The sequence below is a fragment of the Enterococcus sp. DIV0561 genome (assembly GCF_050539875.1).
In the GTDB taxonomy this organism is placed as follows: Bacteria; Bacillota; Bacilli; order Lactobacillales; family Enterococcaceae; genus Enterococcus; species Enterococcus faecalis.
Map to the genome: position 1 here is coordinate 2,692,645 of NZ_CP172927.1, position 57,671 is coordinate 2,750,315.

Here is a 57,671-nt window from a genome sequence, read left to right on the forward strand (position 1 = left end):
GATGACGTTTCGCGCGTTGACTTGGCCTGGTTTAACCCCCAGTAATTTTAAATCTGGTTGAACCTTTGTCTCATTTTGCTGAAGAATAATGGCCACAACATAGGAGTATTCATTATTAATAGCTAACCCTTTTGATTGGTCCGCAGAAGTCGTGGTTTCTTTCTTTTTCTCTTTGAGTGTTATGCCGCCAGCCATCACGCCATCAAAAGAATCTTTAGGCATCGTGATGGTTAAAGGTAAGGTCTTTTGGGAATGCTTCGGCAAGATGATTTCTTTCGGTGCTTCCACATAATCTTTTAAGTTAAAGCGTAAAGTTTTGTCAGGTTTGATCCCGTTTTGGCCATATTCTACTACGCCATTTAAATTCGTTGTCGCTGAGTTCACTGTATTTTCAATGGTAATGTCTTCATCTGTATCATTACGTAACTGTATTTCTACGGTTTGTTTGGCACCAGGTGCCATTTTTAAGTCAAAGTAGGTTTTTGATTTATCCACTTGATTTTCGGGAATTGTTGGTGTGACCGCAAAATTAAATTCAGAAGCGTGCGCCTCCACGCCAATCCAGCCAAATAACATACAAGCGATTACCGTTGCATATACTTTCCATCTGTTCATATTCATTCTCCTATGTCTGTCATTCTTTGTTGTATTATAAGCACCAAAAGACCGAAAGATAAGCCAAAAAATTTTTGACTTATATCCCGATCTTGCGTGTATGCTGTCGTTCTTAGTTTCCTGTGTTAGCAGGTGTATCTGTCAAAGTCCAAGTAAAAGTTGTCGTGTATTTTTTCGCATATTTTGTGGTTGAACCAGGTACTTCTAATGAAATACTTGTTTTAGCGGCATCTACACTATCGCCCCAGCTCATTAAGTACGTACCCGCACCTTCTTTATCGCCAGCAGCCATGACCACTGATTCAGCCCCAGTTGGGTTTAATTCAATCGTAGCTGGCGCTGTCGTTGGTTTTGCAGATTGTGAAGCCGAAACCACGCGTCCGTTGCTTAAAGTTACTTTGGCCGCTGTTAGTTCTTGATTGGCTTCAGTTTTGAATTGACCATTTTGTTTTACTTTTAACGTCCAACCTGTCTCAGTCCCACGATTATCTGAGACTTGAACAAAGTTTGGGCCTTCTTGGTCGGCACCAGCGTTATCTTTGTATTTTTGTGTTTCTGCATAGTAGGTCATATTTTTTGAGGTAATCGTTTGTTCCCCAAAAGATAAACTAGATGCATAGTCAATGGATAACGGACCTGCTGTCCCTGGCTTAGGCCCTGTCGGATCAGTTGGATCAACTGGCGTAATTGGTTTATCCGGATCTGGATTCGTCGGATCAACTGGATTCGTTGGGTTCGTATTTGGTGCAAATTGAATCGCTCCGTTTGTTTGGTATTCACCACCGTCGACTGCTAATGCACTCATTGGTACAAGTGCTAGTGCGCCTAAAGTTGTGGTTGCCATCAATGTCATTACTTTTGTCTTTTTCATTTATTTCCCTCCATTATTTACTGGTACATCTGAAAGTAGCCAAGTCAATGTTGTTTTATATTGTACTGCATCCTTAGGGGTTTTCCCGGGAACAGTTAGTGAGATTGCCCGTGTGATTGTGGCATTTACTTGCTGTCCTTGTTGATTTTTTTCGGTCACTTTTTCTGCTTGCCCCCACAGCGTGATCCACGTTCCGGCGCCGGTCTTTTCTGGGGCTTGCATGACAACAGTTTCTGCGCCTGCAGCATCCAATTGAATGTTTGCGGTAGCAGTTGGCGGCAATACGTCCGTCGCATTTGAGCGCACACTGGGCTCAGCAAAGGCAACGGTGGCGCCTGTTAATTCTTTGTGTAATGTTTCTGCATTACGAAATTGACCATTTTGTTTCACTTTTAAAACCCAGCCAGCATTGGTTCCCCGTAAATCACTTACTTGCACATAATTAGCAGTTGCCAATTCACTTGCTGAACCATCTGGATTTTTATAGGTTTGCGCTCTGGCAAAATACGTTTGATCCTTATTCGATATTTCATTACTCCCAAAATCCAAACTTGAGGCATAATCGATGGAAAGCGGCCCAGGGGTACCTGGATTAGGTCCATCAGGATTCGTTGGATCGACTGGTCGAACTGGTTTTTCTGGATCAGGATTTTCTGGATTTACTGGATCCGTCCCATCTGTGCTTGGGGTAAAAACAATCGACTGTTCGCTATCAAAAACGACCGTCGCCGCTTCAGCAGGAACAGTGGCGCCAAGCAACATTGTTCCGAATAACAAGGAGTAGACGACTGTTTTTTTCATTTACTTAGCCTCCAACATTCGTTGGTACAGATTTCAATGTCCATGTTAAGGTCGTACGATATTCTTTTGCTAATTTAATCGCTTTACCTGGGACATTTAATTTCACGGCAGTAGCACCTTCTGTCGCATCTTTCCCAAAACGATAGACCCAAGTCCCCATTCCTTTGCCATCTTCTGCTTTGACTAATTCTACTTCTGTTCCAGGAACAAAGGTATGTGCTGCTGTTGGTGTTGGCGCGTATGCGGCATCAACAATCGATGTCACACCTGCATTGGCAATCGATAAAGCGGCCCCCACTAATTCTTCATTTTGGGCTGTTTTGAATTGCGCATTTTGTACAGCGCTTAACGTCCAGCCTTCTTGTGTCCCACGTTTATCCGTTACCTGAACATAGTTTGGACCTGTTGTTCCATCTTTAAATGTTTGAATTTGTGCGTAATAATCTTTCGTGTCGGAAGTGATTTTTTGGGCGCCAAATTGAAAGCTTGAAGCATAGTCAATTGATAAGGGGCCTGCAGTCCCTGGTTTTGGTCCAGTTGGGTCAGTTGGATCTTCTGGTTCAACTTTTTCATCTGGATTGGTTGGATTAACTGGCTTCGTTGGATCTGTATCTGGTTCAAATGTAATGGCACCATTACTTGTATAGTTCACGTTAATATCTTCCGCAAATGCTTGTTGTGTCGCTAGGACACCGCTAAATCCTACAATCCCTACTACTGCTAATACTGTTTTTTTCATCTTCTCTTCTCCTTTTAATAAATAATATGCCTATAGTGATAAGGCTGATTCCCAAATAAATAAATGGTCCTTGATTGGTGGTACCTGTCGCTGGTAATCTTCCTTGTCGCGACCCATATACGCCAGAAGAAAGGACGGATGAAGCGCCTCCGTCAGCTGGTTTGGTGGGTTCGGTCGTTGTGGAAGAATTACTAGTCGCTGTTGTCGACTCTTCTGTGGGATATTCATACGTTCCATAAAAGGAGACAACACCACTATTTTCATAAGCTGCTTCCCCAAACGCAGTGTCTGAATGACAGAAGCTGAAAAGACCTAAAAAACAACTAAGCAAAAGGTATTTTTTCATCTCACTTCTCTCCTCCTTGTTATGGTGCCATGACTAATGACCATGACAATGTCCCTTTGAATTCGCCAACTTTTTGTTTCTCGACTGGCACAGATAGTTTAAGTCCCCGTTGGTTTGCCGCACCCCAACCTTGGTTAATTGTATAACTACCTGAACCGGAGCCTTCATTTTCTGTAACAACCGTATCTCCTTTATTGAGTAAAAATTCTCCTTTGTCTGTAACCAATGACAAATCTTCCAATTGATCTGTGCCGTTCGTTAAGGGATTCGTTACCTGAACATTCAGTTTCCAAGGCGTACTTTCTGTCCCGCGTGTGTCTTGAACGACTAAATCATCTGAAAGAGTTGGCCAGTAAACTTCTGGCTTGGCAGAAATTTTTTGTTTGCCAAAATCAATTGTTTTAGGTACTTTTTCTAACGTTAATTCACCTGAAATAGACACATTGATTTTTTTATTTAACGTTTCACCAGCTTCTGTAAATTGATAATTGGCTGGCACTGTTTTGGCTAATTCTTCTGGTTTCGCTTGCTGAATGGCTTGGAAGGTTGCGGCATCAAGACTTGGTGTTTGATTGGCCCGACCATCTGCGAAAATCACCGTTGCTTGTGTCCATTGTGCCAACTCGTCTGAATTCGTTAAGCCATTTGCTTCTTTTAATTTCAAATGCGCACTTGTCGCATACAAGGCAAACGAACGATCTTTGGCAAGGACACTTTCATTTTTCACAACAACTAAATGAACCGTTTTGTTTTGCAAATTATCTCCTGACGTCCCTGCTTCTAATTGAATATCATGTGTCCGCGATACAGTTTTTTCTGCTAACGGCGCTTGGATTTGTGGTAAATCCGTCTCTTTTAATGAGGTTTTGAAAAACGGCCGACCTTTTGCGCCAAGCATTTCTATTACTTTATCGACAGTCGTTAGTTGCGCTGCCTCATCTTCTGTGACAATCACCGATTGCCCTGAAAGTTCCACTTTATTTGAAAATTGAACTTTTACCTGATAACTGTAGTTCGTATTCGTTGCTTTCCATGAAAGCGGGGTGGTATCTTTCTGCTCTGGAATTTGCTCTATCGTGCTCCCAACTTCACTAGATTTAACCGTTCCTTGGTGCAACCAAGAACCTGTTACTTCGTCAGGAAGGAAGCTTAGGGTTGGTGTTAAAGTACTTGAGGTCGGAATCATCAAACGTCCTTTTTGAACTTTTTGTCCAGCTACTTCGGTGCCCCACGCTTGTAAGGTTAACGGCGCATTGCCAGCTTTGACCTCTTTTACATCATGAGAAATAGTACCTGCACCTGCCACAATTCCAGGGTTTTCCACTTCATAATCGATGATAGAGCCAGGAATTGCTATCCCATAGCCATTGGCACCCTTGGTCACATCGTTATCGCCAATAAATGTTTTTCCAGTCGCTTTTTCAATCCCATGAAACGTTGTTGGCGTAAGTTTTGTAGCATTATTGACCGTTGGATTAATCGTTAAGACCTGATAGGCTTTGACATTTCCAAACCAAGTCCCTGTGCTATCCACCAAAGCAGTTGTATCTGTCGTTGGTTTAATCCATAAAAGTTCATCTTTTGTTGGATCGACGGCTTCAAAATCCGCAATGTTTACCTTACCTGTACCAGGAATTGTTTCTAATGTTGCATGATCCTGAACCGTTAGTTTGCTAGCTGAAATTAAATTGGCTGTGTTGGTGATCCCAATTCCAGCGTTTTTAGATAGATGAATTGATCCGAATTCATTGTAAGTCGTACTGTGGTTCGCGGCAGTAGCAGAAACGCCATTTTTGATGTTCCCACCATTAGCCATTAATTTAATGCCATTGGTGACATTCAATTCCGTAAAGTTGACAACGCCTAAGCCTGTCGCATTTAGTGGTTCTGTTTGATAGTTATTGGTGCCGTCAACGTTAGTCCCAAAGTTAAAGGCCACTTTATTTGAACTAGCATTCACAATTGCATTAGTAAAATTATCTGTTGATGAACCACCGGATAAACCGTTAATACTAACTGCACCTTGAACATTTGCGGTAACATCACGTAAAATTTTTCCGCCACTGATATTGGAATACTGTGTTGCATATAAATTTCCAATACTAGAACCCGCTGCTTGAATATTCATTGTAATCTTGCCGTTCTTGGTATACGCAGCATTGGTTCCACCATCACCGTAAATGCTGGCCCCATTTAGAGATTCCACACCTGTTTTAGTGAAAATATTTAAAGTAATTGTGTTTGATTCATCCGTTCCTAGTGTCGTATTTTGACCATAGGGCCGACCACCAGTAATGTAGGTATTACCAGGCAACTTAAACTCTCCGTTGTAGTTTCTTAAATCAATTAAGAGTTTGGCATTTCCAAGAAGTGAGCCCGCATTGGTAATACCACCTGAAAAACCGTTCGCGCCTGTCCGAGGAGTTCCTGAGAAATTTCCTCCGTAGATGCGATTGTCTGAATTACCAGTAATTGTATGGCCACCGCTTGCTCCATAAGAAGCGCCCATCGAAGCATTAATTACTCCTTCATAAACCGTTACGCCGACATTCCCAACATTTTTGGCATCATTCCAGCCACCGCCTGAAAGAAACCAATCGACTTGGCCATTATTAACAATTGTTTGACCGTTTCCATAAACTCGAGCTGCTTGATAGCCTGTTCCTTCTAATGTGTCAGCAATCCCGCCATTCAATGTGTTAGAAGTATTGCCTTCAACAACACCTGAAAAAGAGCCACCATATGTCCAGCGAGCAATGGTATTATTTAAAACAGTCTTAGTATCTCCTTTTATATAGATATCCCAAGTATCATTACTAGCAGGATAGCCGCCGCCACCAACAATATCCCAACCTGAATTATACCCACGACTTTTATTGGTCGTTGAATAATCTAAGCTTGTCGGTTTTGCGCCTGAATAAGCCATACCATCGCCACCTAAAGACCCATCACCATTCGCTGTTCCCACTTCAATTGTTGTATTTCCTTCAATATAGCCGCCGCGACCAGCTGCAGTTGAATAAATTGCACCATTATTAAACGAACCGCTGACTAATTTAGAAGAAATATTTCCGAAAACTTTAAAAGCTGCTGCCGATTTGGCTAATTCTGCTCTTTGCTGTGGTGTATAAGCATCATACGTTGCTTCATTTGAGGCCCCAATTTGACTCTTGTTAAATTTCGAAACATTGTTACCAGCACCGCCGTTAAAATCATTAATACCACCAGCGGTATTCGTTCCTGCTGTAACCACATTCGTAATATTTCCGATGATCGTTCCAGAATATTGGTTGCCTCCTTCAAAATCTGCACGACCCGCACTATACAACTGTGTATTTAAATTTGTAGTAATTCCATCAGTCGCACGATTCGTTCCTATATCGCCGCGGGAAGAGCCACCAATAAAACGTTGACCCGCTGTATACCAACGGCCATATCCAGAAATATCGTTTGTTACTTTTCCACCAATATTTCCGTATTGAACACCGCCATAATACGTACTTAGTTGGAAACCTGTAGCAGCATTCGTAATTGCAACCTTTGTTGAGACGTTACCAGTAACATTCGCTGTGTTGGTTGCGTTGGTTCCATAACCGCCCCCATAAATTGAAGCAATTCTGCCACCAGAATCATTGACAACCAATGAAGTATTCCCAGTCACTGTCCCAATATTGGCGCCCCCACTTAATGTATTTAGTCCGCTCCGTGTATTGTTAATAACAATCGTAGGATTTCCAGCTAAATTACCACCATTTTGGTTTCCGCCATAGAAATTCCATGTCCCTGTACCTGTACTATTTACTGTTAAAGTTGGGTTTCCTGAAACATCTCCTGTATCCGTTCCACCGTATACGGTCAGACCGTTTCCACTAGAGCCGCCATTCAAGTTCAAACTGTAACCATTTAAATACATATTCGTACCTGTATAGTTTAGATTTCTCAAAGTAATGTTTGAGCCAAAAAAGATATTTTGATTAAATCCTAACGTCTTAGAACCCGTTGGCGCCGTTTGATCCATACTAATCGGATCCGCACTGTTTCCAGTAATCACTAAATGATTGACCTTGCCTTGCAAGGCGTAAAAAGTCATATTACTTGCCGTAACCGTGTCAGGAATCACTTTAGCGGTGGTCGCCGCACTCGTCGTAATATTGTTTCCTATATAAAGAGTGAAATCGCCATTGTTTCCCTGTTGATACAAATCAAACAAGGCTTCTTTCAAACCAGCCTCTGTCGATGCATATTCTTTGTACGCTGCTCCATCTCCTGCTGGACTTGGCACAACAATCACTTTTGTTTTATCTGCAGGAGCAATTGTGTCCGCAATGGACTGATCAACTGAGATAGCTCTGGCCATGCGTGTCAGTTTCTGTTTAAAGACAGCCGTAAGTTGTGTATCTTCTGAAAACTCTAATTGAAGAAGTTCTTCATTTGTATATGTTTTTCCTTGATAAGACCAGCCAACGAAAGTCGCATTTTCCTCACTATTCGCCCATTTTGGTAATTCTTCTGTCCGAAGTGGCTGATTTTTTTCTTTTACCACTTGATAACTTTTGGCATCATTTAGAAACAAAGCTTGATCCGTTGTTTCAAAGGTCAAGGTGATTTGCTTCTGCTCTTCGCTTGGTTTTGTTTCTGTGGAAGAGGTGGTTACTTTTTCTGTGATAGCACTAGATTCCGTCATTGATGACTGTTCTGTAGAATGTGCGCTGCTTTCTTTTGTTGCTTCACTTGTACTGGTTTCTGCTGTTTTTGGCTGTGTCTGCGTACGTTCCGTTTGTTGCTCCTCTTCAATCGCCCACGCTGAAACAGATAAAAACGGTTGTACAAGTAAACAAGTTGCCAATAAAACAGCGATTTTCTTTTTCATTAACTTCATCACTCCTCCCTCGAAGTAAACTTTCCACAACCAACCTATGGCTCAAGTATACGAAGTTTTCTTCTGATTTTTTTAAAGATATTTTCTTAATTTCAAAAAAAAAATTTATTTTTTAATTTTCTTTTTGTTAACTAAACGAATTTTTTGCTATTTTCTGTAAGATGAAATGTTAATTTGTTCACAAAAATAACAAAAACGTTGTTTTTTAACATTAAAATTAACAAACGAGTTCGTAGTATAGCACGGATTTTTTCTCATGTAAACATCATTAAATAAACATTTTTGTTTAATTTATACATATTTCCCAGCTAAAAAAATGACAAAAATAAATAAACAGAGGCCTTAGAAATATTTCTAAGGCCTCTGTTTATTTATACGTATTCACAAACTGGACTGTTTCTTGGTAACATTGTTTAGCTTCTTTTGTTTGATAGTCGAATTGATATTCGTGGGTGATCGTTGCTTTCTTATCTTTGAAAAAGAGAGCTGAAACTGGAACATTTAAAGTTTTTAACCGCTGAACCAAGGCTAGTCCTTGCTCTTGGAATGAAAAACTATTGCCATCTGTTAGATACGTCGGGGGAAATTCTTTGGTGACTTTATCCACTAAACTCACTTCTTGCAGTTCTGCACTCGTCTGCCAGTCTTTAGTGCCGAGCAAGGACCAAGCCACTGTTTTAACGAAAAATTTCATAAAACGATTATCACTTTGTTGGTTGGCCATTTGTTTCAAATCCACCGGACCACAATACGAGAGTGTACCTTTTAAATGGTTAGCTGGCAACGCTGCAGTCATACCTAATTCTTTGGCATAGTTGGTATTGGTTTGAACTGTTGCATATTGTAGAGCAATCTGGGCACCCGCACTGTCCCCGCCAATAAAAAGCTTAGATAAATCTAACATGGGATACGCTTGTTTCTTTTCTAATAAAAATTGAACAAGTTCATCGACCTGCTGGAGCTGGCTTGGATAAGGTGCGTCTGGTGCTAATTCATAATTCATTGAAATAAAGGCAACTGAGGAATCAGCCACTAAACGTGTCGCAAACTCTTTCATCCCAGACTTATCTCCTCCCACATAGCCACCACCATGGACCCATAAAACGACTGGTACCGCTTGTTTTGACGCTTGGGGATAATACAAATCAAAGGTATTCTTTTTTCTTGAAGAAGGGTATGTTTGATTTTCTTGCAATTGGACATTGGGCAATGCTTTATCATAGGAAGCTGAATCTTTTATTTCAACTTCGCCTGCGAATAACTGGTTGATGACCCAAGCGCCTGGCTTAGGGGATAATTGAAAGGCGAGAAACACACCTAAGCAAATAACCACAAGGATTCCTAACAACCAAAGGATAAAACGTACGATTTTTCTTTTCACTCTATTCACCTGCTTTAATTTGTAGCAAAATTATAGCATGTTTTTTAGCCAAAGCGTTTATTTTGAAACAGCTTTTTTAGAATTTGATGTACTTTTATCATTTGAAATGCTTTCTTAAAAGCTGTAAAATGAACAAAATGACTTTAACCTTTAGGAGGTTGCCAAATGAAAGCTCTGATTTCCATTGATTATACGAATGATTTTGTCGCCACAGACGGAAAACTAACCACTGGTGCCGCTGGACAAGCCATTGAAACGGCCCTTGTTCAACAAACAAAGCACTATTTTGACAATGGCGATTTTGTGGTTTTTGCCATTGATGGGCATGATCCCCTAGATCACTATCATCCTGAAAACAAACTTTTCCCGCCCCACAATGTCTTAGGAACTGACGGGCGTAATCTGTTTGGCTCGCTAGCTGATTTTTATCAAGCTCACAAAAATGAGGCAAGCGTTTATTGGATGGACAAACGGCACTATTCTGCTTTTAGTGGCACGGATTTGGACATTCGGTTACGAGAACGAGGAATTACAGAGCTTTGTTTAACTGGTGTTTGTACAGATATTTGCGTGTTGCATACGGCTGTCGATGCCTATAATTTAGGCTATCAATTAATGATTCCTGAACGCGCCGTTGCTAGTTTTGATGAACAAGGACACGAATGGGCGTTACGCCACTTTAAACAAACTTTAGGAGCAACCATTCTATAAAAAGACTAGTCAATCCTTCCGTGCGCCCTATCTATATTCAAAAAATCCTGTAAACAACACAAAAGCCAACCTTACTATGGATAAGGTTGGCTTTTTTACACTCATTTTAACTCCGAGCCTGCGGATTAGTGATAACTAGCATTCACAGAATAAGCAGAGACTGTTAGTTGATAGAAATTAGCTACTCATAAAAAGTGGGGAAGCCCACTTTTTATAGACCAATGACCGTTGCAAAGAAAGGAACCACTAAAACAGTAACTACACCAACCACTACGACAGAAATACTAGCCATAGCAGCCTCTGTTTCACCCATTTCCATGCCAACTGCCACACCTAGGGCATGTCCGGCCGCACCTAAAGCTAAACCTTTGGCGATTGGATTGTTAATCTTAAACCATTTCAATGCAATTCGACCCAAGGCATAGGTTAGTACACCATTGAAGATTACGGTAAACGCCGTAATAGAAGCAATGCCGCCAACAGTTTGAGAAATAGGTACGGCAATCGCTGTTGTAGCTGCTTGTGGTAAGATTGAGGCCACTAAATGATTATCCATGCCAATCACTTTTCCTGCAAAATAAACAGCCACTAGCGAACCAAAAGAACCAATTGTTAACGCCGTTAAAATTTCTAACCAATATTTTTTCAACACGTCTCTCTTTTTATATAAAGGAATCGCAAACGCTACTGTCGCAGGCTCTAGAAAGAAGCTGATATATTTGCCACCTTCATTGTATTGCTCGTAACTAATTCCTGTTACTTTTAAAACGACAACGCCTAAAATCATCGCAACGAATAATGGCGTAAATAAGAAGAAACCTTTACTTTTTTTAAACAACCAAGTACCTATGCCAAATACAGCTAATGAAATAATAATGCCAACATACGGATTCATGCGCGAACCTCTCCTTTCGCTTTCTTCGTTGCTGCGGGTTCTTTTTCTTTTCGAGCATCTTTCATATGCAATAAAAAGGCGCCCGTCCAACCAGTCGTTGCTAGTAACGCTAGTGTCGCTACTAAAATAACAAAAACAATTTGAACGCCAAATTGTTGCATAATCCCTAAAGAATTAACTAAGGAAATCCCTGAAGGAACAAATAAAAATGTAATAACCGTTGATAAGCTATTACCTAGCCCTTCCACTTGCTCCAATTTAACAACTTTTGTACATAAACCAATGAACAATAACACCATGCCAATTACTGAAGCAGGCATTGGTATTGGAGAAATGAACGCCAAGCCGTTGGCGATTAACATAATAATGGCAAAAACTGCTGCTTGTTGTAAAAATGAATATACTTTCTTTTCCATGCTTCTTCGCTCCCTTTTGTCTGTTTTCTATGGGTTAAGTATATAAAGAAAACGTTTTTTTAAGGGCTTTTTTTCATGAAATGCCAGAATTTCTTCACCAAATGCAAAAATCACCACTTGAAATGCATTCGACATTTCAAGTGGTGATTTTTTAACTTAAGCCAAGTTTTTCTTTAAATTCTTTGACGTATGAACGGCTAACAGGTACTTTTGAGCCGTTGGTTAAAATTACTTGCAACGTGTTATTAAACCACGGCTGGATTTCTTGAATTTTTGTTCGATTCAAGATGAAACTTCGGTGCGTTTTAATAAAGAGCGCGGCAGGTAATTTTTGTTCAATACTGTTGAGGGTCCCTGTCATCTTGTAGACCTGTTGATCTACAAAAATGCTCAGTTGCCGTTCTTCGACAGAAACGAGGTAAATATCTTCTGGCGCCACAAGATAAATGCGGTCTTCCCCTTGAATAGGTATTGCTTCAGATTTCGGTCCTTTTTCAGCAGTATTTTCTGGGACAGCTTGAGCCATTTCTTTCGATGCTTTTTCAATGACTTGTGTTATTTTTTCTTCTTCAAAAGGTTTCAAAATATAATCTTTTGCATTCACTTGAAAGGCCTTTAACGCATATTGATCATAGGCGGTTGCAAAGACCAAGTAGGGCGCTTTTTTAAGATGGGTTAATTTTTCCGCTAAATCAAACCCGCTTTCATCGGTCAAATGAATATCTAAAAATAACAAATCTGGCTTTTGATCCATCATCTCTTCCATTGCCTCCGCCACAGAATCCGCTTCTGCAACGCTCGTCACTTGCGGATGTTGGGAAACAAGATAGCTCAATTCTTCTCGTGCTAAGGGCTCATCATCAACGATTAATACGTGCATCTAATTCCTCCTGTTCCATCGGGATTTCTAAATGAACATGGCTCCCGCCTGTTTCTAAATTTTCAATTAAAAAACAACCTTCTGATCCATAAAGGTTCGCCATTCTGCGGGACAAGTTTTCCAGTGCCGTGCCGGTGCCTTTTTCCGAAGCCACTGTCGTCTTTCCTAATAACAAGCGGCGTTCTTCGGGAATCCCTTGCCCATTGTCATACACATCCACATGTAATTTGTGTTGTTTTGCTTTGACCACTACCCGGACTTGATTGTTCTCCTTCCGGCTGCCAAATGCATGCTTGATGGTATTTTCCACTAACACCTGAATCGCATACGGCGGTACTTTTTCTGAAGCAACCGCTTCTTCCACGTCAAATGTTACTTGATAACGATTTGGAAACCGTGCTTGTTCTAATGACAAATAGGCTTTTACTTGTTCTAGTTCTTGTGAAACTGGGATTGTAGTTTGCACGGCTCCTTGCAAGTTGCCTCGAAAGTATTTACTTAATTGGAGCAATAGTTTCCGCGCTTTTTCACTGTCTTTCCGCATTAATGCGGAAATAGTATTGATGGCATTAAAGAAGAAATGCGGGTTCACTTGCGCTTGCAAGGATTTAATTTCAGCTTCTTTAAGTAATTTTGATTGTACTTCCGCTTCACCTAATTCAATTTGTGAAGAAAAAATTGTCCCAAGACCTTCTGCTAGCTGCTCCTCGACATGCGTTAACTGCGCTGGATCCGTAAAGTACATTTTTAAGGTGCCAACAATTTGCTGATGGGAAAATAATGGAATCACAATCGCCGCTTGCAACGGACAATTAGGGTCCGAACAACCAACTTCTTCTTTTGCATGCGCGATGGTCATTTGGCCCGTCCGTAACACTTCCCGAGAAAGCTCCGTGATGACTTCTAGCTCTGGAATATGATGGTCGCTTCCTGCGCCAACATGAGCTAAAATTTGATGACTGTTTGTCATGCTAATCGCACTGACTTTTGTATAATGCTTAATAATCTCCGCAACTTTTTTGCTGGAATTTTTATTGAGGCCTTCTCGAAAATATGGCAGTGTTTCCGCTGCTAATTCCAAAACATCGTGCGTCTGAACCGCTTTGGCCTGCTCTTCTTGTTTCAATGTCGTTGTTAGAATCGACATAAAAATAAACGTTCCTACGCTATTTAACAAAATCATCGGCAGCGCAATAAAACGAACCAACGTGGCCCCATCCGCTAGATCACCGCTGAAAAAGAAAATAAAAATCATCTGAATCATTTCCATACACGCTCCGACAATGGCAGAAAAGCCGGCAGACGGAAAAACGGTTTGCTTTGCCATGCGGCTCCCTAAAAAACCGGCAATTAAGCCAACAATTAAAGAAGCAGGCACATAAAAGAAACTATGCCCCCCGCCTTGAATAACCCGATGAAAGCCAGCAATTAAACCAACCGTACTGCCGACAATCGGACCACCTACTAATCCAGAAACGCCAATTACTAACGTACGCGTATTCGCAATGGAAGCATTGCTGCTTAAATAGGTTAGTAAATTATTGGGAACAATCTGATTCTTAGCGATTTCGATACCTGTAAAATTAGAAATAATAGCAAATAAACCAAAAATCAAAATCAACTGAACTTTTGAAGACATTTTTTCACGACTTAATAAAACACGCTTAAAATAAGGCACATTCACTAAAAGAAAGGCCAGTAAAATAATTAAGCCCACCCGTTCCATCATTAAAATAAATAATTCGACCACACCGGCACCTCCTTCCTATTAACTATACTATAAATCAAGGAAAAGAAAAAAATGAAGCTTCTCAAAAAAGAGGCTTCATTTTTTCTATTCATTAAAACGCAGGAATATTGGCACCTTTAGAATTTTTCTTGATGTATTCAGCAACTTCTTTTGTTGTCATCGCTTCTTTTAAAACCTTGATCTTTTCGCTATCTTTTTCGCCTTTACGTGTCACAACTTGTAATGCGTAATGTTTACTTGCTTCTTCATCTTCTAACAAGATCGCATCTTTCGTTGTTAAACCAGCAGGTTCTAAGTAGGCTGGGTAGCAGAACACCATAGCAATGTCTTTTTCATCATAGGCTTTAGCTAAATTCAGTAAATCAATGCTTTCAAAAGTAATGTTTTTAGGATTTTCCACGACATCTGCCACCGTGCCGTTAAAGCCGACACCTTCTTTTAATTTAATCACGCCGTTTGCATTTAAAATTGCTAAAGCACGGCCTTCATTGGTTGGATCGCTAGGAATCCCCACTTTGGCATTTTCAGGTAAATCTTTCGCATCTTGGTATTCTTTTGAATAGAAACCACCAGCAAAATAATAAATCGGTTGCACAGCCACTAAATCAGCTTTTTTCTCTTTGTTAAACATTTCCATAAATGGTTCATGTTGGGCAAAATTGGCATCCGCTTCGTCATGTTGCACGGCATCGTTGTAGGCAACATTGTCGCTCACTTCCATAATGTTAATTTTGTACCCTTTTTTCTCAGCTTCTTTCTTGGCAATCTCCAAGATATCTTTTGAAGATTCCAATTGCACGGCAACGGTAATCTCCTTGTCTTCTTTCTGGTCTGCTTGTTTATTTCCCCCACAGGCAGCTAAAATAACTGTTGCAATAACAGCGAATGTTGCTAAATAAAACTTCTTCATTCTTTTGTCCTCCTACTTTCTTTTGTCTAGTTTTTGGGCAATGAAGTTCCCAAGCATTTGTAAAATGAAGACCAGTGCAATCATAATTACAATGGCAACATACATAATACCGTATTCATACCGTTGATACCCGACACGAACTGCAAAATCGCCAATCCCGCCGCCACCAACAACACCCATCACCGTGGAATATGAAACCATACTCACTGTCGTGGTTGTGTAAGCAAGGACTAATCCGCTACGTGCTTCCACCAATAAAAAGTGCCAAATGTATTGGACTTTCGAGGTACCTAACGAATTAGCTAAAAAATAAATTTCTTCTGGAACATCCAACAGCACTTGTTCAACCAAGCGAGCAAAAATCGCGATCGCAACAATACTCAATGGCACAGAGGAAGGAATTGGGCCAAACGCCTTTCCTAAAACAGAACGAGTAACTGGAATCAACGCAATCACAAATAATAAATAAGGAAACGAGCGAATAACAGTTACAATGAAATTTAAAACCCAGTATAGCCAAGGTTGATGTCCTTTGACTTTCGGATTAGCCAAAAATAGTCCTAATCCTAATGGCAAGCCGACAAGCAAACAGATAGCCATCGAAATCGACATCATAATCCCTGTTTCTTTTAAACCAACCAGCATAGATGGCCAATATTCGGCAAAGGTTTCTGAAAAAGTCATGGGCGCAAACTCCTTTCCACTTTTTCTAAATAGGAAAGCGGTTCTTCCTCATATTGCTGAGGATTATTCAGAAATTCGCCAATTAACTGACCTTTTTCCATCACTAAGATACGATTACATAAGCGCTTCACGGTTTCTAATTCGTGACTGACAAAGAAAATAGTCGGTCGGAATTCCTGATGCGTCTTATGTAATAGTCGAACGACACTTTCTGTATTTTCTTCATCTAATGAACTCGTTGCCTCGTCACATAATAACCATTTTGGATTACGGCTCAACGCTCGAGCAATAGAGACACGCTGTTTTTCCCCACCAGAAAGCTGAGCAGGATACGCTTCTGCCTTATGGGCCATATCAACAAACGTTAATAAACGCTCAATTTTTTCAGGCTGTTTCTCTTTTAAAAGTTTCAAAGGCAACGCAACATTATCATAAATTTTCAAATTTTCTAACAAATTGTAATGCTGAAACACCATCCCCATTTGTTGTTGCTGCTGGCGAACTTCTTTTTTAGAGAAGGTTTGAACATTCCTGCCATCAATGCGAATTTCCCCTTCACTCGGTTGTTCCATTAAATTCAACAAACGTAACAACGTGGACTTGCCAGAGCCACTTTTCCCAACAATCCCAACGATTTCTCCTGGTTGGACAGAAAAGTGAATATTTTTTAACGCGTGTGTCTCTTGATAGACTTTCGACACATTCACTAACTCAATCATGATTACCTCCTAAAGGCCGACAAACAAACTATAACAACTAAAAAAACTGTATAACAATTAAAGTAATTCTGTGAAACGATTTAAAAAAACTATTACGAATTAAAAAATAACACACGTTTCGAAAAACAGCGTTATATCAGAGATGTAACTACTTACATCATCTACTAAAACAGAAAAAAAAGCAACCTTTTTATTTGTGAAAAAAACACTATCTGTTTTTTGTCTGTATTATTTTGTACAAATGAATTAAAAATTTCCTGTTTCTACAGCTATTTCCCCACGCTCCTCTAAAAAAAGACATTCTCAGAAACGAGGCATCCAAAAAGGGAAAAGCGCTCGTAACGATAATGTCTCTAATGGTTTACTTTTTAAAGACAACTGTTTCTTCGACAGTAATTCTTTCAGCCAATGATTGAATCACTGGACAGTTTGGGGAGACAAGCTTCAAACACCGTGTCGCCCGTGCTTGAAAGGCTTCTGGAACAGACACATAAAAGAGAATCGTCACCTGTTTTAATGGTTGTGCGCGTCTCTCTATTTCTCTTGAATACGTGACTTCTATTTTTTCAAACTCAAAGGGAATGTGCGAATTTTCCAAAACGGATTGATACACGTACCCCCCACAAGCGCCAATTGCCGAAACGAGCATTTGAACTGGCGAGTATCCCTCTTCTTTTGCTAACACCCAGCGCGCTGTTTTCGTTTGTAATTCAAATTTTTCCACACCACGAATAATCGTCAAACGTTCTACCATTGCCATCTCCACTCCTTTTTACTCTTTCTTAAAAGATACTACAAAACAGCGCTAAAACAAACATTTCTAACTTCTCAACTTAGCAAGTCCTAAAAAAAAACGAAATTCTCACTTGACAAACAACGCAACACCTGATAATATACTTCCGTTCAAATCGTAACCATTACGATTTAGATTTTATAAATCCAAAAAGAAAGGAAGTGCCTTATGGCTAAAAAATCAAAAATTGCTAAAGCAAAAAAACAACAAGCAATGATTGCAAAATATGCGCCTATTCGCCAAGCCTTAAAAGAAGCTGGCGATTATGAAGGTCTTAGCAAATTGCCAAAAGATGCTCATCCAAGTCGCTTAAAACTCCGCGATCAAACAGATGGGCGCCCACGTGGCTACATGCGTAAATTTGGCATGTCTCGGATTCGTTTCCGTGAATTGGCTCACCAAGGCTTGATTCCTGGCGTCAAAAAAGCAAGCTGGTAACTCATTATTTCGATAAAGACAACTAGCGAGGACAGTCGCCTTTGGGCTGACCTCGCAGCCCCCTTTATCTTTTATACGCAATTAAAAAAATCAAATTGGAGGACGGTACTATGCGCCAAACCATTACGTTAGCTTGCGCTGAAACTGGCGAGCGCCTTTACTTAACAAGTAAAAACAAACGAAATACACCAGAAAAATTACAGCTGAAAAAATATTCACCAAAATTACGGCGCCGTGCACTTTTCACTGAAGTCAAATAACAGGAGGAAAACTTGATGGGCATTCCAATCACCATTGTTTCTGGCTTTTTAGGCGCAGGAAAAACAACCTTAATTAACCATGCGCTTGCGCAATCACCGTTTCCTAAAGAAGAAATTATTATTATTGAAAATGAATTTGGTCAAACAGGCGTTGACCACGCATTACTTTTACAAACCACGGAACGAATTATTCAATTAAATAATGGTTGCATGTGTTGCAGCTTACGAGGAGATCTTCTTGCCTCTTTATCAGCAATCTTAGAAGTGTACCAAGAAGAACAACAAACCGTTGCCCAAGTCATTTTAGAAACAACGGGCATTGCTGATCCGCAACCAATCATTCAAACAATTTTAACGACCCCGCACATCAAAAATCATTTCTATATAGACAGTCTCTTAACGGTCGTTGATGGGCATCATTGGCAACAGCAACTTCAAGAAACCGAAGCCATCAAACAACTGGCCTTAGCAGATCGCCTCTTTTTTTCTGTCAAGGAACCAGCAGACATCACTCAGCTACCAACGTTCCAAGAAACCCTTCGTACCATTAATCCTTTTGCTGATATTTTATCCTTTCAAGCCAACGAGCCCCTTTTGGCTAGTGACTTTTTTCAATTAAATAAGTTTACGGCAACACTTACAGAACACGAAATGACTCATTCCCCGCATGAGCACGCCCACGAGCATCATCACCATACCTTTCACTCCCTCACGCTAACGGCGTCCTCAGCCCTCAACGAACCTCTTTTCACTCGTTGGCTTGATTGGTTAATGTATACGCATCAAGAAAAGTTATACCGTTTCAAAGGGATTCTCGCCTTACAGGAGCATGACTTGGCCATTGCCATGCAAGGCGTCAACCAGCAAGTGGCCTTTCAAATGACGAATCAACCCCCTCAAGAAACGACAATTGTTCTGATTGGCAAAGAATTAGAGACAAAAAAAATTCAAGAAACCTTTCAAAACCTCAACAAAATAGCTACTCCGTAAATTATTTTTTTACGAAATGGAGGTCCTATATATAATGGAAAAAACTGACTTATCTAGTGCTTATCGTCGACTGAAAAGTCCCAACATCAAAACACGAAAACGCGCACTTAAAATCATTAAAGAACATAAGCGCAATAAACAAAAGAAAATTGCGTAATTCACTAAAGGAGCACACCTATGAAAAAATTTACTCTTCCCCTGTTAGCCGCCTTATCGCTAATCCTTTTCGGCGCTTGCGGCAAAACAAACACCTCTGATAAAACAGCTGACGGTAAAGAAAAACTATCCATTGTCACGACTTTTTATCCTATGTACGATTTCACTAAAAATATTGTAGGCGATGAAGGAGACGTCAAATTGTTAATCCCTGCTGGTTCTGAACCCCACGATTATGAACCATCCGCCAAAGATATGGCTACCATCCATGATGCGGATGTTTTCGTTTACCACAATGAAAATATGGAATCTTGGGTACCAAAAGCTGCTAAAGGCTGGAAAAAAGGAGCCCCGAACGTCATTAAAGGTACCGAAAACATGGTCTTACTTCCTGGCAGTGACGAAGACGGACACGACCATGACCACGAACATGGCGAAGAAGGCCACCACCATGAATTAGATCCGCATACTTGGGTTTCGCCCCATCGTGCCATCCAAGAAGTTACAAACATCAAAGAACAATTAGTCAAACTTTACCCTAAAAAAGCCAAAACATTTGAAACAAACGCAGAAAAATACTTAACAAAATTAACAGCCTTAGACAAAGAGTTCCAAACAGCTTTGAAAGACGCTAAGCAAAAAAGTTTTGTTACCCAACATGCTGCATTTGGTTATCTTGCCTTAGATTACGGCTTAAAACAAGTGCCAATAGCTGGTTTAACACCTGAACAAGAGCCAACAGCAGGGCGCTTGGCAGAGTTGAAAAAATATGTCACAGACAACCAAATTCGCTATATTTATTTTGAAAAAAATGCCAACGATAAAATTGCTAAAACGTTAGCTGACGAAGCGAATGTTCAATTGGAAGTCCTAAACCCGCTAGAAAGTTTGACACAAAAACAAATGGACAATGGCGAAGATTATCTTTCTGTAATGAAAGAAAACTTAACTGCTTTGAAAAAAACAACAGATACAGCCGGGAAAGAGGTTCAGCCAGAAACCTCTGAAAAAACAGAAAAAACCGTGGCTAACGGCTATTTCAAAGACAGTGAGGTGGCTGAGAGAACACTGGCAGATTACGCTGGAAATTGGCAATCCGTCTATCCTTTATTAAAAGATGGCACATTAGACCAAGTCTTCGATTACAAAGCGAAACTGAAAAAAGATAAAACACCAGCCGAATACAAAACCTACTATGATGCCGGCTATCAAACCGATGTCGACCACATCAACATCACTGATTCCACCATGGAGTTTCTGGTCGATGGCAAACCACAAAAATTCACCTATAAAGCAGCCGGTTATAAAATTTTAAACTATGCAAAAGGCAACCGTGGCGTCCGTTTCCTTTTTGAAACAGACGATGCCAATGCTGGACGGTTTAAATACGTCCAATTTAGCGACCACAACATTGCACCAACGAAAGCCGCTCATTTCCACATCTTCTTCGGCGGCGATAGCCAAGAAAGTCTGTTCAATGAAATGGACAACTGGCCAACGTATTATCCAAACGACTTAAGCAAACAAGAAATTGCCCAAGAAATGATTGCGCATTAAACATTCAAAAGAGAGGAGATAGCATTAGCTAATGCTACCTCCTCTCTTTTTTTATTTAGTCAAGCACACCATGTTCTGCTTCAAACGTCGCTAACAACTGGCGCACTTCATCCGTTGATTTTGTATTCATTAATTGTGCTCTTAAATCACTGGCACCTGGAAAGCCTTTGACATAAATTTTGAAGAAGCGATGCAGCCCAACGATGGAGCGAGGCACCAATTCTGCATACTTGTCTTGCAAATCCAATTGTAAACGTAACAAGCCCAGTAATTCTTGTGGCGTATGTGTTTTGGGTTTTTTTTCAAAGGCATAAGGATTTTTAAAAATCCCCCGACCAATCATGATGCCATCTACACCATATTGTTCTGCTAATTCTAGGCCCTTTTGACGATCGGGAATATCCCCATTAATCGTAATTGTCGTTTGCGGTGCGACACGGTCCCGAATAGCCATAATTTGCGGAATGACCTCCCAATGGGCATCCACTTTGCTCATCTCTTTTCGTGTTCGCAAATGAATGGATAGATTCGCAATGTCTTGCTCTAATAAATGCGTGATCCACGCCTCCATTTCCGCCATTTCAGTAAACCCAATGCGTGTTTTGACACTAACAGGTAAGCCACCTGCTTTGGCGGCGTCAATCAATTCAGCCGCGACTTCTGGGCGCAAAATTAATCCGCTGCCTTTTCCACGCTCAGCCACGTTGGGCACAGGACAGCCCATATTTATGTCTAATCCTTGAAAGCCCATCTCCGCTACACCGATACTCATTTCACGGAAAAATTCCGGTTTATCCCCCCAAATATGTGCCACCATTGGCTGTTCATCTTCTGTAAAAACGAGGCGCCCGCGCACACTGTCTTTTCCTTCAGGATGACAATAACTATCTGAATTAGTAAACTCTGTAAAAAACACATCTGGTGCCCCAGCTTCTTTCACGACATGACGAAAGACCACATCAGTGACGTCTTCCATTGGTGCTAAAACAAAAAAGGGCTTTGGCAATGTTGCCCAAAAATTCTTGCTCATCTTCATATACTCCGTTTCTGATTTTTTCTTTATTTTCAACGACAACTTGTCGACATATTCTGGTGCGAAACATTGCTATTATACAGGGAAATACACGAAGAATCAAAAAAGCATACTTAGAAACAAGAAAACTGTCTGAATCTGCTCGCTAGAATGAGTGATTCAGACAGTTTAATCTTTTTACGGCTTAACTACGTAAGCCACGCCCTGTTTCTACAAGGTACCAACAAATGCCATATAAAACGACAATAAATAAGATTAAAATGGTCATAGAAATACCAATTGGCACATCTTGAACCCCTAGGAAACCGTAGCGGAACCCAGAAATCATGTAAACAATCGGATTAACTTTTGAGACAGCTTGCCAAAATGGCGGCAACATGGAAATGGCATAGAAAACCCCACCCAAATAGGTTAAAGGCTGTAACACAAAGGTCGGCACAATCGATACATCATCATAGGATTGCGCAAAAATACCATTTAACAAACCAGCTAAAGAAAAAAGAATCGCTGTCATCAATAAAGTCATGATGACCATCAGCCAAGAAACAACGTGCAATGGGACAAAAAATAGAGAAATGATGGTGACTAACGCACCGACCAAAATACTACGACCAACGCCACCAATCACAAATCCCCAAATAATCACATGAGTTGGAACTGGCGCCACGAGAATTTCTTCGATATTTTTCTGGAATTTTTGTGAGAAAAAGGAAGACGAAACATTGGCGTACGAGCTTGTAATGGCTGACATCATAATTAAACCTGGCACGATAAATTCCATATAAGAAAAACCGCCCATGTCGCCAATTCGCCCGCCAATCATTTTCCCAAAAATCACAAAGTATAAGGACGTCGTAATCACTGGCGGTACCAGTGTTTGGACCCAAATCCGTAAATAACGGTTGGTTTCCTTCACAGCTAAACTTTTTAAAGCAGTAAAATACAGACTAAACATGTTGATCCTCCCTTTGGTACGTATCCTCAGTAATCTTCAAGAAGAGCTCTTCCAAACGGTTGGACTTATTCCGCATTGACAAAACTTTGATTCCTTGTTGACTTAGCTGTTCAAACAAGTGATTGACTCCTTGGTTTCGTTCCACTTCCACCGCTAACGTTAACTCGTCCTCAAATACGCTTTGATAGCCTTCAATAACAGGCGCCTGCGTATAAGGTGCTAAATCAAAAATAAACGTTTCAAATTGTAATTTTGCTAACAAGTGCTTCATGCTGGTGTTTTCAATCAATTCACCAGACTGAATAATCCCAATGTTGCGACACAACATCTCAGCTTCTTCTAAGTAATGGGTCGTCAAAATAATCGTGGTTCCCTGCGCATTTAACTCTTGTAAAAAGGCCCACATTTCACGGCGCAATTCAATATCGACACCTGCAGTTGGTTCATCTAAAATCAATAACTTCGGCTCATGCATCAACGCGCGAGCAATCATTAAGCGACGTTTCATTCCGCCAGAAAGCATCCGAGCCCGCTCGTTCCGTTTTTCCCATAAATTGGATTGTTTTAAATACTTTTCACTCCGTTTCATGGCTTCTTTACGAGACACCCCATAATAGCCCGCTTGATTGACCACAATCTGTTGGACCGTTTCAAACGGATTGAAGTTAAACTCCTGCGGCACTAACCCAATCTGTTGCTTCGCCCGCACCATCTCCGTATCTAAATCATACCCAAAAATTTTGACTTTCCCCGAAGTCTTATTAACTAACGAGGTCACAATCCCAATCGTCGTTGATTTTCCTGCGCCATTCGGTCCCAAAAGAGCATAAAAATCGCCTTCTTCGACTGTTAAATCAATCCCCCGCAACGCTTCAACACCTGAAGCGTACACTTTGCGTAAATCTTGTATCACAAGAGCATCAGTCATTCGTAACTCTCCTTAATGTATAAATATTCATGAATATTATTGTAACACTTCTCGATAAAAACGGGGGTTATTTTGATTAAATTTCACAGTTTTGCTTAGCTATTTTTCAACAACAAACTAGCCAACGAATAACGTGTTTATTTTGACTTGAAACTGTTTAAACAGTTTCAAGAGCGTCAAAACCCTTTCAAATCAAGGATTTAGAGTTCTCTTTTTTGGCACAGAACTTGCTCTATATAAAAGTGAGGTGAAAAGAATGAAAAGAAAATTTTTAATTGCTAGTCACGGAAACTTAGCGAAAGGCTTCCAAAGTTCCTTGGATATTCTCGCAGACAAAGGAAAAGAGCTGGCGGTCATCAATGCCTATGTGACTCCTGAGGACTACACGCCAATTATTCAAACGTTTCTTCAGTCCCTTGGCACAGAAGAACAAGCTATTATTTTAACAGATTTATATGGTGGTAGTGTCAATCAAAAAATTGTTCAAGAAGTCATGACGACAAAACCAGACAATGTTTTTATCATTTCCAATGCCAACTTAGCCATTGCTTTGTCTCTGATTTTCTTAAAAGAAGGCGAAAAGCTAACCAAAGAAGATATTCAAGCAGCAATTGTTGAAGCACAAATTCAATTCGTTGAATTAAACCCATCAAATGAAGAAGAAAACTTTTTTTAGGAGGAAATTAAAATGATTACACAAGTACGAGTAGACGACAGATTAATTCACGGCCAAGTAGCCGTAGTTTGGACCAAAGAATTGAATGCCCCCTTATTAGTTGTAGCGAATGATGAAGCAGCCAAAAACGAAGTAATGCAAATGACGTTAAAAATGGCTGTCCCTAATGGCATGAAACTATTAATTCGCTCAGTCGATGATGCGATTGATGTCTTCAATGATCCTCGTGGTAAAGACAAACGAATTTTTGTAATTGTGAACAGTGTAGCGGATGCTACTAAAATTGCGAAAAACGTGACAGATATTGAAAGTGTGAATGTTGCCAACGCTGGCCGCTTTGATAAATCAGATCCAGCCACCAAAACACTGGTTTTCCCAAGTGTCCAATTAAACCCTGAAGAGTTAGAAGCTGCCAAAGAATTAGCCAGTTTGACTCACGTGGAAAGCTATAACCAAGTACTGCCAACCAACTCAAAATTAAGTCTAAAACAAGCCGTCAATTAAAAGGAGGAAATGAACAATGCTTATGCATGCAACAATGGCAGCCTTAGCTGTATTTATCTGTTTTGCTGGGAATTATTTAACTGGTCAAAGTATGATGGAACGTCCCTTAGTCGTTGGATTAGTCACAGGAATTTTAATGGGCGACATGAAAACAGGGGTTCTAATGGGGGCCTCTTTGGAAGCAATTTTCTTAGGAAATGTTAATATCGGTGGTGTTATCGCAGCGGAACCTGTAACTGCGACTACTTTAGCCACAACGTTTGCAATTATTTCAAATGTCGAACAAAAAGCCGCCATGACGTTAGCCGTACCAATTGGGATGTTAGCCGCTTTCGTGGTGATGTTTTTAAAAAATGTCTTTATGAATATCTTTGCTCCTTCTCTTGACAAAGCAGCACGTGAAGGCAACCAAAAAATGGTTGTGACACTGCATTACGGAACGTGGATTATTTATTATTTAATCATCGCTTCGATTTCATTTATCGGAATTTTAGCAGGCAGCGGGCCAGTAAATCTGTTTGTTGAAAGTATTCCACAAAATTTGATGAACGGCTTAAGCGCAGCTGGCGGACTTTTACCTGCCGTTGGGTTTGCCATGTTAATGAAACTATTATGGGATAATAAATTAGCCGTCTTTTACATTTTAGGCTTTGTTTTAACCGCGTACCTACAATTACCAGCCGTTGCGGTGGCGGTCATCGGGACAGTAATTTGTGTCGTGAGTGCCCAACGGGATGTAGAATTTCGCGACATTCTAAAAAGAAAACCTGCGGCGTCTTCTGCGGTTGAAGGCAGCGCGAAAGAAATCGAAGAGGAGGACTTTTTCGCATGAAGTTAAAAGAGAATTTATCTAAAGAAGAGAAAAAAATGATGCGCTCTGTTTTCTGGCGGTCTTGGACGATGAATGCTAGCCGGACAGGAGCTACACAATACCACGCAGTGGGTGTCATGTACACTTTACTCCCAGTTATCAATCGTTTTTATAAAATCAAAGAAGAACGGGCCGAGGCATTAGTGCGTCACACCACTTGGTTCAATGCAACCATGCATATCAATAACTTCATCATGGGGCTCGTTGCTTCGATGGAAAAACAAAACAGTGAAGACGAAAACTTTGATGCTAGCTCTATTACAGCAGTTAAAGCCTCACTAATGGGGCCACTTTCAGGCATCGGTGATTCCTTCTTCTGGGGAATCTTGCGTGTCATTGCTGCCGGTATTGGGATTTCATTAGCCAGCACTGGTTCGCCATTAGGGGCGATTGTCTTCTTACTTTTATACAACGTCCCTGCGTTCTTAATTCACTATTATGCGTTGTATAGCGGCTACTCAATCGGTGAAAGTTTTATCCAAAAAATGTACGAATCAGGCGGAATGAAGATACTCACAAAAGTATCAAGTATGCTAGGCTTAATGATGATGGGCAGTATGACTGCTTCAAATGTAAAATTCAAAACGATTCTTGAAGTTTCCGTTAAAGGAAGCGAAGACGTAGTTAAAATCCAAGACTATTTGGATCAACTATTCGTCGGTATCGTACCATTAGCCGTGACGTTACTTGCTTTCTGGCTATTACGCAAAAAAGTCAATGTTAACGTGGTGATGTTTGGTATCATGTTCTTAGGCATCTTGCTAGGATTACTAGGCATCTGTTAAAATTGAAACAATAAACATTTAATCATTAAACACTTAGAGCCTGAGACAAAAATCCAAAGTGATTTTTATCTCAGGCTTAAAAGCTGATAAACGGCGGGAACAGAAGCAACCCCTGTCCCGACCTCTCTTTTGGAAGGACGATGAATCATGCGCTTGGAGACCTACCAACACTTAGTTGATATTTTAGAAACCAGCAACACCCCGATGAGCACACAAGAAATTGCCACAAAAATTCAATTAAGCCGCTCGGTAACCAGCTTATACTTAAATAAATTATTGGAAAAAGGTGAAGTCCAACAAACGGGAAAAAAACCCGTTTATTGGCAATTAACCCGTGCAACAACCCCCACGACCGATGTGTTTCGACAATACATCGGTAGCCAAGGCAGCGCCAAAAAAGCCATCGAACAATGCAAAGCCGCTATGTTGTATCCCCCATTGGGTATGCCTTTATTAATCCATGGAGCCAGTGGCGTCGGCAAAAGCTTTTTGGCAAAACTGATTTATGAGTATCTAAAAAACGAACAAATCATTGGCCTGGAAAAATTCTACACCTTTAACTGTGCCGATTATGCCAACAATCCCGAATTGCTATCATCCATTCTCTTCGGCCATACCAAAGGCGCATTCACTGGGGCTGAATCAGAAAAACAAGGACTCTTGGCCCAAGCTAATAATTCCGTACTCTTTTTAGATGAAGTACATCGATTATCCAACGAAAACCAAGAAAAACTCTTTCAGTTTATGGATACAGGAACCTTCCGCCCCATTGGTGAAGAAGGAAAAATGGTGCATTCCAAGGTCCGGCTACTATTTGCGACCACCGAAAACCCGAAAAAAGTCTTATTACCAACCTTTTATCGCCGAATTTCCGTAATCGTCTCACTTCCGAACTTCAAAGAGCGCCCCATTCGAGAACGGATTGCGATTTTGAAAAACTTATTTCACCGAGAAGCGAAACGAATGACCAAAGACATCAACGTGGACGAAGAAATCTTTACGGCATTATTAGAAAATGACGAACCTGGCAACGTGGGAAGTTTATCCAACAAAGTGCAGCTCCTTTGCGCGTCGCAATTACGAAAAACTTTGCCCAATCAACCCGTCGTCATTGGCGATGCGACTCAACCAATGATTACGATTCCTTTAGACAAAGAAGTGTTAGAAGAAGACACACTTTCTTCCGATATTTTCGCAACATTTGAAGCCTTATTTACAAAAGAAAAAACACTGGCCCACTTAAAAACTGAACTGACACAATTCATTAAATATTGTTTAGACGATGAAATAACCTTGGAAAATGATTATTTTTTACAAAACCTAGTCACGGAAGTCCAAACCAAAAACAAACTAATTATTAACCAACCTGAGCAAACTGAAAAACCAATGAAAGATGTTGCTAAATTGCTGAAAATTTTACCGCCAACATTTAACGAAACAGTGCTCCTTCCAGTCCAAACACAGTTAAAAGAACACTATCCGCGAACGGTTTCCCTCGTGAAAAACTTAGTCAGTCCGCTGCCAGAAGAATACCGTTTCTTGACAGAGGTACTCTTATCTGTATTACTCAGCGGAGAAATTTCTGAAACGATTCCTTACCAAGCGCTCCTCGTGGCGCATGGTGAATCGACTGCCACAAGTATTCAAGCCGTTGCCAACAAATTATGTGGTACCTATATTTTCGATGCGATTAACATGCCCTTAACCTCCTCCGTCCGAGATATCGTCGCCGAAGTTAAAGACTGGCTTTCTCAGCGGGACACTTCACAAGGCGTCATTATGCTCGTCGATATGGGTTCCCTGACACAACTTTATAAAAGTTTGAAACCGCAAATTCTTGGAGAACTTTTGGTGATCAATAACCTGACCACTGCCTATGCGTTGGAAATTGGTCATCAATTAATGAACGAACAACTTTTCTATGGTATTGCTAAAACCGCTGAAAAAAAATTTAAAACCGATGTACAGTACTTTGAAGGCTTTTCAGTGGAAAAAAATATCATTGTCTCTAGTATTTCAGGTCTGGATATTGCCAAGCAAATCAAACAAATCTGTCAAAAATACCTGTATACTGATATTAAAGTCATTACTCTAAAATACAAAGATTTGGTAAACACGTTAGACATTGCCAACGCCGAAGAAAATTATTTAAAAGAAACCTCGCTCATTTTGACGACGTCTTACTTAGACAACCATACGAATGTTGCTAGCGTGAACCTCTTAGACATGTTAGACGAAGATGCAGGAACCCAGTTGATGGAACCTTTCCAAAACTTGATGCATCCCAATAACATTGATAGCATGATTAACGAATTTGTTCACTTCTTCTCGAAAGAAGGCTTGTCAGAAAAACTAGAATTTCTAAATCCTGACGTTATTATTAAACAAGTCGAAAACGTTACAAAAAACATTGAAAAACGTTTCGACCTCACACTCAGCGGCAAAATGAAATTTAACTTAATGATGCACAACGCGCTCATGGTAGAGCGAACCATGCTCGGCGTTGAAGACTATGAAGTCCCTGCTAACCTTGAGGAACTAACCATTAACCAAAAACCATTTTTCCAAAATGCTAAAAACATTTTCTATACTCTAGAACAGTTTTATCGAATAGAGATTTCCAACTGGGAACTCTATGTGATTTATGAAATTTTGTCTTCTCGGTGAGATGGGATGGGAAAAGCCACTTTCCTCTGGAAAGTGGCTTTTTTTAGTTTGTGTTCTGCGTTAAAAATTCATACATATTAGGTTCTACAGGTGTTTCTAAGGTAAAGTCTAGTTTAACGACGCTTTTTTTCTTACCCTCTTTGTCTTGTTTTTCGACTTGTTGGATAGTTTCTTGAAGAGGGACTACTTCGCCTAGATAATAGAAATCTGTTTCATTCTCTTTTTGATTATATTTCCGTTTCACAAATAAATGAAATTTATATTCCCCAGGATTTCGCAAAAGTTGAACTTCTGGTGAGTGTAGATTTCTAGGCGCTTTTGTATACCAATGGAATGTTCGTTCATCAATAAATTCATCCTCATAAGCAATACGTGCAGCTTTAAAATCTTTGCCTTTATCCAAAGTTACAAAAATAGCAAAATGATTGTTACTGTTTGTATATCCACCAATACTTTGTTCATTTTGATTAAAATTCATATTTAATAATCGTAAAACATCTTTACGACGATATTTTTTGTATAAATTTAACGGTTGTGATAAATCATACTCCATAGATTTGTTAATCCCTGTATGGATTACATCTAACATCAAATTGATAAAATAAGAATTCTTTTTAAACTCTCTGAATTTTTCTGTTATTTGTAAACAATTCTCTTTCATCTTAAACATTTGTGATAACAAATAACGTTTTCTAATTGTTGACTCGTAAAAAGATAAATCTAAGACTTTAACAACAGATGCTAGAGTATCTGTCGTATACGTCAGGTTAAACGTATCAAACAGCGCTGTGATTTCCTCTAAAGATAACTGTTCTTTATCTGTCATTAAAAATTCTTCAATAACATAAAGTTCATGCGGGCGAATTCCTGATAGCAATTCTACAGAAACAAATTTTAGTGCACCGTTTTCTTCTTCACTTAATTTAGCTTCTGTTTCCCCAATTCTCTCCAAGAAATTATAGTATGTTTTTTCTTTACCTATAATCAACAATGGATCCACGCCATCTAACACTTGAAAATCATTCAGGTAAGGAACCCTATTCAACCGATTTTTCAACTTAAAATAACTAGCTTTTAGTTCTGACATTGCATCTAATTTAGCTTGATCAATTGATTTAAAGATACGTTCACGAGCAACTTTTTCAAAATTAATTGAAGATAAACCACTGATATACGTCACATCAATTGTATCGCGACGTAAACTATTCTTAGTTTGAGAACTATCTCCAGATAAAGCCATAGGAATCATATAGTTATTTTTATAATTACCAATAAAATCAATTACCGTAACAAATTCTTTTGATGGGTCTTTTCTTAGCCCCCGACCTAATTGCTGAATAAAAATAATACTAGATTGCGTATTTCGCAGCATAATTACTTGATTTACTTTAGGGATATCAATGCCTTCATTAAAAATATCAACCGTGAAGATATAATGAATCTCTCCAGTATCTAAACGCTTAATTTCCTTTTCTCTTTTATCAAAATTATGGTCACCAGATAAATAAGCACTCGGAATTCCACGATCGTTAAACATCTCTGCTAACTGCCTTGCTTCGTCTTTACGACTACAAAACACCAAGCCTCGAGGACTATCTCCCGAATAACCATAATAGTTAATTTTTTTTATTAAAAAATCAACTCGTTCTTCCTGTAGCAAACGTTTTAAATCGGTTGTTTCATCAATGATTTCACCATCTTTTTCATAATCAGTTACGCCAAAATAATAAAATGGACAAAGCAGTTCTGCTTCTAAAGCGGCTTGCAAACGTATTTCATACGCTACATTATAATCAAATAGCTCAAAGATATTAAAATTATCTGTTCTTTCAGGTGTAGCCGTCATTCCCAATAAAAACTTGGGATTGAAAAATTCAATGGCTTTAATATAAGATTTCGCTCCAGCTTTATGGACTTCATCAATCAAAATATAGTCAAACGCTTCTTTTCCTAAACGCTCTTGATATTCACTTTTAGATACTGTTTGAATTGTTCCAAATAGATATTTTGCATCAAAATTCTTAGAATTCCCTGATAAAACACCATAATCATCATCTTTTCCACCTAAAATCAATTTGAATGATTCTAATGCTTTCATTAAAATTAGCTCACTATGAACAATAAATAATACACGTTTAGGATTGAATTGCTGCACATCAAATGCTGCTAAATACGTTTTCCCTGTACCAGTCGCAGAAACAATCATTCCCTTAGCTGCGCCCGTTTCTCTAAGCGATTTTAAACTTCTAAGCGCTTCTTTCTGCATAGAGTTCGGCAAAATATATTGCGTATCTAAACACTCGTTTTCAGAAACATCTTGTACTAACATCTTTCTATTAACAATAGGATGATAATTTTTTTCAAATGCTTCTACCCATTCTAGGGTTAGCGACTGTGCCTCATGCCATTCTTGAATGAAATGCTTTTGAATAGAAGAAACCATCTCGCCATTCTCTCTTGAAGTTAATCTAACATTCCACTCATAGTTAAGTTTCAAAGCAGACATTGTTAGGTTCGAACTACCAATAACAAAGCTTTGATAATCCTCCATCTCAAACAAATATCCTTTTGAATGAAAACCTTCTTTTTTAGAAACTCGTACTTCTACATTTGGAATATTCAACAATGCTCGAAATACGTGTGGATCATTAAAATTTAAGTATGTTGATGTTAAGATTTTTCCAGAGATTCCACGCAAAGCCAGATCAGCCAGTTGTGTTTTTATTGCATTTAAACCACTAGGTGTTATAAATGCAACGGCTATAAAAAAAGTCTTACAGCTTTTCAAATCTTTACTCAATGTATTCAATAAATAATCATGTTTTTTGGGATTGTTCACAATAAATTTAGGTGTAAGATCGTCACCTAGAGCTTCTTTATTAATAAATGCCTTTTGTAACGCCAATTCTAAATTATCCATTTTGTTCAGTTCCCACACCTTTTTCTACTAATTTTTCCACAGTAGGAATATCAGCAGGCGCCCACTCAAGTTGGTTTAATTCATTTGGCGTTAGCCATTTAATTTGTAGATGTTCTGTCAACTGAGGTTCACCTGATTCTAAATAACAGATAAATGTAGTTAGATTAACGAAACCAAAATCATACTCATATCGACAAAAAGCATACTCTTCCTTGACGATCGTTACTTCTATTTTTAATTCTTCTTGCAATTCACGTTCAAGCGCTTGAACTTTCGTCTCACCATTCTCGATTTTTCCACCAGGAAATTCCCAAAGATTTGCTAATGCACGTTCAGGTCCTCTTTGACAACACAAAACTTTCCCGTTCTCCACTATGATTGCTCCTACTACGTGAATTTCTTTTTTCATATATTTTAACCCTCTAATCTAATTGATTTTGTTAGTTTTATTATATTTAGGATCGCATAAATAAGCTATGGTTGCAATATTAGTGGCGTAAATTTCATTTATTATATTTGTTTTTTGATTTACTATACTTTAATTATTTAATAACTCTTCAGTTTAAACATACTAATCTCTCAAAAAACCGCAACTTACTCCCTCCAAAACGCAAGAGAGAAAAAGTTAATAAAGAAATATCTCCCAAAAACGTATGATGAATTCAAAGAAAAAAGAAATAGCGGCGATCAAAATGAGGAAATCAACTAAAAAGAAATGTATCATCTGCGTAAGTGCGTTATTTGTAATGAGTATACTTGCTGAAATCGGAATCAATTATTCTCTTGGTAAGAAAGATAAACATATTGTCAGTATGTGAATTTTTATATACTGGTTTATGACAGAACACACACTGTCGCTACCATAAAAAAAGACACCTTCCAAAAAATGGAAAGTGTCTTGAAACATTGTAATTGATTCGTAAGCGAACACGTTCGCAACGACTCCAAATAATTAACGTTTTGAGAACTGTGAAGCTTTACGAGCTTTTTTAAGACCTGGTTCTGTGACAGAGATTTTGAAATAGTTGGAGAATCCTTTAACAGCAATAGATTGAACAATTTTTCAACAGGTACGATTTTAATGAATTTCAGCACATTTTAAGACCATTGTACCTCAAGACGTACCCAAAAATATGCGTAAATCAGAACAATAATAAAATAAAAATCAGAAGATATATTTCACGCTTTTATCGTTCATTTTTAGTAACTAAAATAGTGATTTAAAGTGTATCATACCTACATATTTATTCCAAATAGTCTGACAGAAGCTCTTTTTCTTTTCGCTTTTTAAGGGAATCTATCCTTGTTGTAATAACTAAAGCATGAGAAATATATTTTATATCTTCAAAAATATCAAGCAAGCTATTCAAAAAATTAATTTCTTTATCCAATAAAGGAACTAAACTACCTGACCAACTATTAGTACGTATCGTTAAATTCAATTTTTCAAAAAAAGGAGCATCAATAGCTTTATCTTTGAGCAATTCGAATAGATGTAGTAATATTTCATCATCAAATATTTCAAGAGACAGATTGTACAAGTTAACTAATCTATTCTCATCTTCAGTATCAAGTACTTCTGCTTTTATAAACTCCGATGCACGTTCAGTATTTGCTTTCAATATATCTTCCAAATATGGATCTACCCCAACATAAATCACACAATTTTCTCGAATTAAAAAGTCTAGATATTTTCTAATCCCATCCTCTGCAGCTTCTGATGTCCATATATGCTCTAATGGAATGTCATATTTTGCAAAACTTAAACTTCTTCTTAAAGTATTTAGTTTCACAAGGAATAAATAAATAAAATTAGCATCTTGTTCTTCTAATAAACTCTTGAAAATTTCTCCTGAATTATCCACCTCTTCACTACCTAAAACATCTAAATATATTTCTTTTAATTCTTTGTAGCCCACTATATTTATAATTCTTTTGGCAATATCTTTGAAAACATAAACAGGTATGAAAAACCGTCCCAATATTTTTCCTTCTTCATACTTATTCCTTAAAATATCTAAAATAGCTCTATCTTTTTCAATATAGTTTTCAAATGATAAAATATTGAAAGTATTTATTTTCTCATAATTTTTAAGTTCCTTTAAAAATGAGATAAGCTCTTGTATCCTATCTTTGTTAATACTTTTACATGTTAACAGATTTGAAAGGTACCATCTTTCATCGAGTTCTTTTTCAACACTATTTAAAACATTTTGGCCTTTTTCAAATGGTAATTTTTCCATGTAATAGTCAAAATTATGGTAAGCAAAAGTAAAATTACTATTCAATAAAGTCATTAACATTTTGGCCTTGTCTTCTATACCTAAGTTTGAATACAAGACAGATATGGATCCTTCCATTTCATGTTTATTTAATAGTTCATCTAATTGATATTCTGCAAGTACATTAAATAATTGCAATAATTCATCAGAGTGTTCATCAAAAACTTCTTTTAATTTTTTCGCTCTTAACATTTGAGATTCCTCATAGTTGAATCCTTCTTTTTCATAATAAATCCCGTTAGATGAAAAAATCTTGTAAATTTCTTGTCTTTGTGATGGTTTATATTCAACAAACAGCTGAGGTTCTAATTCTAAGTTCTTTGATTCTGAGTCCAATTCAAATACTATCGCTTCTTCCCTAATATTCAATTTACTTAAATCTTTGAAAAATAGTTTTTGTATACATTTTAAATCCGAACTAACAGTTTTTAAAAAACCGTTCTTTACTTCATATACTGGGTAATTAAATAATAGCTTATCTATGTGGTTATTTGCTTCTTCATAATTCAAATTGTAAACTTCAAAAAGCAGTTCAAATATTTTTCTGTGAAGTTTAATTAAATAATCTCCATCAACTAATTTATAGCGGTTGATTACTACACTTCGACCATTGGGAACAATTTTTTCCCCAGAAAACTTTAAAAATTCCTCAGAAATGTTAACAATTAGCAAAGCCATTAGTTCATTAATAGTTTCTTGTTTTGAGAAAATTTCAAAAATACAAAATCTTTTTTCTAGATAAGAATTCCGATCCTCTTCAATATCAAAATTCGATTTGATCGCTGAAAAAACTTCATAAACTTTATCCTGTCTCCTTTTTAAGTATTCCATAAGAAGTATACCAGCATCATTAAATCTTTCACCGTTTGACAATGAACAAAGAATCTCAATAATCGGATCATCAACTCGATTACTTCTTCTTTTCTCTTCAAATTCTTTTTGAGATATTTGATACTCACTAGGGTTAGCAGATTGTATCTTTTCGTTAACATAGGCAAGTGCTTCAATAGGTATTAATACCCCGTATTGTGTTAGAAAACGTTCTTTATCCACATCTATAATACCTTCATTATAGACATACTTTATCTCAGCTGTTAAGTAATCTATCCAGTCATTTGAGGATTTAAAATTATTAACAAGTACAAGCATCTCAACAATCTCTTTTGCATTTTCAGGGAAGAAACTGATGAAAAAGTCTCTTACTTTAAAAACTTTGTTATCTGCAATAAAATCTATTATCACAAAGTCAGACAAACTTTGGTCACTGATCTTAGCCGCTTTATCTTGAAATATGTCACATAACTCTTTATCGTGTAATTGCCTTATTGCAAGTAAAAAGCTATCAAAATCTATTTTAAAAAATTTCAGCAATTCTCCCAAAGATTCTTTATCAGTCAAATTCAACTTATGTTTAAAACTCAAAATAAACAAACTGATTTTCTCATTTGGAGAAAGAGAATTTTCTTTGATAATTTGATTATAATAACTACCTAATACCTCTTTTTCATTATCAATAAATTCATACTTTTTTTCTTTCGTCATGATAGCTGCAATTACTGCTATTCTAGGATTATTATGAGATAATTTCATTATTTTTCTCAAGTTACTAGTAGAAACTTTATTTATACTGTTGATTAGTAACTCAATCTGTTTATCACTCATTAAAGTCACTTTTTGTATTTTTGTTTTAAAAGACTTTAACTGATTAATAATTCCTGAAAGTGCATAGTCTCTTACAGTAATAATAATTTTCAACTTCTGTTCATACTCTTCTAATCTCAACAAATTAACAATTGCATCGAAATTAGTGATCGTGTTGGCATCATCTAAAAATAAGTAATTTACTTTATTGCTATCTAATGCATCCTTAACATCTTGATAAACAGGCATACTATTGCTTTTAACACAAATCACATTACTATTTAAAGGTAATCTTTTGCATATCTCAATAGCTAGCTTCGTTTTTCCCGTTCCAGATACTCCGGATAGTAAAAGAATCTGATAATCATTTAGGCCTTCTATCAATTCTTCAATTGTTTGTGTTTCATCAATATAAGAGGTATTTAGAGGAGCATTAGTTTTACTTTTATCATGAACGGAGATAAATTGTTCTATATTCCAAACTTGCTCCGTTGATTCTATTATTCCAAGAAATTCCTTTGTAATATCTTGATATTTAAACTGAAGAAGGTCGTGGGATAATGTATCTATACCAATGAGAGTTAGCTCTATTGAACCAGCCAACTCTCTGAGCTCTTTATCTTTTGCTACAGTTAAATTAGAAGAGGTGTGACAACAAATTATTTCTTGAATATCTTTTTTGCTAATTTTTGTTTTTTCAATTGCTTCTTTAATATCTATCTCTAACTTAGCTGTAGAGTCTGCTCTCGTACCATACATAACTAAAACGTATCTATTAATTTGATTATCAAAGAAGTATGTATCAGGTATTCCTTTTGTTGTCTTATCAGTCCCCTCCATAGAACCTAGAGATACGATATTTTCCCAACTTCTTTTACGATAAAGATAACTATCACATAATTTTTGAAATTTTCCTCCCTCTAGTTGTTTGATTTCATTTTGAATTCTATTCAACCTTGACATTTTCCCCCTCCTAATCTATCTACATCAAAACTGCTACTGGAATAGCTCATAGTACTTCGTTTGTAACAAATTTCTATATCATTATATATTTTATTGTGTACTTTCCCTATAAAATATAGTTTATCATATTTTCATTGAACAGAAACCTTATAACATCAACTAAAAAATTGATTCATTTTACAGTTTGCCTACTTAAGTTACAGTTTTAATTTTTTTCTTCTTTTGCTAAACTCATTTTGAGGTGATAAATATGTATAAAAATAGACTTAAAGATTTAATGCTAGAAAGAAATATTAGTAATCACAAACTAGCAAAAGAAACTGCAATATCTCGGCAAGCTATTAGTAAGATTAAAAACAATGAATTTCATGATATTTCCGTTAACGTATTAACTGAGTTGTTAGAATATTTTGACGTGTCTTTTGATGAATTCGGAACAATATATACCCGTGAAGAGTGCTTACAAGCATTCCTACCTAATAAAGGTTTTAATCATGAAAATTTGGATCTATTAGAATCTTTACTTTCTAAAAACCTTCATATTTCATGCAAGTATCATCCTTATTCGTCAAAACAATGCTTGAATATTTATTCCAAAGGATATTTCAAAAAGTTTTCTTTTTCAGGAAATATGCGAATCAATACTACTTTATATGGATTAACATTTGAGATAACAGATTTTGATTTATATAAAAAAAGTGAAAATTTTCACTTTGATGATTTCTATAATTTATATAAAAAATTCATTATTCAACTAGAGAACTATGCTTTAATATTAGGATTTACTCAAATAGTTATAAATATCAACTCTTATACGGACAAAGATTTACAAACATACTTAGAGCCTAGAGCAGTAAATTTAAAAGATTTACAATTTTTAGTAAATAATTACAAATATTCTAATAGAGAAAATGAATTAATTAAAACATCAATCATTAAGAATCGAGGTTACATAGAACATAGCAGCAATAATTCCTATCAAAAAATAAAAGCTGAAAAAGAGAGGATAAACAATTATGTAGACTGCCTAAACCAGTTAACCTTTTTTGAAAAAGAACAAAAACGTATTTCTATGTTTTCAGAAGGAAATATATATTCCAACCACGATACAAAAAAATTTATCAAACAACTAAATACAGAAATTATCCCCAAAGAAAAGCTCGAAAAGGATGTCAAAAGACGATGGGGGTGGTGATGTTCTCGTTTTCTTTCATCTTTCTCTATGCTATACTAATCTCGGCAACTTGCCCCCAAGGGGGGTGTGTAATATTGGATGAGCTTCTATCGTTAGTCATTGCGCCTATATTTGTAGGTATTGTTATTAAACTTTTTTCTCACTGGTTAGATGAGAACGACAATGACTAAAAGCAGGTTGCCTTCTAACCCACACATTCGTCGTCGCAACGAATGTAAAGAAAAACCACTCTATTCGCCGTAGAGTGGTTTTTGTGTAATATTGATAAAGCGACTATCGTTTCGCACCATCATAGTACCAAAAATAGAGTGAAAAAGCAACAATCCTATTTCATTAAACGTTTCAATAATATTTTACCGTCTTCTTTAATATACTTTGAAAGTAAGAAAAACAGCTTGCTACTCTTCTCATTTAATACAAAGCTATAAGTAAATATATTAATATAATCTATATTTTTTAGTCAAGTCTTCGTAATTTCATAACCTTGGATATATCATCAATCTCCAAAGCATCTGCAATACGTTCAATGTGTTCCAAATAGATTCTTTTTCGCTTGCCATTCGCAAGATTACTGAGATTAGATGGTTCAATACCTGATAATCTCGCTAATTCTCTCAGAGACATATTTCTTTCAGCTAGTAAGTCATTGATCAATACTTCTACTTTAACCGATGTTTTTTCTTGACTCATAGTCATTTTCTCCTTTCTAACTGTTGTCTATATAAACATCGTATAGTAAACTATTTTTATAGTGTTGTTCGTATAGACATGCATTTTATATAAAAGGAGTGTATTTATGAGTAAAGTAGAAAAAGAAAATTTCGTCAGTTCTATCCATGTATACAGAGCAATTCATCGCATGACTCAACAAGAACTTGCAGAAAAGGTCGGTGTTTCGAGACAAACCATTCTTCAATTAGAAAAAAATCGCTATAATCCTTCTTTATTATTAGCTTTTAGGATTGCTAAATTTTTCCATGTGAGGATTGAGGATATATTCGTTGTTAATGAAAGTTAAATAGAAAAATATATAAGTGAACAAAATTAGAAAATTAACTAAAAAGAAATTTATCCTCTGCATAAGTGTATTTTTAGGAGGCGTATAATTTTGAAATCAGGATCCGTCATTCTATTGGTAATAAAGATAAGCGTGTAATCAGCCTATAAGACTTGTATAGCAGAAATAACACTGTAATTACTACAACAAAAAAAGACACTTTCCAAATTGGAAAGTGTCTTTCAAAATGATAATTGAGTGGCACTCGATTCCCAAGGAAATCTTCGTCCCAGATTGTCTTCGTAAGCGAACACGTTCGCAACGACTCCAAATAATTAACGTTTTGAGAACTGTGAAGCTTTACGGGCTTTCTTAAGACCTGGTTTTTTACGTTCAACCATACGTGCGTCACGAGTAAGTAACCCAGCGCGTTTTAAAGCAGAACGGAAGTCAGGATCTACTTGTAACAATGCACGAGCGATTCCGTGACGGATAGCTCCTGATTGTCCAGCATAGCCACCACCGTTTACGTTTACGATTACATCGTAAGCGCCTTTTGTTTCAGTTACGCCAAATGGTTGGTTGATAACTTCACGCAAGTCAGCATGTGGAATATATTCTTCTACGTCTTTTTTGTTTACAGTAATTTTACCAGTACCTGGTACTAAGCGTACGCGGGCAACTGCATTTTTACGACGGCCTGTGCCGCTATATTGTACTTGTGCCAATGAATTTCCCTCCTTAAATTAAGTTCGTGATATCTAATACTTCTGGTTGTTGTGCAGCATGTGGATGCTCAGCTCCACCGTATACGTTCAATTTAGTAAATTGTTTACGTCCTAAAGTGTTTTTAGGTAGCATACCTTTTACAGAAGTTTCGATAAGACGGCGAGAGTTTTTGTCGCGTAATTCACCAGCTGTCACTGATTTTAATCCTCCAGGATACATTGAGTGACGGTAGTAAATTTTGTCTGTAGCTTTTTTACCTGTTAATTTTACTTTATCAGCGTTAATTACGATTACGAAATCTCCAGTATCCACATGTGGTGTGAATGTTGGTTTATTTTTACCACGTAGTACAGAAGCAACAACTGCTGATAGACGTCCTAAAGGAACATCTGTTGCATCTACTACGTACCATTTACGTTCTACTTCGCCAGCTTTGGCCATATATGTTGTACGCACGTTTCTTTCCTCCAATTTTGTTTTCGATGTTTGACATACACTTGAGTTTCCGGGGCTCATTGTGGGGCAAACAATACCATTTAATATTTTACCTTCAATCACTGATAAAGTCAATGTTTTTCTGCGCTTTCAGAAAATAGATTTTCACTTATTTTTTTGTGCCTTTTAAACAGAAAAAAACCGCCAACGTCAACGTCAGCGGCTTTGGGAGTTGTTTTAAATTATGCGTCAATACCAGGCGCTTTGCCAAGTTTGGCTTGTAACATCCAAATATTTTTTTCGATGTCTGTTTTGTTTGCGATGAAAATGTCTTGTGTGCAATCGTCGCCTTCTTCACCAGAAACTTCGATTCCTTTTGCGTAAAGGTCTGCTAAGTAACGGTAGCCTGCTACTAATTTTTCCATACGCTCTGGAATGGTGCGGTCCCAGTTACCAATTTCATCTTCAATTTTTGTATTTTCTGCGAATTCACGCAATGTTGAGAATGGAGAGCCGTCCAATGTGATTAAACGTTCTGAAACAACATCTAATTGCTCATTGATTTGATCCATGTATTCATCCATTTGTGGGTGAAGTGTTAAAAATTCAGGTCCACGCATATACCAATGTGTTTGATGAATTACCACGGAAAATTGGCTTAAATCTGCAACGAGTTGGTTCAAAATTTCTTTTGTTTTTTCAAATTTCATTCTTTGTCATCCTCCTAAATATTATTTCTACACTCTTAGTGTAATATGAATTGTGAAAAAAGTACACTGAAAACCTTTCTTTTTTAAAATTATTATCAAATTATAATAATTACAATTAAGAATTTAATTAATTTCCTGAAATCGCTGTTTTTTCATCCGCAGTGACGACTTTTTGTTCCGCTTGAGTGAGGATCGTGTCGAGTGCCTCTGTCAACTGGTCAGTATCTTCTTTTCCTGTGACGAAAGCTAAAAAAAACTGATTCAGTCTCAGTTGCTCCGCTGCCGGCAAGTACCATTGTCCTTCTACTTGCTTAACCGTTAATGGCAGTTCAACTGGCTCATGGCTGACATTGATTTGTTGGATTTCTTTTTTTAAAACGACTAACGTGTGCTGCATGTCTAGCGCTTGTGTTGCCTGTTGCGTTTGCTGAAGAAGAGCAGTGGTTGTATCTTCAATCGCCGTCACAAAATCTAAGCCCTTAATCTGAAAAGTGATTGTCGCTTGCCCATTCAATTCTTTTGTGGCTACTAGTTGATATGACGCTTTTTTCTTCACTTGAGCCAGTAATTCTGTGCTAAGCTTCTGGGCTTCAGTCTCGGTGACTTCAGCGTTCATTTCTTTTAAGCTATTGAAAAACTGCTTCTGGAACTGTTGACGGCTCGTCTGCAAATGCTCCGCTAAGACTTTCGGTTCACGAAAAGTTTGAGAGAATGTCGCTGTCTTTTCTTGATAAATAAAGTAATCTACCAACTGTTGCGCTGCTTTTTCGCCGGAACGAGACGGTGCACTGCAACTTGCTAACGCCCCAATGAATAACAGAAATAGTGGTAGTAGCTGTTTCTTCATTCCTCATCCTCATTTCCTCAAGTCTTCGTCTCTCTTCTAGTTAAGCAATTTCTCAGTCATTTGTCAAAGCTATTTACTATCAATTATTTGCGGAATTCTGCTAATTTTTGATAACTTTGTGCTAAAACTTGTTGGGTTTCTTGAAAAACAGGATACAGTTCTTGATAAACTAGCAATTGATCCGCTCGTGGCGTGACCGTTTCATGAATCAGCACCTGTTGCGCCGCTGCTTGTAAATTTGGTAACTGCCCTAAGCCTTGCCAACCTAGCAAAACAGCGCCTAATGCCGAAGCTTCGGTGCTATCAGTGAACGATAACGTTTCTCCCAGCACATCAGCCATGATTTGACGGAACACAGGGGAATCAGCAAAGCCGCCTGTCGCTCGAATCTCCTGAACGGGTCCACCGAGTTGTTTCAAATCCTCTAAAATAGTTTTTAAATTGAAACAGATTCCTTCTACCACCGCTCGAGCTAAATGTCCGGCATGGTGATTTTTGCGCAAGCCAAGAAAACTTGCGCTCGCCTCTGCATTCCACAACGGTGCTCGTTCACCAAGCAAATAAGGATGAAACAGTAAGCCATTTGCCCCGGCTGGCACGGTTGCAATTTTGGCCATAATTGGGTCATAGAAATTAGTCCCGTTTTGGATAGCTTGCTGACGTTCTTCTGCAAAAATCGTTTGGCTCGCCCAATCTAACGCAACTGCACCATTACTACTTGCGCCACCAATCACCCAGTGCTGTTCATCTAAAGCAAAACAAAACGTTTCACCTTGCGGATGCAAAAAAGGTTCTTCGACAATATACCGAAGTGCACCGCTCGTACCAACGGTCAAAGTCGCTACACCCGTTCCTAGCGCTCCCAAACCTAGATTAGACAACGGGCCATCCGCGCCACCAAGAACTAAAACCGTTTCCTCCTCAACACCAAGCATCTCTTGCCAAGAAGGCGCTAATGCTGGAAAAATGAACGTTGACGGGGCAACTTTTGGCAACTGTTCCTCCTCAATAGATAAATACGCTAAAATCGATGATTCCCATTGCCGCGTGTGAATATTAAATAAACCCATTCCTGAAGCACTACTATAATCTGTCCAGTATTCGCCAAAGAAACGGTAAAAAATGTAGTCCTTAATCCCAATAAACTTGGCCGCGCTCTGCGCAACGGCTGGCTGATTTTCCTGCAGCCAGCGAATCTTGTACAAAGGCGCCATTGGATGAATTGGCATGCCTGTCAATTGATAAAACAATTGGGCCGCTGGCGTTTCTTTTAACGCTTCCGCATAATCAGATGCTCGTGTGTCAGCCCAAGTAATCACTTGGGTCAATGGGCGTCCTTGCGCATCCATGGCAATTAAGCCATGCATCGCTGAAGCAAAAGAAATGAGCCCAATTGGTTGATTCTTCACTTGCTGTGTGACGGTTCGAATACAGTTCACCACAGCTTGGAACAGCGTCTCTGGGTCTTGCTCCGCCATTCCTTCAGTCTCTTGAATTAATGGATAACGCACATAGCTAGAAGCTACGACTGTGCCATTTGCTTGAAAAGCCACTGCTTTGGCTTGCGTGGTGCCAACGTCGACACCAATCGCTAATTTTTCCATTTGATTCCCTCATTTCTTGTTTCTTTTATTATTCCTAACAAAAAAAGATTTGTCTAGTCAAATGAAAAAGTTTAAAAAAAGCGTAGTTTATTTTTAAGGAGGTAACCTATGTTTTTCTTGAGTCTCTTTTTGATTGGTGCCTGTTTCGGTTCTTTTTTATGCTTAGTGGCGGAGCGCTTACCAGTAGGGCGTTCTCTGTGGTGGCCCCCTTCCCACTGTCAAGGTTGCCACCAGCCTCTACAACTCTATGAATTAATTCCAGTTGTTTCGATTTTGCTGCAGCGCTTTCGTTGTCGAAAGTGTCAACAGCCAGTAGCTAAGAGTTATCTTTTAGCAGAACTTGTCATGGGCGGGTTAACCGCAAGCTGTTTTTCAGCTGGCCTGAAGATTGATGCTTTGATTCTCTGGTGGTGGCTGACGAGTGCTTTCACATTATCCTTGATTGATTACTGGTATTTAGTGGTTGAACCGAAGATTCTTTATCCTAGTTTTTTTGTGCTTTACTTGCTGAAAGTGGCGGGTCAGCATTCGTTTTACTTACTGACTGGTCTTTTTTGTTTTTGTTTTTTCCGAGCCGTCTTACATTATTTTCCGGAAGCCATGGGGCGAGGGGATCTTTTGTTACTGGGTTTGTGGGGCTGTTTTTTACAGGTACCTCAGTTGCTGATGCTACTATTTTTTGCCAGTAGTTATGGTCTAATCTGTGGCTACAGTTGTAAATTTTTAGGGTATCCAGTTGAACAAAAACTTCCCTTTGTCCCCTTTTTAAGTTTGGGCTTACTCACAATCAGTTGGTTATAGCAAATAAAAAAAGCCGCAAGGAGCATGCTCCTTACGGCTTTTTAGGGTTTATTTATTGATGTTTTTCATCGCATCTTCAGCAGCCATTTGTGCTTCGATGTCTGAAATACTATAAACGTTTTCGCTAGCTACGCCAACTTCTTTTGGTTCCATGTTACGGTAACGAGCCATACCAGTACCAGCTGGGATGATTTTACCAATGATAACATTTTCTTTCAATCCAAGTAATGGATCTTTTTTGCCACGGATAGCAGCATCTGTTAACACGCGTGTTGTTTCTTGGAAGGATGCAGCAGATAAGAAGCTGTTTGTTTCCAATGACGCTTTGGTAATACCAAGTAAAACTGGACGACTAGTAGCAGGGACGCCACCAGCAACTAATGTGTCGTAGTTACGGTCTTTAAATTCTGCGATGTCCATTAATGTTCCTGGAAGGATTTCAGTGTCACCTGGATCCATTACGCGGATTTTACGTAACATTTGACGAACCATTACTTCGATATGTTTGTCGCCGATTTCTACCCCTTGCATACGGTAAACACGTTGTACTTCACGTAATAGGTAGTTTTCAACAGATAAAACATCACGAACTTGTAATAATTGTTTTGGATCAATTGAACCTTCTGTCAACGGTGCACCACGGTGGATGATGTCGCCTTCAGCAACTTTCATACGTGCAGTGTAAGGGACAGTATAGGTACGTGTATCTGTTTTTCCTTTGATGGTTACTTCTTTTTGACGTGTGGCAGGATCTTCAGAAATATCGATAACTTCACCGGTTACTTCTGTAATCACTGCTTGCCCTTTCGGATTACGTGCTTCAAAGATTTCTTGGATACGAGGTAAACCTTGAGTGATATCGTCACCGGCAACCCCACCGGTATGGAACGTACGCATGGTTAACTGTGTACCAGGTTCCCCGATTGATTGAGCGGCGATTGTACCAACTGCTTCTCCGACTTCAACGTCAGAACCAGTTGCTAGGTTACGTCCGTAACAGTGCTTACATACACCATGTTTTGTGTTACATGTAAAGACAGAACGGATAGTTACTTTTTCAATACCAGCGTCCACGATTTCTCTTGCAAGATCTTCAGTGATTAGTTGATCCGCACCAATGATGATTGCACCAGTTTCTGGATGAACAACTGATTTACGTGTATAACGACCTAATAGACGTTCGTCTAATGGTTCGATAATTTCATTACCTTCACGAATTGCTTCGATTTCAAGACCACGGTCAGTGCCACAGTCGTCTTCACGAATGATTACGTCTTGGGCAACGTCAACTAAACGACGTGTTAAGTAACCTGAATCGGCTGTCTTCAAGGCCGTATCGGTCATCCCTTTACGAGCCCCGTGAGTTGAGATAAACATTTCTAAGACAGAAAGTCCTTCACGGAAGTTTGAGATGATTGGTAATTCCATGATTCGTCCATTCGGAGCGGCCATCAAACCACGCATACCAGCTAACTGTGTAAAGTTGGAGATGTTACCACGGGCTCCAGAGTCAGACATCATGAAGATTGGGTTACGAGCTTCCATACTTTCGATCAGTTTTTGTTGGATTTCGTCTTTGGCACCGTTCCAAACGCCGATTACACGTTCATAACGTTCGTCATCAGTAATTAAACCACGACGGAATTGTTTAGTAATTGTTTCAACTTGTTTGTGGGCAGCATCAATGATTGCTTGTTTTTCATGAAGAACCATGATATCGGCAATCCCTACCGTCATCCCAGCATAAGTTGAGTGTTTGTAACCTAAGTCTTTCATGCGGTCAAGCATTTTAGAGGTTTCCGTAATGTGGAATCTCTTGAAGACTTCAGCAATGATATTTCCAAGATTTTTCTTCTTGAATGGTAAAACTAATTCTTGCTCTTTAATGTGTGCAGGAATGTCTGTACCAGCTTCTACGAAGTATTTATCTGGTGTTTGAACAGTTAAGTTATAGTCTGTTGGTTCGTTCAAGTAAGGGAACTCAACAGGCATGATTTCGTTAAAGATGATCTTACCAACTGTGGTGATTAAGATTCGTTCTTTTTGCCAATCAGTAAATGGTTTGTCACCTAAAAGTGTTGTTTGAACCCCAATCCGTGAGTGTAAATGCACGTAGCCATTTTGCCATGCTAAAACAGCTTCGTTCATGTCGCGGAAGATCATACCTTCCCCTTCACGGCCTTCTTCTTCCATTGTTAGGTAGTAGTTACCTAAGACCATATCTTGAGATGGTGTAACAACTGGTTTACCATCTTTCGGGTTCAAGATATTTTGGGCAGCAAGCATTAACATACGAGCTTCTGCTTGTGCTTCTTCGTTTAGAGGCACGTGAACCGCCATTTGGTCTCCATCGAAATCGGCATTGTAGGCTTCACAAACTAATGGGTGAAGACGGATGGCACGACCTTCAACAAGAACAGGTTCGAAAGCTTGGATCCCTAATCTATGCAACGTAGGTGCCCGGTTAAGTAAAACTGGGTGTTCTTGGATAACTTCTTCTAAGATATCCCAAACTTCATCTTCGCCACGTTCGATTTTACGTTTCGCATTTTTAATGTTTGTCGCAATTTCACGTTGTACTAATTCACGCATTACAAATGGTTTGAATAATTCAATCGCCATTTCTTTTGGTAAACCACATTGGTACATTTTTAAGAACGGACCAACGACGATTACGGAACGACCAGAATAGTCAACACGTTTACCTAGTAAGTTTTGACGGAAACGACCTTGTTTCCCTTTCAACATGTGAGAAAGAGATTTCAATGGACGGTTACCTGGTCCAGTAACTGGACGGCCACGACGACCATTATCGATTAAAGCATCCACCGCTTCTTGTAACATCCGTTTTTCGTTTTGAACAATGATGCTTGGCGCATTTAAGTCTAATAAACGTTTTAGACGGTTGTTACGGTTGATAACACGGCGGTATAAGTCGTTTAAGTCACTTGTTGCAAAACGACCACCTTCCAATTGAACCATCGGACGTAAATCTGGTGGAATAACTGGGATAACATCCATTACCATCCAGCTTGGTTGGTTACCTGAAGCACGGAAGGCTTCTAAGATGTCTAAACGACGGATGGCACGTGTCCGTTTTTGACCAGAAGCTGTTTTCAATTCTTCTTTTAATTGCGCAACTTCGCCATCTAAATCGACGTTATCTAATAATTGTTTCACGGCTTCGGCACCCATAGCAGCTTTGAAGGCTTGGCCATATTGTTCACGTTTTTCACGATATTCGCGTTCCGTTAACAATTGTTTTTTCTCTAATGTTGTGTCACCTGGTTCGATGACAACGTATGAAGCAAAATAAATGACTTCTTCCAATGCACGAGGGCTCATGTCTAAAACAAGACCCATCCGAGATGGAATTCCTTTAAAGTACCAGATATGTGAAACTGGTGCGGCTAATTCAATATGTCCCATACGTTCACGACGTACTTTTGAACGAGTGACTTCAACGCCACAACGGTCACAGACAATACCTTTATAACGGATACGTTTATATTTACCACAAGCACATTCCCAGTCTTTGGTTGGACCAAAAATGCGTTCACAGAATAACCCTTCACGTTCGGGTTTTAATGTACGGTAGTTAATTGTTTCGGGTTTTTTAACTTCCCCATAAGACCAACTTCTGATCTTTTCTGGTGAAGCAAGCCCTATTTGCATACTTTCGAATTTATTTACATCGATCAAAAGGAATTCCCTCCATTTCCTTATTTAGAGAAGCTGAGTCAGCAACTTGTTAGCAAATGGCAAGCATCACTTGAAAGAAGGTCTGACGACACTTGGAACAAGTAATGGCTTGCGCAGTTGCAACAAAGTCGCAGTTGAATCAACTCATCAGAGTGGTAGCGACAAATTAGTCTCTGTCTTCGGCTGTTTCAATTTCTTGAACAACGTCTTGTGCTTCTTCTTTCACGACTGATTCTGCTTCTTTTTCCAGCTGTTTCGCTGATTGTTGTTCCGCAAATTTGGTTAGTGCGTCAACGGTGATTAAATCATCATCGTCATCGTCCATATCGCGTAACTCAATCTCAGCTTCCTCAATGTCCAAGACACGCATGTCTAAACCAAGTGATTGTAATTCTTTCACTAATACTCGGAATGATTCAGGCACACCTGGTTTTGGAATTGGTTCACCTTTAACGATGGCTTCGTATGTTTTCACACGTCCGACAACGTCATCAGATTTGTAAGTTAAGATTTCTTGTAATGTGTAAGCAGCACCGTAAGCTTCCAGTGCCCAAACTTCCATTTCCCCGAAACGTTGTCCACCGAATTGAGCTTTACCACCCAACGGTTGTTGCGTAACAAGAGAGTAAGGTCCGATTGAACGAGCATGCAATTTGTCATCAACCATGTGGGCTAATTTAATCATATACATGACACCAACGGAAATACGGTTATCAAATGGTTCACCTGTACGTCCATCGTAAAGAACTGTTTTAGCATCGCTAGCCATACCAGCTTCACGAACAGTTTCCCAAACGTCTTCATCGGTTGCCCCATCGAAAACAGGTGTTGCGACGTGAATACCTAATTGGCGAGCAGCCATACCTAAGTGTAATTCAAGTACTTGTCCGATATTCATACGAGAAGGTACCCCTAATGGGTTCAACATGATATCAACAGGTGTTCCGTCAGGTAAGAATGGCATATCTTCTTCCGGCATAATACGGGAAACAACCCCTTTATTTCCGTGACGTCCCGCCATTTTATCTCCTTCGTGAATTTTACGTTTTTGAACGATATAGACACGAACTAACATGTTGACACCTGGTGATAATTCATCGCCAGCTTCACGAGTAAAGATTTTCACATCATGAACGATACCGCCGCCACCGTGAGGTACACGGAGAGACGTATCACGAACTTCGCGGGCTTTTTCCCCGAAGATTGCGTGTAATAAACGTTCTTCTGCAGATAATTCTGTAACCCCTTTAGGTGTGACTTTCCCAACTAGTAAGTCGCCATCTTGAACTTCAGCACCAATGCGGATAATCCCCATTTCGTCTAAGTCTTTCAACGCGTCTTCCCCAACGTTTGGAATTTCACGGGTAATTTCTTCAGGTCCTAATTTTGTATCACGTGCTTCTGATTCATATTCTTCAATATGCACAGAAGTGTAGACATCGTCTTTAACTAAACGACGGCTCATGATAATGGCATCCTCGTAGTTGTAACCTTCCCATGTCATGAAGGCAACTAAGACGTTTTGCCCTAAAGCCATTTCGCCTTCTTCCATAGAAGGTCCATCCGCTAAAGTATCGCCTTTTTCAACTTTTTCACCTAAGTGAACAATTGGGCGTTGGTTGTAGCTTGTTCCTGAGTTAGAACGACGGAATTTAGTAACCATATATTTGTCTAATGCGCCATTGTCGCGACGAACGCGAATTTCTTTTGCATCGACGAATTCTACGACACCGTCATGTTTACATAGTAAAGCAGCACCTGAGTCATGGGCTGATTTATATTCCATACCTGTACCTACCCACGGAGAGCGTGGTTGAATTAACGGCACCGCTTGACGCTGCATGTTGGCACCCATCAAGGCACGGTTGGAGTCATCGTTTTCTAAGAAAGGAATACATGCTGTTGCGACTGCGACTACTTGTTTTGGTGAAACGTCCATGTAGTCAACTTTGTCTACGGCAACTTCTAAGTTTTCACTTTGTAGACGCGCCATAACAACATCATTGGCAAATGTGCCATCTTCATTTAAAACTGAGTTCGCTTGCGCTACGATATAATGGTCTTCGATGTCTGCTGTTAAGTAATCTACTTGATCAGTAACACGGCCTGTCGCACGATCAACACGGCGATAAGGCGTTTCGATGAAACCAAATTTATTCACTTTTGCGTAACTAGATAAACTATTGATCAACCCGATATTCGGTCCCTCAGGCGTTTCAATTGGACACATACGACCATAGTGAGAGTAGTGAACGTCACGAACTTCATAACCGGCACGGTCACGAGTCAAACCACCAGGCCCTAAGGCTGATAGACGACGTTTATGGGTTAACTCACCTAATGGGTTTGTTTGGTCCATGAACTGTGATAACTGTGAAGAACCAAAGAATTCTTTGATACTTGCTACCACTGGACGGATGTTAATTAATTGTTGTGGTGTCAATGTTTCTGTGTCTTGAATAGACATTCTTTCACGAACCACACGTTCCATACGGGCTAAACCAATACGGAATTGGTTTTGTAATAATTCGCCTACTGAACGGATACGACGATTACCTAAGTGGTCGATGTCATCGACATTGCCGATATCTTCCATTAAGTTGAAGAAGTAGCTCATTGAAGCAACGATATCTGCTGGACGAACTGTTTTGACGCTGTCGTCTGGATAGCCGTTACCAATCACATTTACGATACGTTCAGGATCTTTTGGTGAAAGAACTTGAATCACTTGAATCGTCATTGGTTCAGTTACTACCGCATCTTCACTTGGATAGTAAGTTACACTGTTTAAGCCGTTGTCAATGTATTCGCCTAATGTTTCCATGATTTGGTGTGTTAAAACCGTGCCTTTTTCGACAATGATTTCACCAGTTTCTGGATCAACTAGCGTTTCAGCTAAGGTTAAGTTTAATAGACGTGTTTTTAAGTCTAATTTTTTGTTAACTTTGTAGCGACCAACGTTTGCCAAATCATAACGTTTTGGATCAAAGAAACGTGCAGTTAACAAGCTACGTGAGCTATCTGCTGTTTTTGGTTCGCCTGGGCGAAGACGTTCATAAATGTCTTTCAAGCCTTCTTCTGTACGAGAATCACTTGCGTTTTTGTGTAAATCTTTTTCAATTGTGTTGCGTAAGCTTTCGCTGTCGCCGAAAATTTCGAAGATGGTATCATCTGAACCGAAACCTAAAGCACGAACTAACACAGTTAAAGGAATTTTACGTGTGCGGTCAATCCGAACATAAGAAATGTCTTTCGCATCTGTTTCCATTTCTAACCATGCACCACGGTTAGGAATGACTGTTGAGCCAAAACCTTCTTTGCCGTTTTTGTCCACTTTTCCATGGAAATAAACACCTGGAGAACGAACTAATTGGGAAACGATAACACGTTCTGCCCCGTTGATGATGAAGGTACCCATTTCTGTCATTAATGGGAAATCGCCGAAGAAGACTTCTTGGGATTTAATTTCACCTGTTTCACGGTTGGTTAAACGTAATGTTACATGTAATGGCGCAGAATAGTTGGCATCATGTGCGCGGGCTTCTTCTACTGTGTACTTTGGTTCTTTTAATTCATAGTCAACAAATTCTAAGGATAAGTTTCCTTGGAAATCATCAATTGGTAAAATGTCTTCAAACATTTCACGAAGTCCCTCATCTAAAAACCATTGATAAGAGTCTGTTTGGATTTCAATTAAATTTGGTAATTCCAATACTTCACTGATACGTGCGAAACTTCTACGTTCGCGATGCTTTCCGTATTTTACTACGTGTCCAGCCAAGCTCTTCACCCCTCTAGTTATAAGTCTATCAAAACACCGATCCGAAAAATTACATTTACGTTACATATATTAAATATATGTAACAAAAAGCATTTTTTGCAGTTTTTAAGCAAAAAAAAACCAAAAATAGAACATGCTTCCGAAAAATTTTCTGGCGTTTCTACTTTTGTTTTCCTATAAAAAACCGGAACGGACAATATTTCGCTCCTGCTTCGTCACTTTCAGATAGTTTTTGCTCTATAGATTCTACTACCTTTGTCTAGAAAAGTCAAGGGTTTCTTTTAGGTTTTCTTTTTCATAAAAAGGAGTTTTTTTGTAAAGGGTTTAAATGAAAAAATGCGTAATAAATAATTACGCATTTTCCCCTATCTTCCTATTCGCACACAAAAAAACGAATGCAAAGATGCATTCGTTTTTGACTAACCGCCACCTAATAAAAAGTCTAGGACATTCATGCCGCCGCTTGTTTGGCTGCGGTAAAGTTCGGTGTAGCCGCATTGGGTACAGCTAATTGTAATAAATTTTTTATTTTGAACATCAAAAATTTTCGCAAAGTTCCCACCTGTTGCTTGAAATTGATCCGACACATAGTGCATGTTGCCACATTTCTCACAAACATATTGTTGCTTTTCCATTCCCCTCACTCCTTCTCAATAAAACAAGTATAGCAAACGCCTGCTTCATTTTCCTCCATCCTAAGATGGATTTTTTCACTAGTTGACCAAGCCTTTTCCTTTCCGCTACAATAAGCATAACGAATCGGAGGAAAAAATATGTCGACAAAAAGCCAAGTCCTAACTTTATTGATGAAACAAACGCCCGCATTCCTTTCGGGCGAAGAGATGGCACAACGTCTATCCTTATCTCGCACAGCTATTTGGAAAGCGATTAATGAATTGAAAAAAGATGGCTATCAAATTACTAGCGTGCAAAACAAGGGGTATCGCCTTGAAAAATCAGATGTCCTTTCTGCAGAAGGCATTCAGTTGGCATTATGGCCACAAACACCGCCTTTAACAATTACCGTCCTAGAAACATCTGAATCTACCATGACCGATGCTAAGCGGGCGATTTTAGACCAGACGCCAGACAATACATTGATTGTTGCTGACATGCAAGAAATGCCGCGGGGCAGGTTCGGCCGGCCGTTTTTCGCTACGCCAGGTAAAGGGATTTACATGAGCATGGTGCTTCAACCGAACCAAAATTTTGAAGAAATCGCCCAATATACTGTGATTATGGCCGTAGCGGTCGCTCGAGCAATGGATGCTCTGGCAGGCGTTCACACAGAAATTAAATGGGTCAACGATCTTTATTTAAACGGCAAAAAAGTTTGCGGGATTTTGTCGGAAGCCATGAGCAATGTGGAAACAGGGCAAATTTCCAATGTTATCATCGGCATGGGGATTAATTTTTCAATTACAGAAACCGAATTTCCTGAGGACATTCGGCAGAAAGTGACTTCCCTTTTCCCAGATGGTGAACCGACGGCGTCGCGAAATGAACTAGTCGCCAACATTTGGAATCATTTTTATCAAATTTTAGACGAACGTTCAACGAAAGACTTTTTAGAAGAATACCGACAACGCTCCTTTGTGATTGGCAAAGACGTCGCTTTTACCCAAAACGGGCAAGACTTCCGCGGCGTTGCGACAACCATTAATGGAAACGGGGAATTGATTGTCCAGTTGCCTGATGGTACGTCCAAAACGTTGTCTTCTGGGGAAATTAGTTTGGACCAGATTGGTGAATGGCGTCGAGGATAGGTGGGGAAATTTAGAAAAAGAGCAAGAAAGCACCTGTCTAAATTTAAACAGATGCTTTCTTGCTCTTTAAAAATCAACTTCTTTTTGTGCTAACATTTCGCACAATTCTTTGGGGAAATTCGTATAGGGATTTTCATTGATTTTCATTTCTTCTAAAGGAGAAAACCAGTTTTTATTCGTATTCTGAAAAGCAATAGCTACTTTTTATTCAAGATACTTACATACTTCTGCGCCTTTAAAATTTCGATAACTGTCTTTTAAATGCAGAACTTTCTCTAATCTCCCATATAAATTTTCTCTAGTCATGTATCGATTGACTTCCTCAAAGTGAAGTAATAACCAGAGTTCAAAGCATTCATTTGAAAAAATTGTCTTGATTTCAGGACGATGTCGTTGTCCACATCTTACCGCGTTTTCAATCGATTCTGTGGTTTGTTCGTCCTTGTCATACATAACATAAAACAAATCATAATTGTCTCGCTCCGCTTTTCCCATACTCCGAATACAGGAAACGGCGTATTCGACCAACGCCTCTCCTTGACGTCTACATGTTTTTACTTTGAGTTTACTTTTAATATTGACTGCAGAATATTTTCGTTTAATCAATCTAAGGTAAGCTTCTTCTGTTTCTCCTTCGCAAAAAATCATGACATTTGGTTTTAATTTCTTTCCTTTTTTTACCCTTTTTATTTTTGGCATACCAACTTCTACTCCTTTACCTTCACTGCCTGAACGATTTCACTTCGATCAATATGAGGAACACCACCAAATAGACCATTTAAATAACGGCGATAATACGTGATATCTCCGCGACCTTTTTTAGGGTCTGCTTCAAAGTCATACAAAGCGTATAATTCGCTGGCACCACGATAATTCTTATCTGTGAAGTAAATTTGATCCTTTCTCAATTGATTATCCATCAAATGAAGTTCATGGGAGGTCAAGATAAATTGTGTATTCGTCTCCATGGCATTGAACGCTTCTAACAATGTTCCTGACAACTCTTGATGAAACGCATCATCAAATTCATCAAAAACAAAAACTTTTTCTTCTGGATTAAATAAAATATTTAGCGCTAAGCCAATTAATTTTTTCGTCCCAAAAGATTCCAAATCATAATGAATACGTTCTTGTCCGACCACTTGATTCATTTCATCATATTGGTTATAAACAGAGTACAGCGAATACAGACTTTTCTTGACTCGACCAATTTCAATGGTCGGGTCTTTTTCTTGGATAATTCGTTCTAAAACAGCGGCTAATTTTTCTTGTTTCGAGTAATCTTCCTCTTTGTCTTTCACAGGAACTAGGTCAACCATGTTCATATCCGCAAGTTTCAAAAAGTTCAAGACTTTCTCTTTGTCTTTTTCATTGTTCAACCGTTCAATATTCCGTAAAGATCCATCAAAAATAACTAACTGATTGGCAAACCAACGAACGACATTCGTAGCGTGCTGATCATTTTTTGATTCCAACGTATGGATAACTAACGAATTAGACTTAATTTGTGTTTGGTATTCTTGATATTTTTCTGGAAAAACGGAAGATTCCGCGCCGTCTCTTTTAAAATAATAAACAAAATCATCCTGCGTTTTGTCATAAATTTCTAAAGATTCCTTAACTACTTCGCGCGCTGTGTTAGCTAACGAATAGCGATACAAGACACTGTCATTAATAAATTCAATGGTCATAACAGATGGACTTTGTTTAGTGAGAGGGTCTAACGCAAAAGGTTCATATAATAAAGCATCATTAATCGAAGCTTGTTCTCTTAAAACCAAAGTTTTTAACGTATTTAACCCACTCACTAAATTTGATTTTCCTGAACCATTTCCCCCAAAAACAATGGCACTCTTCAGTAACCTTAGTTTTTCTGGGTAATTTTTAGGCTTCACTTCGAAACGATTATTGACATACTTTCGTAAATACGTGCCTGTTTGTAGGGAAAGTGTTTGTTCCTCTTTAAAAGATAGAAGATTTTTGACTGTAAAATTAACTAGCATACTGTTCACCTCCTCGTTTTTTCATCTATTCTTTTATTATATCGTTAAAAGCAGATGCTGTAAAACGTTTTTCCGTTTTTAAAATCGATTTCCCAAAATAACGCTTTTCTCCCACACCTTTAAATTTATTTAAAAAACAATAAATTTTCTTAAACTTCATTGTGAGAACTGCTGCATAAATTCTATACTTCTAGCGTTAGATAAAATAACCTTGTTAGGTGAGGCTCCTATCCAAACATAGGCTATTGCGCAGAAATGTCGAAAGACACCAATGTGTAAAACAGGAATGGTCGAATTAAGGCTCTTCTAAAAATAGCTAAGAGAAATCTTTACGTTGGATAGTGCTAAAGCTCAGACGATGAGAACCGATTGGCTTGCTGTGTCCTGTTTAGTCGCAAGCGCTTATTTACGATCGATGCTGGCTTAGTCTACTCTTTCAAGGGAAAAAGAAAGGGATTCTCATGCAAACATCGAATAAAAAATTTCCACTTTATGCCCTAACAACGCTTGGTTTTACTTTCCTCACTTTGTTAGTGGCGGCTAGTCCAAATTGGTTTCAACAAATGGACGAAGCTATTTATCACATCAAATGGCAATTAAATGCCCCACTTTTAACAGCGGTCAATCTGTTAGCAAAAACTGCCACGATTGGACCAATGCTGCTATTCTTCTTATTATTGATGGTTTACCTTTTACGCAAAAAAGAAAAAATTCTAGCCTTTTGGGCTGTCAGTAACCTATTAGCTGTCGGCTTTTTAGGGAGCGTGTTTAAACATGTGGTGGGTCGGGTTCGACCAAACCTAGGCGCTTTAGCTGATCGAAGCTCTGCTAGCTTTCCCAGCGGACATTCATTATTAGCAATGGCGCTGGTCTGTACGATTTTGATCATTTTGGCCTATCTTCATGTCGAAAAAACCAAAGGCATCAAAATTTTCTTACTCACTTATTTAGTTTTGATTGTGTTAGGTCGCTTAATCTTACGCGTTCATTATCCTAGTGATGTCATCGCTGGGATGCTCCTAAGTTATAGCTGGGTCAATTTTTCATTTCAAATTGTTCAACGTTATTTGCCGGCACCTGAACTAGAGGAAGCAGAAGTACCGACACAACGCCGGCGCCGCCATTCTCGTAAAAGAAAAAGTTTATTCGTGGTCTTCAGTTTAACCCTTTTATTTTTAGGCACACTTTCTGTTTCCGCTTACGGGGTCAGCATGTATCGCAATTTGCAAAAAACAGCGAATACCATGTATAAACCAAGAAAATCTTCCACGAAGAGTCCCGATTTAGCCAAAGGTGAACCGGTTAGTTTCTTAATTATGGGAATTGCGAATGACTCAAAACGCAAAACCGATTACCGCTCCAACGCCTTAATGGTGGTTACAGTGAATAATCAATTACAAAAAACTACCATCACTAGCATCCCACGTGACTACTATGTGGAAATGGCTGGCACCAATGGCGAATACAATAAAATCAATGCGGCCCACGTTTTCGGTGGTGCCGATATGCAAATTAAAACGGTTGAAAATGTCTTGCACATCCCAATCAATCATTACTTTTCAATTGATATGGATGCTATGAAGGACCTTGGCGATGCGGTGGGCGGCGTCACTGTCGACAATGCCTTTGCTTTTGACGCTGAAGGGATTCATTATCCGAAAGGCAAACAACATTTAGGTGGCTGGGAAGCTTTACAATACGCGCGCATGCGTTACGAAGACCCCGAAGGCGACTATGGTCGTCAACGCCGCCAGCGAGAAGTTTTAATCGAATTAACCAACAAGTTACTTTCTTTTAACAGCTTGCTAAAATATCAAGAAATTCTGGACGTAATCGGCGAACATGGTGAAACCGACTTGTCCTTTGACCAAATGATGGCAATGCTAAAAAAATACACCCCCGCACTAAAAACAATCGAAACCGATCAATTGAAAGGCTACGATTATACTGGCGATGGCGTGACAGGAATTGAAGGTATTTCTTATCAACTGGTTGAAGAAAGCGAACGCCAACGTGTCGAAAATGCCATCAAAGAACAAATGAACCTCTCTACGAAAGACACTGAACAATCGCAATAACGACTAA

49 protein-coding genes and 1 riboswitch (1 of these 50 running past the window's edge) are annotated in these 57,671 nt (G+C 38.7%); of the genes, 17 read left to right on the plus strand and 32 right to left on the minus strand.

Annotated elements, in window-relative coordinates; translation table 11 throughout:
• The 7 genes from IGM13_RS12865 to IGM13_RS12895 form a co-directional block, all read right to left on the minus strand.
• On the minus strand, window positions 1-621 hold the 5' portion of the coding sequence (locus IGM13_RS12865) for a DUF916 and DUF3324 domain-containing protein (protein WP_002372747.1). The gene continues 462 nt to the left of window position 1, outside the view; 621 of the gene's 1,083 nt are visible here — the first part of the coding sequence; its start codon is at window positions 619-621; the stop codon falls past the left edge of the window.
• Window positions 622-727: 106 nt separating this feature from the next.
• On the minus strand, window positions 728-1,486 hold the full coding sequence (locus IGM13_RS12870; RefSeq protein WP_002383195.1) for a WxL domain-containing protein: 759 nt from the start codon (window positions 1,484-1,486) through the stop codon (window positions 728-730).
• Window positions 1,487-2,287, minus strand: coding sequence for a WxL domain-containing protein (locus IGM13_RS12875; protein ID WP_002383194.1), 801 nt, complete (start codon window positions 2,285-2,287; stop codon window positions 1,487-1,489).
• A 4-nt stretch (window positions 2,288-2,291) separates the two neighbouring features.
• On the minus strand, window positions 2,292-3,026 hold the full coding sequence (locus IGM13_RS12880; protein WP_002354838.1) for a WxL domain-containing protein: 735 nt from the start codon (window positions 3,024-3,026) through the stop codon (window positions 2,292-2,294).
• A complete protein-coding gene (locus tag IGM13_RS12885) occupies window positions 2,983-3,372 on the minus strand; it encodes an LPXTG cell wall anchor domain-containing protein (protein ID WP_002365408.1) in 390 nt (129 codons plus the stop codon). Before IGM13_RS12885 ends, IGM13_RS12880 begins: the two co-directional genes overlap by 44 nt.
• Before the next feature lie 19 nt (window positions 3,373-3,391).
• Window positions 3,392-8,251: a hypothetical protein gene (locus IGM13_RS12890; protein WP_048945190.1), complete on the minus strand. Its 4,860-nt coding sequence runs from the start codon at window positions 8,249-8,251 to the stop codon at window positions 3,392-3,394.
• A 367-nt stretch (window positions 8,252-8,618) separates the two neighbouring features.
• Window positions 8,619-9,632 carry an alpha/beta hydrolase gene (locus tag IGM13_RS12895; protein ID WP_002383190.1) on the minus strand — a complete coding sequence of 338 codons (1,014 nt, stop codon included), beginning with the start codon at window positions 9,630-9,632 and terminating at the stop codon, window positions 8,619-8,621.
• Between the two features lie 165 nt (window positions 9,633-9,797).
• Between IGM13_RS12895 and IGM13_RS12900 the strand changes: the two genes are divergently transcribed.
• On the plus strand, window positions 9,798-10,343 hold the full coding sequence (locus IGM13_RS12900) for a cysteine hydrolase family protein (protein ID WP_002419637.1): 546 nt from the start codon (window positions 9,798-9,800) through the stop codon (window positions 10,341-10,343).
• Between the two features lie 211 nt (window positions 10,344-10,554).
• Here the strand turns inward: IGM13_RS12900 and lrgB are convergent, their stop codons facing one another.
• From lrgB to IGM13_RS12940, 8 genes are all read right to left on the minus strand, one after another.
• Entirely contained in the window at window positions 10,555-11,238 is a 684-nt protein-coding gene (gene lrgB / locus IGM13_RS12905; protein ID WP_002354830.1) for an antiholin-like protein LrgB, read from the minus strand.
• Window positions 11,235-11,654: an antiholin-like murein hydrolase modulator LrgA gene (lrgA, locus tag IGM13_RS12910; protein ID WP_002354829.1), complete on the minus strand. Its 420-nt coding sequence runs from the start codon at window positions 11,652-11,654 to the stop codon at window positions 11,235-11,237. The genes lrgB and lrgA overlap by 4 nt, the downstream gene beginning before the upstream one ends.
• Window positions 11,655-11,805: 151 nt before the next feature.
• Complete coding sequence (locus IGM13_RS12915; protein WP_002408379.1) at window positions 11,806-12,534, minus strand: LytR/AlgR family response regulator transcription factor; 729 nt, start codon at window positions 12,532-12,534, stop codon at window positions 11,806-11,808.
• The gene (locus IGM13_RS12920; protein ID WP_010715482.1) at window positions 12,515-14,284 is read right to left on the minus strand and encodes a sensor histidine kinase; all 1,770 of its coding nucleotides are present in this window, start codon (window positions 14,282-14,284) and stop codon (window positions 12,515-12,517) included. Before IGM13_RS12920 ends, IGM13_RS12915 begins: the two co-directional genes overlap by 20 nt.
• A gap of 91 nt (window positions 14,285-14,375) precedes the next feature.
• Entirely contained in the window at window positions 14,376-15,194 is an 819-nt protein-coding gene (locus tag IGM13_RS12925) for a MetQ/NlpA family ABC transporter substrate-binding protein (protein WP_002375473.1), read from the minus strand.
• Between the two features lie 12 nt (window positions 15,195-15,206).
• Entirely contained in the window at window positions 15,207-15,878 is a 672-nt protein-coding gene (locus IGM13_RS12930; RefSeq protein WP_002368484.1) for a methionine ABC transporter permease, read from the minus strand.
• The gene (locus tag IGM13_RS12935; protein ID WP_002354824.1) at window positions 15,875-16,597 is read right to left on the minus strand and encodes a methionine ABC transporter ATP-binding protein; all 723 of its coding nucleotides are present in this window, start codon (window positions 16,595-16,597) and stop codon (window positions 15,875-15,877) included. Before IGM13_RS12935 ends, IGM13_RS12930 begins: the two co-directional genes overlap by 4 nt.
• 361 nt (window positions 16,598-16,958) lie before the next feature.
• A complete protein-coding gene (locus IGM13_RS12940; protein ID WP_002419638.1) occupies window positions 16,959-17,357 on the minus strand; it encodes an OsmC family protein in 399 nt (132 codons plus the stop codon).
• A gap of 201 nt (window positions 17,358-17,558) precedes the next feature.
• Between IGM13_RS12940 and rpsN the strand changes: the two genes are divergently transcribed.
• From rpsN to IGM13_RS12965, 5 genes are all read left to right on the plus strand, one after another.
• Window positions 17,559-17,828, plus strand: a complete 270-nt coding sequence (gene rpsN, locus IGM13_RS12945; RefSeq protein WP_002354822.1) for a 30S ribosomal protein S14 — start codon at window positions 17,559-17,561, stop codon at window positions 17,826-17,828.
• A 110-nt stretch (window positions 17,829-17,938) separates the two neighbouring features.
• Complete coding sequence (rpmG, locus tag IGM13_RS12950) at window positions 17,939-18,088, plus strand: 50S ribosomal protein L33 (protein ID WP_002354818.1); 150 nt, start codon at window positions 17,939-17,941, stop codon at window positions 18,086-18,088.
• Between the two features lie 15 nt (window positions 18,089-18,103).
• Window positions 18,104-19,078, plus strand: coding sequence for a CobW family GTP-binding protein (locus IGM13_RS12955; protein ID WP_002419639.1), 975 nt, complete (start codon window positions 18,104-18,106; stop codon window positions 19,076-19,078).
• 34 nt (window positions 19,079-19,112) lie between these two features.
• Complete coding sequence (locus IGM13_RS12960; RefSeq protein WP_002383181.1) at window positions 19,113-19,235, plus strand: putative metal homeostasis protein; 123 nt, start codon at window positions 19,113-19,115, stop codon at window positions 19,233-19,235.
• Window positions 19,236-19,255: 20 nt separating this feature from the next.
• Entirely contained in the window at window positions 19,256-20,791 is a 1,536-nt protein-coding gene (locus tag IGM13_RS12965) for a zinc ABC transporter substrate-binding protein AdcA (RefSeq protein WP_002419640.1), read from the plus strand.
• A 55-nt stretch (window positions 20,792-20,846) separates the two neighbouring features.
• On the opposite strand, the gene IGM13_RS12970 is transcribed toward IGM13_RS12965, so the two are convergent.
• The 3 genes from IGM13_RS12970 to IGM13_RS12980 form a co-directional block, all read right to left on the minus strand.
• A complete protein-coding gene (locus IGM13_RS12970) occupies window positions 20,847-21,821 on the minus strand; it encodes a tRNA dihydrouridine synthase (protein WP_025188651.1) in 975 nt (324 codons plus the stop codon).
• Between the two features lie 187 nt (window positions 21,822-22,008).
• Window positions 22,009-22,779 (minus strand): ABC transporter permease, encoded by a 771-nt coding sequence (locus IGM13_RS12975; protein WP_002354811.1) that lies wholly within the window; start codon window positions 22,777-22,779, stop codon window positions 22,009-22,011.
• The gene (locus tag IGM13_RS12980; protein WP_002354809.1) at window positions 22,772-23,707 is read right to left on the minus strand and encodes an ABC transporter ATP-binding protein; all 936 of its coding nucleotides are present in this window, start codon (window positions 23,705-23,707) and stop codon (window positions 22,772-22,774) included. The genes IGM13_RS12975 and IGM13_RS12980 overlap by 8 nt, the downstream gene beginning before the upstream one ends.
• Window positions 23,708-23,963: 256 nt before the next feature.
• Between IGM13_RS12980 and IGM13_RS12985 the strand changes: the two genes are divergently transcribed.
• The 5 genes from IGM13_RS12985 to IGM13_RS13005 all read left to right on the plus strand — a co-directional run bounded on the left by IGM13_RS12985 (window position 23,964) and on the right by IGM13_RS13005 (window position 29,210).
• Complete coding sequence (locus IGM13_RS12985) at window positions 23,964-24,383, plus strand: PTS mannose transporter subunit IIA (protein ID WP_002419642.1); 420 nt, start codon at window positions 23,964-23,966, stop codon at window positions 24,381-24,383.
• Between the two features lie 12 nt (window positions 24,384-24,395).
• Window positions 24,396-24,887, plus strand: coding sequence for a PTS system mannose/fructose/N-acetylgalactosamine-transporter subunit IIB (locus tag IGM13_RS12990; protein ID WP_002419643.1), 492 nt, complete (start codon window positions 24,396-24,398; stop codon window positions 24,885-24,887).
• A gap of 16 nt (window positions 24,888-24,903) precedes the next feature.
• Complete coding sequence (locus tag IGM13_RS12995) at window positions 24,904-25,719, plus strand: PTS mannose/fructose/sorbose/N-acetylgalactosamine transporter subunit IIC (RefSeq protein ID WP_002365419.1); 816 nt, start codon at window positions 24,904-24,906, stop codon at window positions 25,717-25,719.
• Complete coding sequence (locus IGM13_RS13000) at window positions 25,716-26,543, plus strand: PTS system mannose/fructose/sorbose family transporter subunit IID (protein ID WP_002419644.1); 828 nt, start codon at window positions 25,716-25,718, stop codon at window positions 26,541-26,543. Before IGM13_RS12995 ends, IGM13_RS13000 begins: the two co-directional genes overlap by 4 nt.
• Window positions 26,544-26,690: 147 nt before the next feature.
• The gene (locus IGM13_RS13005; protein WP_002419645.1) at window positions 26,691-29,210 is read left to right on the plus strand and encodes a sigma 54-interacting transcriptional regulator; all 2,520 of its coding nucleotides are present in this window, start codon (window positions 26,691-26,693) and stop codon (window positions 29,208-29,210) included.
• Between the two features lie 43 nt (window positions 29,211-29,253).
• On the opposite strand, the gene IGM13_RS13010 is transcribed toward IGM13_RS13005, so the two are convergent.
• The 3 genes from IGM13_RS13010 to IGM13_RS13020 form a co-directional block, all read right to left on the minus strand.
• Window positions 29,254-32,130, minus strand: coding sequence for a DUF3427 domain-containing protein (locus IGM13_RS13010; protein WP_002419646.1), 2,877 nt, complete (start codon window positions 32,128-32,130; stop codon window positions 29,254-29,256).
• Window positions 32,123-32,539: a (deoxy)nucleoside triphosphate pyrophosphohydrolase gene (locus IGM13_RS13015; protein ID WP_002381045.1), complete on the minus strand. Its 417-nt coding sequence runs from the start codon at window positions 32,537-32,539 to the stop codon at window positions 32,123-32,125. The genes IGM13_RS13010 and IGM13_RS13015 overlap by 8 nt, the downstream gene beginning before the upstream one ends.
• Window positions 32,540-33,374: 835 nt before the next feature.
• Complete coding sequence (locus IGM13_RS13020; RefSeq protein WP_002419647.1) at window positions 33,375-37,016, minus strand: hypothetical protein; 3,642 nt, start codon at window positions 37,014-37,016, stop codon at window positions 33,375-33,377.
• A 250-nt stretch (window positions 37,017-37,266) separates the two neighbouring features.
• On the opposite strand from IGM13_RS13020, the gene IGM13_RS13025 reads away from it, so the two are divergent.
• Together IGM13_RS13025 and IGM13_RS13030 are read left to right on the plus strand one after the other, a co-directional pair.
• The gene (locus tag IGM13_RS13025) at window positions 37,267-38,211 is read left to right on the plus strand and encodes a helix-turn-helix domain-containing protein (RefSeq protein ID WP_010816858.1); all 945 of its coding nucleotides are present in this window, start codon (window positions 37,267-37,269) and stop codon (window positions 38,209-38,211) included.
• Window positions 38,211-38,381: a type I toxin-antitoxin system Fst family toxin gene (locus tag IGM13_RS13030; RefSeq protein ID WP_174089884.1), complete on the plus strand. Its 171-nt coding sequence runs from the start codon at window positions 38,211-38,213 to the stop codon at window positions 38,379-38,381. Before IGM13_RS13025 ends, IGM13_RS13030 begins: the two co-directional genes overlap by 1 nt.
• 286 nt (window positions 38,382-38,667) lie before the next feature.
• Here the strand turns inward: IGM13_RS13030 and IGM13_RS13035 are convergent, their stop codons facing one another.
• A complete protein-coding gene (locus IGM13_RS13035; protein WP_002419649.1) occupies window positions 38,668-38,907 on the minus strand; it encodes a helix-turn-helix domain-containing protein in 240 nt (79 codons plus the stop codon).
• 100 nt (window positions 38,908-39,007) lie between these two features.
• Here IGM13_RS13035 and IGM13_RS13040 point away from each other — a divergent pair, with 100 nt between their 5' ends.
• Window positions 39,008-39,229: a helix-turn-helix transcriptional regulator gene (locus IGM13_RS13040; protein WP_002419650.1), complete on the plus strand. Its 222-nt coding sequence runs from the start codon at window positions 39,008-39,010 to the stop codon at window positions 39,227-39,229.
• 314 nt (window positions 39,230-39,543) lie between these two features.
• Here IGM13_RS13040 and rpsI read toward each other — a convergent pair whose 3' ends face one another.
• The 5 genes from rpsI to IGM13_RS13065 form a co-directional block, all read right to left on the minus strand.
• Window positions 39,544-39,936, minus strand: coding sequence for a 30S ribosomal protein S9 (gene rpsI / locus IGM13_RS13045; protein ID WP_002354786.1), 393 nt, complete (start codon window positions 39,934-39,936; stop codon window positions 39,544-39,546).
• Between the two features lie 13 nt (window positions 39,937-39,949).
• Window positions 39,950-40,378 carry a 50S ribosomal protein L13 gene (gene rplM / locus IGM13_RS13050; protein ID WP_048670019.1) on the minus strand — a complete coding sequence of 143 codons (429 nt, stop codon included), beginning with the start codon at window positions 40,376-40,378 and terminating at the stop codon, window positions 39,950-39,952.
• A 236-nt stretch (window positions 40,379-40,614) separates the two neighbouring features.
• A complete protein-coding gene (locus IGM13_RS13055) occupies window positions 40,615-41,082 on the minus strand; it encodes a Dps family protein (RefSeq protein WP_002354782.1) in 468 nt (155 codons plus the stop codon).
• A gap of 127 nt (window positions 41,083-41,209) precedes the next feature.
• On the minus strand, window positions 41,210-41,929 hold the full coding sequence (locus tag IGM13_RS13060; protein ID WP_002419651.1) for a DUF5105 domain-containing protein: 720 nt from the start codon (window positions 41,927-41,929) through the stop codon (window positions 41,210-41,212).
• 83 nt (window positions 41,930-42,012) lie between these two features.
• Window positions 42,013-43,533 (minus strand): gluconokinase, encoded by a 1,521-nt coding sequence (locus tag IGM13_RS13065; protein ID WP_002419652.1) that lies wholly within the window; start codon window positions 43,531-43,533, stop codon window positions 42,013-42,015.
• A gap of 108 nt (window positions 43,534-43,641) precedes the next feature.
• Between IGM13_RS13065 and IGM13_RS13070 the strand changes: the two genes are divergently transcribed.
• Window positions 43,642-44,334 carry a prepilin peptidase gene (locus IGM13_RS13070; RefSeq protein WP_002383169.1) on the plus strand — a complete coding sequence of 231 codons (693 nt, stop codon included), beginning with the start codon at window positions 43,642-43,644 and terminating at the stop codon, window positions 44,332-44,334.
• Window positions 44,335-44,382: 48 nt separating this feature from the next.
• On the opposite strand, the gene rpoC is transcribed toward IGM13_RS13070, so the two are convergent.
• The 3 genes from rpoC to IGM13_RS13085 form a co-directional block, all read right to left on the minus strand.
• Entirely contained in the window at window positions 44,383-48,036 is a 3,654-nt protein-coding gene (rpoC, locus tag IGM13_RS13075) for a DNA-directed RNA polymerase subunit beta' (RefSeq protein ID WP_002354777.1), read from the minus strand.
• 166 nt (window positions 48,037-48,202) lie between these two features.
• Entirely contained in the window at window positions 48,203-51,817 is a 3,615-nt protein-coding gene (gene rpoB, locus IGM13_RS13080; RefSeq protein WP_010712913.1) for a DNA-directed RNA polymerase subunit beta, read from the minus strand.
• Window positions 51,818-52,236: 419 nt separating this feature from the next.
• The gene (locus IGM13_RS13085; protein ID WP_002354768.1) at window positions 52,237-52,452 is read right to left on the minus strand and encodes a zinc ribbon domain-containing protein; all 216 of its coding nucleotides are present in this window, start codon (window positions 52,450-52,452) and stop codon (window positions 52,237-52,239) included.
• Between the two features lie 138 nt (window positions 52,453-52,590).
• On the opposite strand from IGM13_RS13085, the gene IGM13_RS13090 reads away from it, so the two are divergent.
• A complete protein-coding gene (locus IGM13_RS13090; RefSeq protein ID WP_002419654.1) occupies window positions 52,591-53,583 on the plus strand; it encodes a biotin--[acetyl-CoA-carboxylase] ligase in 993 nt (330 codons plus the stop codon).
• A 204-nt stretch (window positions 53,584-53,787) separates the two neighbouring features.
• On the opposite strand, the gene IGM13_RS13095 is transcribed toward IGM13_RS13090, so the two are convergent.
• Both IGM13_RS13095 and IGM13_RS13100 read right to left on the minus strand, forming a co-directional pair.
• Window positions 53,788-54,282, minus strand: a complete 495-nt coding sequence (locus IGM13_RS13095) for an RloB family protein (RefSeq protein WP_002419656.1) — start codon at window positions 54,280-54,282, stop codon at window positions 53,788-53,790.
• An 8-nt stretch (window positions 54,283-54,290) separates the two neighbouring features.
• A complete protein-coding gene (locus tag IGM13_RS13100; RefSeq protein WP_002419657.1) occupies window positions 54,291-55,586 on the minus strand; it encodes an AAA family ATPase in 1,296 nt (431 codons plus the stop codon).
• Window positions 55,587-55,789: 203 nt separating this feature from the next.
• Window positions 55,790-55,956, plus strand: a riboswitch (M-box (ykoK) riboswitch).
• Between the two features lie 91 nt (window positions 55,957-56,047).
• On the opposite strand from IGM13_RS13100, the gene IGM13_RS13105 reads away from it, so the two are divergent.
• The gene (locus IGM13_RS13105) at window positions 56,048-57,664 is read left to right on the plus strand and encodes a phosphatase PAP2/LCP family protein (RefSeq protein ID WP_002419658.1); all 1,617 of its coding nucleotides are present in this window, start codon (window positions 56,048-56,050) and stop codon (window positions 57,662-57,664) included.
• Window positions 57,665-57,671: the final 7 nt, after the last annotated feature.

What these genes read in the sequence shown, in the direction of transcription:
- IGM13_RS13010 (WP_002419646.1), bottom strand. Translation starts at nt 32,130, where the DNA reads ATGGATAATTTAGAATTGGCGTTACAAAAGGCATTTATTAATAAAGAA.
- IGM13_RS13015 (WP_002381045.1), bottom strand. Translation starts at nt 32,539, where the DNA reads ATGAAAAAAGAAATTCACGTAGTAGGAGCAATCATAGTGGAGAACGGG.
- IGM13_RS12960 (WP_002383181.1), top strand. Translation starts at nt 19,113, where the DNA reads ATGGAAAAAACTGACTTATCTAGTGCTTATCGTCGACTGAAAAGTCCC.
- IGM13_RS13100 (WP_002419657.1), bottom strand. Translation starts at nt 55,586, where the DNA reads ATGCTAGTTAATTTTACAGTCAAAAATCTTCTATCTTTTAAAGAGGAA.
- IGM13_RS13085 (WP_002354768.1), bottom strand. Translation starts at nt 52,452, where the DNA reads ATGGAAAAGCAACAATATGTTTGTGAGAAATGTGGCAACATGCACTAT.
- IGM13_RS12925 (WP_002375473.1), bottom strand. Translation starts at nt 15,194, where the DNA reads ATGAAGAAGTTTTATTTAGCAACATTCGCTGTTATTGCAACAGTTATT.
- IGM13_RS12890 (WP_048945190.1), bottom strand. Translation starts at nt 8,251, where the DNA reads ATGAAGTTAATGAAAAAGAAAATCGCTGTTTTATTGGCAACTTGTTTA.
- IGM13_RS12980 (WP_002354809.1), bottom strand. Translation starts at nt 23,707, where the DNA reads ATGACTGATGCTCTTGTGATACAAGATTTACGCAAAGTGTACGCTTCA.
- IGM13_RS12900 (WP_002419637.1), top strand. Translation starts at nt 9,798, where the DNA reads ATGAAAGCTCTGATTTCCATTGATTATACGAATGATTTTGTCGCCACA.
- IGM13_RS13055 (WP_002354782.1), bottom strand. Translation starts at nt 41,082, where the DNA reads ATGAAATTTGAAAAAACAAAAGAAATTTTGAACCAACTCGTTGCAGAT.
- IGM13_RS13040 (WP_002419650.1), top strand. Translation starts at nt 39,008, where the DNA reads ATGAGTAAAGTAGAAAAAGAAAATTTCGTCAGTTCTATCCATGTATAC.
- IGM13_RS13105 (WP_002419658.1), top strand. Translation starts at nt 56,048, where the DNA reads ATGCAAACATCGAATAAAAAATTTCCACTTTATGCCCTAACAACGCTT.
- IGM13_RS13005 (WP_002419645.1), top strand. Translation starts at nt 26,691, where the DNA reads ATGCGCTTGGAGACCTACCAACACTTAGTTGATATTTTAGAAACCAGC.
- IGM13_RS13065 (WP_002419652.1), bottom strand. Translation starts at nt 43,533, where the DNA reads ATGGAAAAATTAGCGATTGGTGTCGACGTTGGCACCACGCAAGCCAAA.
- IGM13_RS12935 (WP_002354824.1), bottom strand. Translation starts at nt 16,597, where the DNA reads ATGATTGAGTTAGTGAATGTGTCGAAAGTCTATCAAGAGACACACGCG.
- IGM13_RS12870 (WP_002383195.1), bottom strand. Translation starts at nt 1,486, where the DNA reads ATGAAAAAGACAAAAGTAATGACATTGATGGCAACCACAACTTTAGGC.
- IGM13_RS12955 (WP_002419639.1), top strand. Translation starts at nt 18,104, where the DNA reads ATGGGCATTCCAATCACCATTGTTTCTGGCTTTTTAGGCGCAGGAAAA.
- IGM13_RS13025 (WP_010816858.1), top strand. Translation starts at nt 37,267, where the DNA reads ATGTATAAAAATAGACTTAAAGATTTAATGCTAGAAAGAAATATTAGT.
- lrgB (WP_002354830.1), bottom strand. Translation starts at nt 11,238, where the DNA reads ATGAATCCGTATGTTGGCATTATTATTTCATTAGCTGTATTTGGCATA.
- IGM13_RS12975 (WP_002354811.1), bottom strand. Translation starts at nt 22,779, where the DNA reads ATGTTTAGTCTGTATTTTACTGCTTTAAAAAGTTTAGCTGTGAAGGAA.
- rpmG (WP_002354818.1), top strand. Translation starts at nt 17,939, where the DNA reads ATGCGCCAAACCATTACGTTAGCTTGCGCTGAAACTGGCGAGCGCCTT.
- IGM13_RS12990 (WP_002419643.1), top strand. Translation starts at nt 24,396, where the DNA reads ATGATTACACAAGTACGAGTAGACGACAGATTAATTCACGGCCAAGTA.
- IGM13_RS12985 (WP_002419642.1), top strand. Translation starts at nt 23,964, where the DNA reads ATGAAAAGAAAATTTTTAATTGCTAGTCACGGAAACTTAGCGAAAGGC.
- rplM (WP_048670019.1), bottom strand. Translation starts at nt 40,378, where the DNA reads ATGGCCAAAGCTGGCGAAGTAGAACGTAAATGGTACGTAGTAGATGCA.
- IGM13_RS13020 (WP_002419647.1), bottom strand. Translation starts at nt 37,016, where the DNA reads ATGTCAAGGTTGAATAGAATTCAAAATGAAATCAAACAACTAGAGGGA.
- IGM13_RS12970 (WP_025188651.1), bottom strand. Translation starts at nt 21,821, where the DNA reads ATGAGCAAGAATTTTTGGGCAACATTGCCAAAGCCCTTTTTTGTTTTA.
- IGM13_RS13060 (WP_002419651.1), bottom strand. Translation starts at nt 41,929, where the DNA reads ATGAAGAAACAGCTACTACCACTATTTCTGTTATTCATTGGGGCGTTA.
- IGM13_RS13035 (WP_002419649.1), bottom strand. Translation starts at nt 38,907, where the DNA reads ATGACTATGAGTCAAGAAAAAACATCGGTTAAAGTAGAAGTATTGATC.
- lrgA (WP_002354829.1), bottom strand. Translation starts at nt 11,654, where the DNA reads ATGGAAAAGAAAGTATATTCATTTTTACAACAAGCAGCAGTTTTTGCC.
- IGM13_RS12880 (WP_002354838.1), bottom strand. Translation starts at nt 3,026, where the DNA reads ATGAAAAAAACAGTATTAGCAGTAGTAGGGATTGTAGGATTTAGCGGT.
- IGM13_RS13000 (WP_002419644.1), top strand. Translation starts at nt 25,716, where the DNA reads ATGAAGTTAAAAGAGAATTTATCTAAAGAAGAGAAAAAAATGATGCGC.
- IGM13_RS13030 (WP_174089884.1), top strand. Translation starts at nt 38,211, where the DNA reads ATGTTCTCGTTTTCTTTCATCTTTCTCTATGCTATACTAATCTCGGCA.
- IGM13_RS12965 (WP_002419640.1), top strand. Translation starts at nt 19,256, where the DNA reads ATGAAAAAATTTACTCTTCCCCTGTTAGCCGCCTTATCGCTAATCCTT.
- IGM13_RS12875 (WP_002383194.1), bottom strand. Translation starts at nt 2,287, where the DNA reads ATGAAAAAAACAGTCGTCTACTCCTTGTTATTCGGAACAATGTTGCTT.
- IGM13_RS12915 (WP_002408379.1), bottom strand. Translation starts at nt 12,534, where the DNA reads ATGCACGTATTAATCGTTGATGATGAGCCCTTAGCACGAGAAGAATTG.
- IGM13_RS13095 (WP_002419656.1), bottom strand. Translation starts at nt 54,282, where the DNA reads ATGCCAAAAATAAAAAGGGTAAAAAAAGGAAAGAAATTAAAACCAAAT.
- IGM13_RS12885 (WP_002365408.1), bottom strand. Translation starts at nt 3,372, where the DNA reads ATGAAAAAATACCTTTTGCTTAGTTGTTTTTTAGGTCTTTTCAGCTTC.
- rpsN (WP_002354822.1), top strand. Translation starts at nt 17,559, where the DNA reads ATGGCTAAAAAATCAAAAATTGCTAAAGCAAAAAAACAACAAGCAATG.
- IGM13_RS13070 (WP_002383169.1), top strand. Translation starts at nt 43,642, where the DNA reads ATGTTTTTCTTGAGTCTCTTTTTGATTGGTGCCTGTTTCGGTTCTTTT.
- IGM13_RS12930 (WP_002368484.1), bottom strand. Translation starts at nt 15,878, where the DNA reads ATGACTTTTTCAGAAACCTTTGCCGAATATTGGCCATCTATGCTGGTT.
- IGM13_RS12940 (WP_002419638.1), bottom strand. Translation starts at nt 17,357, where the DNA reads ATGGCAATGGTAGAACGTTTGACGATTATTCGTGGTGTGGAAAAATTT.
- IGM13_RS12995 (WP_002365419.1), top strand. Translation starts at nt 24,904, where the DNA reads ATGCTTATGCATGCAACAATGGCAGCCTTAGCTGTATTTATCTGTTTT.
- IGM13_RS13090 (WP_002419654.1), top strand. Translation starts at nt 52,591, where the DNA reads ATGTCGACAAAAAGCCAAGTCCTAACTTTATTGATGAAACAAACGCCC.